This is a genomic window from Rhodococcus sp. Q (assembly GCF_005503035.1).
Classification (GTDB): Bacteria; Actinomycetota; Actinomycetes; order Mycobacteriales; family Mycobacteriaceae; genus Rhodococcus_G.
Genome location: NZ_SCOY01000029.1, coordinates 1 through 57,671, shown reverse-complemented (window position 1 = coordinate 57,671; position 57,671 = coordinate 1). Strand labels below are relative to the sequence as shown.

The following is a 57,671-nucleotide window of genomic DNA, read 5'->3' as shown; positions in this document are numbered from 1 at the left end:
AATCCATGTCACGGCGGGCGGTCGACCACCGGTGGGGACCGACTCCGACGGAACCTGAGTGTCACTCATCCCGATCACCCTCTTTGCGATGGGATCGTCCCGAGATCGGCATCCGGCCGCGGCCACTGCACCCGGGGGAGATGCGCCGAGACCCGGGATGGAGGCTGGGTCGTGCCATGTCGAAACAGGTTCTCGTCACTGTCTTGACCTTTCACCGACGACACGAGCGAAACACGTCGAACGGCACTCGCCGCCTCGCGGAGCGGCGAACAACCCGGATCAGCCTCGACATTTTCCCACCCCGCAGGCGACACGCGCGACGGAAACACTGCCGCGATCCGGTTTCGATTCGGTGAACGTGACGCGTTGAGTGCGGGCACGGGTTCTCGCCGTGATCGGAGGCCGGTGGGGCCGTGCGATGGACTGCGGAGGGCCCGCCGACTCCGGTCGCAGGGGACTCGCCCCCTAGACATACATGGACATCCAACTATAGGATGAGCGACATATTCGAGACGTTCAGCCGTGCCCGGGACCGGGCGCGGAGTCCGCAGTTGGTCTTCGATCGGTCAGGACAGGAAAAATGGTTCAGGAACTCACCCACTTCGTCGACGGCAAGCGCGTCCCCGGCACTTCCGGCAAGTTCGGCGACGTCTACGACCCCAACACCGGTCAGGTTCAGGCCCGCGTGCCGCTCGCGGACAAGGCCGAGACCGAGGCCATCATCGCCAACGCGGAAGCCGCGCAGCGCGAGTGGGCGGCATTCAACCCGCAGAAGCGCGCCCGCGTGCTGATGAAGTTCCTGCAGCTCGCGCAGGCGGAGATGGACTCGCTCGCACGACTGCTCTCGTCCGAGCACGGCAAGACCGTCCCCGACGCCAAGGGCGACATCCAGCGCGGCCTCGAGGTCATCGAATTCGCGCTCGGCGCACCGCACCTGCTCAAGGGCGAGTACACCGAGTCCGCGGGCACCGGCATCGACGTCTACTCGATGCGTCAGCCGCTCGGTGTCGTCGCGGGCATCACCCCGTTCAACTTCCCCGCGATGATCCCGCTGTGGAAGGCAGGCCCGGCCCTCGCGGCGGGCAACGCGTTCATCCTCAAGCCGTCCGAGCGCGACCCCTCCGTGCCGCTGCGTCTGGCCGAACTGTTCCTCGAGGCCGGACTGCCGCCGGGCGTCTTCAACGTCGTCAACGGTGACAAGGAGGTCGTCGACGTCCTGCTGACCGACGACCGCATCAAGGCCGTCGGGTTCGTCGGCTCGACCCCGATCGCGCAGTACATCTACGAGACTGCGGCCGCCCACGGCAAGCGCGCGCAGTGCTTCGGCGGCGCGAAGAACCACGCCATCGTCATGCCCGACGCCGACCTCGACGACGTCGCCGACGCCCTGATCGGTGCCGGCTACGGCTCCGCCGGTGAGCGCTGCATGGCGATCTCGGTCGCCGTCCCCGTCGGTCAGGAGACCGCCGACGCGCTGGTCGCGAAGCTCACCGAGCGGGTCGCGGGCCTGAAGATCGGGCGCTCCGACGACGAGGCCGCAGACTTCGGTCCGCTGGTCAGCAAGGACGCCCTCGACCGGGTGAACAGCTACATCCAGATCGGTATCGACGAGGGCGCCGAGGCAGTCGTCGACGGCCGCGGGTTCACCCTCGACGGCCACGAGGACGGCTTCTTCGCGGGCGCGACCCTGTTCGACAAGGTCACCACCGACATGCGTGTCTACAAGGAGGAGATCTTCGGTCCCGTCCTGCTCGTCGCCCGCGCCGCGGACTACGAGGAGGCGCTGCGCCTGCCGACCGAGCACGAGTACGGCAACGGCGTCGCGATCTTCACCCGCGACGGCGACACCGCCCGCGACTTCGTCGCCCGCGTCAATGTCGGCATGGTCGGCGTCAACGTCCCGATCCCGGTCCCGATCGCGTACCACACGTTCGGCGGCTGGAAGCGGTCCGGATTCGGTGACCTCAACCAGCACGGCCCGGACTCGTTCCGCTTCTACACCAAGACCAAGACGGTCACGCAGCGCTGGCCCTCGGGCAAGAAGGAAGAGACCAACCACTTCGTCATCCCGACGATGAACTAGGGGCGAATCGATGTTCACCCTCACCGACGACGAGCGGGCGATCAGCGACACCGCCCGCGACTTCGCCGACGAGTACCTGGCTCCCAACGCCATCGAGTGGGACCAGACCAAGCACTTCCCGGTGGACGTGCTGCGCAAGGCCGCCGCGCTCGGCATGGGCGGCATCTACATCCGCGAGGACGTGGGCGGCTCGGGTCTGCGGCGGCTCGACTCGGTTCGCATCTTCGAGCAGCTCGCGACCGGTGACCCGTCGATCGCCGCGTACATCTCCATCCACAACATGGTGGCGTGGATGATCGACACCTACGGCACCGACGAGCAGCGCCACCAGTGGCTGCCCGACCTGTGCTCGATGGAACGGCTCGGCAGCTACTGCCTGACCGAGCCGGGAGCCGGATCGGACGCCGCGGCCCTGTCGACGAAGGCGGTCCGCGACGGCGACGACTATCTGCTCACCGGTGTCAAGCAGTTCATCTCCGGTGCGGGCGCCTCCGACGTGTACGTGGTCATGGCGCGGACCGGGGACTCCGGTGCGCGCGGGGTGTCGGCGTTCATCGTTCCGAAGGACTCCGACGGACTCTCGTTCGGCGCGAACGAGAAGAAGATGGGCTGGAACGCCCAGCCGACACGCCAGGTGATCATGGACGCCGTCCGGGTGCCCGCGGCGAACCTGCTCGGCGGTGAGGGCAACGGATTCCGCATCGCGATGGCGGGGCTCAACGGCGGTCGTCTCAACATCGCGGCGTGCTCGGTGGGCGGTGCGCAGGCGGCACTGGAGAAGGCCGTCGCGTATCTCGGTGAGCGTCGCGCGTTCGGTGCGCCGCTGGTGAATTCGCAGGCTCTTCAGTTCCAGCTCGCGGACATGCGCACCGAGCTCGAAGCGGCCCGCACCCTGCTGTGGCGGGCGGCGGACGCGCTCGACTCCGACGCCGCGGACAAGGTCGAACTGTGTGCGATGGCGAAGCGATTCGCCACCGACACCGGTTTCGAGGTCGCGAACCGGGGCCTGCAGATGCACGGTGGCTACGGCTACCTTTCCGAGTACGGTCTGGAGAAGATCGTCCGGGATCTGCGTGTGCACCAGATCCTCGAGGGCACGAACGAAATCATGCGGGTGGTCATCGCCCGCAGTGTCATTGCGGGAAAGGGTGGAACCGTATGAGCCAGGCCGACGAACAGGAAGTTCTCGTCACACGGTCCGGTGGGGTCGGGCGACTGACCCTGAACCGGCCGAAGGCGATCAACGCCCTCAACCACGCGATGGTGCGGACGATGGCCGCTGCGCTCCTCGAGTGGGAGGCGGATCCCACCGTCACGGCCGTCGTCGTCGACGGTGCCGGCGAGCGCGGACTGTGCGCGGGCGGCGACATCGTCGCGATCCACGACGACGCCAAGTTCGGCGGCACCGGGTCGCGCGAGTTCTGGCGTGACGAGTACGTCCTCAACGCCGCGATCGGCCGGTACCCGAAGGCGTACGTCGCGATCATGGACGGCATCGTCATGGGCGGTGGTGTCGGCATCTCCGCGCACGGCAGTGTCCGCGTCGTCACCGAGCGGTCGACGATCGCGATGCCGGAGACGGGCATCGGCTTCGTGCCCGACGTCGGCGGCACTCACCTGCTCTCTCGCACGCCCGGCGAGATCGGCACCCACATCGCCCTGACGACCGGGCGACTGAACGCGGGTGACGCGATCGCGCTCGGCTTCGCCGACCACTTCGTGCCGTCCGAGTCGCTGCCGGAGTTCGTGGCCGCGCTCGCGTCCGTCTCGGTCGAGGACGCTCTCGCCCGGTTCGCCCAGCCCGCACCCGAATCGCCGCTGCTCGCGCAGCGGTCCTGGATCGACGCGGCGTACTCCGCCGACACCGTCGAGGAGATCGTCGCCCGGTTGCAGGCCGCCGACGTGCCGGAGGCCGCGAAGGCCGCCGACCAGATCCTCGGCAAGTCGCCGGTCGCGCTCAAGGTCACGCTGCGCTCGCTCCGTCAGGCACGGGAACTCGGCAGCCTCGAAGAGGTACTCAACGAGGAGTTCCGGGTCTCCGTCGCCGCTCTCGCATCCCACGACCTGGTCGAGGGCATCCGGGCGCAGGTCATCGACAAGGACCGCAACCCGCAGTGGGCACCCGCCACCCTGGCCGATGTCACCGCGGCCGACGTGGACCGCTACTTCCAGCCGCTCGGCGACCTCGACCTCGGGCTCGCCGCACCCGACCTCGAAGGGGTCCGACCATGAGCACACTTCCCACCGTCGCGTTCCTCGGTCTCGGCCACATGGGTGGCCCGATGGCCGCGAACCTGGTCAAGGCGGGCTACGACGTCACCGGGTTCGATCCCGTCCCCGCGGCACAGGAACAGGCGTTCAAGGACGGACTCACCGTCGCCGACACCGCCGTCGCCGCCGTCGCGGATGCCGACGTGGTGATCACGATGCTGCCGAACGGCAAACTGGTCCTCGACCTCTACGGTGAGATCCTGCCGTTGGCCAAGGCGAACACTCTGTTCGTGGACAGCTCGACCATCGACGTGGCTGACGCCAAGGCCGCCGCGGACAAGGCGCACGCGGCCGGGCACAGGGCCGTCGACGCACCCGTTTCGGGCGGTGTCGCGGGTGCGGCTGCGGGCACGTTGGCGTTCATGGTCGGCGGCAGCGAGGCCGACTTCGACTCCGCCAGGCCCCTGCTCGACGTCATGGGCGCGAAGGTCGTGCACTGCGGTGGTTCCGGTGTCGGGCAGGCCGCGAAGATCTGCAACAACATGATCCTCGGCATCTCGATGATCGCCGTGAGCGAGGCGTTCGTGCTCGGCGAGAAGCTGGGTCTGACGAACCAGGCGCTCTTCGACGTCGCGTCCAACGCGTCCGGTCAGTGCTGGTCCCTGACCAGCTACTGCCCCGTGCCCGGGCCGCTGCCGACCAGCCCCGCCAACAACGACTACCAGCCGGGCTTCGCGGCTGCGCTGATGGACAAGGACCTCGGCCTGGCGTCGAACGCGCTGCGTGCCAACGGGGTCGAGGACGGCCTCGGTCTGCGTGCGGCCGAGCTCTATCACCGCTTCAACACCGAAGGCAATGGGGGACTGGACTTCTCCGCCATCGTCAACGACATCCGCACCCGATCCGAGGGAAACAAGTGAGCGAGTACGAAACCATCCTGACCGAGCGAAAGGGTCGCGTCGGCGTCGTCACGCTGAACCGGCCGAAGGCGCTCAACGCGCTGAACAGCCAGTTGATGGCCGAGGTGGTCGCCGCGGTCGAGGCGTTCGACGCGGACACCGAGATCGGCGCGATCCTGCTCACCGGGTCGGAGCGGGCCTTCGCGGCGGGCGCCGACATCAAGGAGATGCAGCCCAAGACCTTCGCCGAGGTCTACGCGGAAGATCTCTTCTCCCAGTGGGATCGTCTCTCGTCGGTACGCACCCCGATCATCGCCGCGGTGTCGGGCTACGCGCTCGGCGGCGGCTGTGAACTGGCGATGTTGTGCGACTTCATCATCGCCTCGGACACCGCCAAGTTCGGTCAGCCGGAGATCAAGCTCGGTGTCATCCCCGGCATCGGCGGATCGCAGCGCCTCACCCGCGCCGTCGGCAAGGCGAAGGCGATGGACCTGTGCCTGACCGGACGCAACATGGACGCCGAGGAAGCCGAGCGCGCCGGACTCGTCGCCCGCGTCGTTCCGGTCGCGGAACTGCAGACCGTTGCGCTGGAGGCCGCCACCACCATCGCGTCGATGTCGCTGCCGATCGCGCGGATGGCGAAGGAAGCCGTCAACCGGTCCTTCGAGACCACGCTGGCCGAGGGCGTGAAGTTCGAACGGCGCGTGTTCCATTCGACGTTCGCGACCGCCGACCAGAAGGAAGGCATGGCGGCGTTCGTCGAGAAGCGTGCCCCCAAGTTCGTGAACGGCTGACGTTCCTCTGCAGTACGCGACGAGGGTCCGCGGAGCGCTTGCTTCGCGGACCCTCGTCGCGTCCGGGCTCTCGGTTCGGGGTGCCCGGACAGCGCTGCCGCCGTTTCCGTACCACGGATCAGAGACCGAGATCCTTCGCGATGATCGTCTTCATGACCTCGCTGGTGCCGCCGAAGATCCGGGTGACCCGGGTGTCGGCGTAGAGGCGCGCGATCGGGTACTCGGTGACGTAGCCGTAGCCGCCGTGCAACTGCAGGCACTTGTCGATGACGCGTCCGGCGGCCTCCGTGCAGAACAGCTTCGCCTTCGCGGCGTCGGCGACGGTGAGTTCGCCGGCATCGTGCAGTTCGATGGCGCGGTCGACCATCAGCTGGATCGCCTGCACCTCGGTGGCACACTCGGCGAGCACGAACTTCGTGTTCTGGAACGCCGCCACCGGCTTGCCGAACACGGTGCGCTCCTTGACGTAAGCGATGGCGTGCGACATCGCGGCGGTCGCGGTGGCCGCCGCGCCGAACGCGATCGTCAGCCGTTCCTGCGCGAGGTTGTGCGTCAGGTACGAGAACGCGGCACCCTCCTCACCGAGCCGGTCGGTGACGGGAACCTTGACGTCGGTGAAGGACAGTTCGGCCGTGTCGGAGGTCTTGAGGCCGATCTTCTCGATCTTGCGGCCCACCGCGAAACCCTCGGACGCGGTGTCGACGACGAGGATCGTCAGGCCGGCGCGCCGGTCCTCGGGGGTGCTGGCCGCGGTACGGCACACCACCAGGATCCGGTCGGCGAGTGCGCCGCCGGTGATGAAGGTCTTTGCGCCGCTCAGGACGTAGTGGCTGCTGTCGTCGGACAGCTTCGCGGCCGTCGCGATGTTCGCGAGGTCCGACCCGGTGCCCGGCTCCGTCATCGCGATCGCGAACATCAGGTCGCCGGACGCGAATCCGGGGAGCCAACGCTGCTTCTGCTCCTCGGTCGCGTGCTCGACGAGGTACGGCAGGATCAGATTGCTGTGCACCGAGTAGCTGCCGAACGACGCTCCTGCGGCCGCAACCTCCTCCGCGACAACCACGTTGAACTTGATGCTCGCTTCGCCGCCACCGCCGTATTCCTCTGGGGTCTGGATGCCCAGGATGCCGAGATCGCCGAGGCGGCGGTAGAAGTCGCGCGGAGGGTGGCCGTCGACCTCCCAGTCGTGGTGAACGGGTACGACCTCCTTGGCGATGAACTCACGAATGGTCTTGCGGAATGCTTCGTGGTCCTCGCCGAAGATGGTTCGTTGCACGGGAATCTCCTGTTCGGGTCCGGGTGGTGCGGTGTCGCGGGGCGCGCTCGGCATCAGCATGCCTCGCGTGGTGTTCCGGTACCAGGACCGATCGGCTATGGCACTCATCGCGGTAGCCAATGACTGCGTCCGCCCATACCGGGTCTGCATAGGTTTCGGCTATCGAACGGTTCACCAAGTGCGGATTGCGGGAGTGATCTGGGTCACCTTGAATGGAGTGGTCGGCGAGTGTGGCGCCCACGCCGACCACCCCCACCTCCTCAGCGCGTCCGTCCACGTCCTCGACTTCGAAGGATTCTCGTGACAACAGGCAATCTGGCACCCGGTCGACCGGCCTCCTCCGTCGGCACCGCGGCCACCTCACTCGTCAGCAGCAAGCGGGCTTGGGGGATGACCGGACTGGTCGTCTTCCTCTACGTCGTCAACTACGCCGACAAGGCGGTGCTCGGCATCATCGCGCAGCCGCTGGCGCGCGAACTCGGCCTCACCTCGGCCCAGATCGGACTCGTCGGCTCACTGTTCTTCCTCACGTTCACGATCGGCGGCTTCCTCGCCGGACCGATGAACAAATACCTGACACTGCGGTGGGCGTTGCTCGTGCTCGGCGTCACGTGGTCCGTCGTGATGCTGCCGCTGGTGGTGTCGGCGAGCCTGGTCATGCTCATCGTCTGCCGCATGCTGCTCGGCCTCGCGGAAGGCCCGAGCTCGGCGCTCATGCACACGGCCACCTACTCGTGGCACGCGCCGGCCAAGCGCGGGCTCCCCGGTGCGTTCCTCGTCGGATCCGCGTCGGTCGCCAAGATCGCACTCGCCCCCGTTCTCGCCTACGTCACCGTCCAGTGGGGGTGGCGCGCGGCGATCGTCTCGCTGTCATTGCTCGGCGCGGCCTGGGTGGTGGTGTGGCTGACCGGGTGGTCCGAGGGGCCGTTCACCGCCAAGTCGATCAAGGCGGACGCGGAACCGGTGACCGAAGGTGAGCCGGTGACCGTCGAATCCGAACCGAGCGTTCCGTGGCGGTCCATCTTCGTCAGCGGAACATTCCTCAGCTGTGCCTTCCTGGTGATGGTCGTGTACGCGCTCACCACCGTGGTGCTGACGTGGCTGCCGTCGTACTTCGAGGTGGGTCTCGGCTACTCGGCGCTGCAGGCCGGCTCCATGTTCGCGCTGCCCTCGATCATCGGGCTGGTGCTGATGATCGTCTCCGGTGCCGTCACCGACCGAATGATCCAGCGCGGAGCGAAGTCCCGCGTCGTCCGCATCATCGTTCCCTGCGTCGGTGTGCTGATCTGCGGTGGCGTACTCACCATGCTCCCGATGATCGACGCGCCCATCGTGGCGGTGCTGACGCTGTCCGTCGGATACGGCTTCGGCGCGATCGTGTTCCCCCTCGTCAACGCCGCCATCTCAGAGCTGTGCCCGCCGCAGCAGATCGCGGGAACGATGGGCGTCTTCCTCGCGCTGATGGCGATCGGCGGCCTCGTCGCGCCGTACACGACGGGCATCGTCGTCGACAACGCCGCCTCGAAGGCCGACGGCTACGCGATGGCGTTCCAGTCGATCGGTGTTCTCGCGGCGATCGCCGCGGTCCTGGTGCTGGTCTTCGCGAACCCCGATCGCGACCGTGCCCGGATTCGCCACCTCGCCTGACCGACATAGTGTCCGGCTGTCGGTGGTATCCACCGAAAGTCTTTGTCCGACGGCCGGGCACGTGATCGACTCGAAGTCGAGGCCAGGTCAGGTCGGCCGTCCATTCCAGTTCTGGAGGTAGCCATGCGCGATGCCGTCATCGTCGATGCAGTCCGCACACCCATCGGCCGTCGGGGAGGCGCCCTTGCCGACGTTCATCCCGCCGACCTGTCGGCGCACGTCCTGACGGCGCTCGCCGCGCGCTCGGGGATCGACCCGCAACTCGTCGACGACGTCGTGTGGGGCTGCGTCAGTCAGACCGGTGAGCAGGCGGGCAACGTCGCCCGCACTGCGGTCCTCGCCGCGGGGTGGCCCGAGTCGGTGCCTGGCACCACCCTCACCCGGGCGTGCGGTTCCAGCCAGCAGGCGGTGTCGTTCGCCGCGGCGACCGTGATGTCCGGGCAGTACGACGTCGTGGTGGCAGGCGGTGTCGAGATGATGACGCGGGTCCCGATGGGCTCCGCCAGTAGGAACGGCGAGCACTTCCCGGCGTCGGTTCTGGACCGGTACGGCGTCGAGGGATTCAGCCAGGGCACCGGCGCCGAGATGATGGCCGAGAAGTGGGGGCTGTCGCGAACCGCGCTCGACGAGTACTCGTTGCGGTCGCACGAACTCGCCGACGCCGCGACGGCGGCCGGTGCGTTCGAGGCGCAGCTCGTGCCGATCGCCGGCCTCACGCAGGACGAGGGCATCCGCCGCGGCGGCACACTCGAATCTCTCGGCACGCTGCGAACCGTCTTCAAGGAGAACGGGGTGATCCACGCCGGGAACTCCTCGCAGATCTCCGACGGCGCCGGCGCACTGCTCATCACCACCAGCGAGTACGCGGCATCGCGGGGCTGGACGCCGATCGCACGCATCCACACCGCTGTCGTCGCGGGCGACGACCCCGTCATCATGCTCACCGGTCCGATCGCCGCGACGGCCAAGGCGCTGACGCGAGCCGGCCTCGGCATCGACGACATCGGTGCGTTCGAGGTGAACGAGGCGTTCGCGCCGGTCCCGATGGCGTGGCAGATCGAAACGGGCGCCGCCGCCGACCGGCTCAATCCCCTCGGTGGCGCGATCGCTGTTGGGCACCCGCTCGGCGGTTCCGGCGCCATCCTCATGGCGAGGCTGGCGCATCACATGCGGGACAACGGGATTCGCTACGGGCTCCAGACGATGTGCGAGGCGGGTGGACTGGCGAACGCGACGATCCTCGAACTGCTCTGACCGCACACTTCAGACAAGGAACGAATCACGCAATGGATGCGAACACCTTCGCCGGGCTCCACTTGACCTACCCGGATGTGTCGATGGCGGTGTGGGCACCGAGCATGGCGGCTGTCCACGGTGACCGCGCCGCCGTCGTCGACGGTGACCGATCCTGCTCGTACCGGGAGCTCGACGAGTGGTCCGCGCAGTTCGCCGGGGGCCTCGTCGCCGCCGGTGTGCAGGCAGGCGATGTCGTGTTGCTGCACCTGGGCAACGGGATCGAGTTCTTCGTCGCCTATTACGGAACGCTCCGTGCGGGGGCGACCGTCACGCTCGTCAACCCGTTGCAGCCCGAACCGGGGTTGCGCAGGCAGATCGAGGAGACGTCGGCGGTCGTCGCTGTCACGCAGCCGCCGCAGCTCGGCACGCTCCGGTCCGCGGCCGTGGGAACGACCGTCGGCACCGTCGTCCTGGTCGGGGGCTCGCCCGAGGACACGGGCGTCGGCATCATCGGCTTCGACCGGTTCCTCGACGGCCGCCAGACCGTGTTCACACCGGTGCGGGTGAGAGGCGACGACGTCGCCCACATCGCGTTCACCGGTGGCACCACCGGCATCTCCAAGGGGGTTCGGGTACTGCATCGCAACGTGGTCGCCAACGTCACCCAGATGTGTGGGTGGCGGGCCGGCCAGGCGGTGGTGCGCACCGACGGGGGCCTCGTCGACCTCCTGCCGATCCCCGACCTGGAGGTCCACGGGGTGACGCCGGGCGTCGGGAGCACGATCGTCGTGTCGCCGCTGTTCCACGCTCACGCGTTGATCAACGCGTCGTTCCTGCTGCTGTGCGGCGTCACCCAGGTGATGGCGGGCCGCTTCGATCCGGCCCGGATGCTCGAGCTGATCGAACGGCATCGGGCCAGCTACGTCACGGGTAGCCCCGCGATGTGGCACACCCTCGCCACGCACCCCGACGCCGCCCGTCGCGACACCACCTCGGTTCGCGTAGTCGCGTCGGGCGCCGCTCCCATCGACCGGGTGACCCTCGAAGCGCTGTCGGTGGCGTTTCCACAGGCCCGCGTCACCGAGGGCTACGGGTTGACCGAGGCCACGTGTGTCGTGACCGCCGCCCCGCTCGGCGTCGGCACCGCGTACCGGCTCGGCAGTGTGGGGCTGCCGGTGTTCGACACCGAGGTGCAGATCCGTGCCCAGGACGACCCGGGCACCGAGCTGGTCGCAGGCGAGCGCGGCGCGCTGTGGGTGCGCGGACCCCAGGTGACCGGCGGCTACCTGGGGCACCCCGAGATCACGGCGCAGCAGTTCGTGGACGGCTGGCTGGACACCGGCGACATCGCGTACCGGGACTCCGACGGCTACCTCTACATCTGCGATCGTGCGAAGGACATGCTGATCTACAAGGGCTACAACGTGTATCCGCGCGAGCTGGAGGAGATCCTGGCCACCCATCCGGCGGTGTCGACCGCGGCGGTGATCGGGCGCGGCGCAGGAGCGGTGGGGGAGGAGCCCGTCGCGTTCGTCGTCGCGGTGCCCGGTGTCGCGGTCGATGTCGCGGAGTTGATGGCGTTCGTGGCGCAACAGGTGCTGCCGTACAAGAAGATTCGCGACATCGTGGTGATCGATGCGCTGCCGACGTCGGCAGCGGGCAAGGTGCTCAAGACGGATCTGCGGGCGAGATTGCAGGAGACGGTCGCGCACTGACAGTGGACCGGTACCGGGCGCCGTCCGGTACCGGTCTCTTGTCAGAGATCGGGTGGTGCGGCGCGGACGAAGTCGACGAAGGCCCTGCCCACGGGCGAGAGGGTGGCCGGGTCGAACGCCAACGCGAACGCCCGGGTGAAGCTGGGGTCGCAGGGTCGCACCACTGCGCGGTCGCGGACCGACTCGGCAACACACCGCTCCATCAAGGACCCACCGACACCCGCCAGGACGAGCGGCAGTCGGGCCTCCCGGTGTTCGATCAGCACCGCCAGTGGCGGGCGAGCGCCGGCGTCGCGGATCGCCTCCTCGATGGTGTCGCCCAGTGACCCGCCGCGCGGTACGAACACCATCGGAATGTCCGGTAGCTCCGAGAGTTTCACCGCGCCCTCCGGAAGCCGTGTACCCGCCGGGTACACGAGCCAGAACTCCTGCTCGCCGAGTTCGACGACCTCGAGGCTGTCGTGGCCGTCGAAGGGCAGGTGCGCCACCACGAACTCGCTGTGCCCGTCCCGGATCACGGTCGCGGACGCGGATTCGTCCCGCAGCTCGGACAGCTGGACGGTCACCTTCGGGTGCTCGGCACGGAAGCGAGCCACCAGGTCGACGATCGTCCCGGTGGCGAGCGCGGGGAAGGCCATCACGTCGAGTCGGCCCGTGAGTTCCGCGGACCCGCCGGTGAGCGTGTCCCGCGCGGCGACGACGTCGCGCAGCACCTGCCGGCTCGGACCGACGAGGCTGCGTCCCGCCGCGGTGAGGACCATGCCCCGTCCGATGCGGTGGAACAATTGCACGCCGAGTTCACGTTCGAGCCCACGGAGCGACTGCGACACCGTCGGCTGCGCGACACCGAGCCCGGCGGCGGCGCCGTTGATGCCGTCGCGTTCGACGACGGCGAGGAAGTACTCGAGCTGGCGGAAGTCCACCGGTCACACCTCCAGGGGGCTGGCAGTGGACGTGGTGACGAAGGCCGCCGCCGCGGGCGACGGCTCGCCGGACCGCAGGACCAGGCCGATCGGCCTGCGCAGGGGAGGCTCGAAGGTCAGCAGTGCCACGTCGGCGGACTGCCCCTGCGGGATTCGGCTCGACGCGAAGATCGCCCCGGTGCCGCGCAGCATCAGCTCCGACGCCGCCATCGGGTGCGCGCAGTCCACCACGACGTTGGGTGCGCCGTCGCCGACGAGGGACCCGACCCGCATCGACGACGCCGTGTCGCTGAGGTCGACGATCAGTGGCACGTCTCGAATCCGTTCGCGGGGAAGAGGGTTCGGAAGTGCGGCGGCGATGTCGCGGTGCATGGCGAGGGCCAGTTCCTGCTCCGCGAGCGGGATGGTCACCATTCCCGGGTACTCGACCGACAGGTCCGTCACGCCCACTTCGGCCACACCGCGACGCAACGCGGTGTGCACCGCCGCGGGCCCTTCGGCGTCGACGACGTTCACCAGAATCCCCGGGTACCGCAAGCGGAATCGGCTGATGAGGTCGACGAGCGGGTCGAGGGAGAACGCGGAGTACGTCACCACGTCCACCCGCCCCGATTCCAGCTCGCGGACCGCGGCGACCGTCGCCTTCGCTCGATCCACGTCGGCGAGGATGCGTCTGGCGGCCACGTCGAGTCGTCTGCCGTCCTCCGTGAGTTCCAGCCGTCGTCCCGACCTGTCGAACAGGGTGGTGCCCAGTCGACGCTCGAGGGTGCGGATCGCCTGGGACAGTGACGGCTGCGAAATGTACAGGGACCGAGCGGCCTTCGTGATTCCACCGTGATCGACGACGGCGACGAAGTAGGTCACGAGGTGCAGGTCCACCCGGTCAGTCTACGGGCGTGCACGCCGCGGCCGGCTGCTCTCGTCCCCCGTCACGGTGCGGGAACGGGAGCCGCCGTGGTCCACCGGTCCGGGGCGCACCCGGTTCGGTGGACCTCGCCGCGATCCGCGAGGACGAGCAGATGGGCGTCGGTTTCGCGCACCGCGAGTCGGTGCAGCCGAGGGCGCATCTCGTCGAAGGGTCGCGACCAGGTGATCCGGGTGGTCACCTCCCAGGTGGTCGACTCCGGGTGTGCGTGCACATCCGCCAGGATCTCGGCGAACCGCTCCTCGTGATGTCCGAGCAGGCCGCGGGCCCGGTCCGCGAGACCGCTGAAACGGTATTCGTGCGCGGGAAGCACCTCGTGGTCGGGCAGGGTCGCCGTCGCGGCGAGCGAGAGCAGATAGCGGTGCAGTGGATGCTCCAACTCGCCTGGCACGGTGGAGATGTTCGGACTGATCCGCGGCAGCATGTGGTCACCGCTCAGGAGCACACCGGCCGCGTCGTCGACGAAGCACAGGTGCCCGGCCGTGTGGCCCGGCGTCCACAGCGCCCGCAGGTTCCATCCCGGCAGGCCGAGGGCGTCACCGTCCCCGAGGACGACGTCCACCGATTCGCCCGGACCGAACCGAACCAGGTCGACGGGGTCGGCGTCGATCACCGGACGCGGCGCTCCGAGGCGTGTGAGTTGCCGAGCCCAGGCCTCCTCGGTGTGCGACTGATCGGTCGGGGCGTGGTGCCCGAGCAGGGTCGCGTCCGCGGCGTGCATCGCCAGCGTCGCGCCACTGACCGCGCGCAGACGCGGTGCGAGCCCGAAGTGATCGGGATGCAGGTGTGTGATCGCCGCGTACCGCACCTCGGTGATGTCGTGCCCGGTCGCGCGGATGCCGTCGACGAGGGCCTGCCACGATTCCTCGGCATCCCACCCGACGTCGATCAGCGCCAGGCCCTCGTCGAGGGCGAGGGCGTAGACGAGCACGTACCGCAACGGGTTTCGCGGCATCGGCACGGGAATCGACCACAGTCCGGGGCGCACCTGCTCCACGGGCGGCAGGACACCCCGCAGCCACGATTCCCGCTGCGCGGTGCCGACCACGGCCGGGGCGGTCACGATCCGCTCCTGGCACCGAGGGATTCGCGCAGCGACTTCTTGAGTACCTTCCCGCTCGCATTGCGCGGCAGTGCGGTGACGAAATGGATGCGCCGCGGCTTCTTGTACGACGCCAGGCGAGCCGTCGTGAACGCGACGAGTTCGGCTTCCGTGGGAGACTTCTCGTCCTCGACCAGTCGCACCACGGCGGTCACCGACTCGCCCCAGCGCGCATCCGGCACCCCGACGACCGCGACCTCCGCCACCGCCGGATGCTCGGCGAGCACGGCCTCGACCTCGACGGGATACACGTTCTCGCCGCCGGTGATGATCATGTCCTTCACCCGGTCCGTCACGAACAGGTAGCCGTTCTCGTCGAGATGCCCGGCATCGCCGGTGCGCAGGAATCCGTCGTCGGTGAAGAGTCCGTCGTCGCCGCGCCGCCAGTAGCCGGCCACGTTGTTGCGGGACCGGCACACGATCTCGCCGGTCTCGCCTGCCGGCAGACGCTCGCCGGTGACCAGGTCGCGGATCTCGACCTCGGTCCCCGGCATCGCCCGGCCCGCCGAACGCAGCAGGCCCGCGCGGTCACCGGTCGGGTCGTGGTCCTCGACGGGCAGCGCCGTCACCGACCCCGTCGTCTCCGTCATCCCGTACCGCTGCACGAATCCGCATTTCAGGACGTCGATGGCCCGCCGGAGCAGCGCAGGCGTGATCGGCGAGGATCCGTAGGCGACGACCCGAAGGCTCGACAGGTCGTGGTCCGCGAGGTCGGGGAGGTCGAGGATCGCGGCGATCGTCGTCGGGACGAGAAACGCATGCGTGATGCGATGCCGCTCGATCAGGGCCGCGACGGCCGACGGCGAGAACTCGCCCAGCAGCACCACGTGTACCCCCGCGGACAGGCACGTGCTCAGGAAACCCGCGCCCGCGATGTGGAACAGCGGCATGGCGTCCAGCGCAACCGAATCGGCGCCGAAGTGATAGATCGTCAGGCCCTCGGGGTCGTTGTGCAGGTTGCGATGCGTCGACACAACACCTTTCGGACGACCCGTTGTCCCCGACGTGTACAGCTGCAGGACTTCGGCATCCAGATCGGAGCCGTGCCCGGGGTCGACGCCGTCGCCGGTCGCGACGAAGTCGCCCCAGGTGCGCGCCTCGGGCACCACATGGGGATCGGGTCCGAGGACCACCACCCGCAGCGTCGGCAACGCCGCGACGATCGCGCCGGCCGCGGCGGCGAACTCGGGGTCCGCGATCAGGACGTCGAGCTCGGCGTCGACCGCGATGGCGGCCGCCTCGTCGGGGTTCAGACGCCAGTTCAGTGGGACGAACACCAGCCCCGCCTTGGCGGAGGCGACGAACGTCTCGGCGCCCTCGACACCCATTCGGAGCAGGCCTCCGACCCGGCCCCGCGGCGCCGCGACGGACGCGAGCGCGGACGCGAGCCGGGTGGTGCTCGCGTCGAACTCGGCGTTCGTCAGGGTGCGATCGCCGTCGCTGACTGCCGGCGCGGTCGGTGCGTCCGCCGCGCGGGCGCGCACACGTTCGGGAAGATGCAGGCCGGTCACATCACGCTCCTCGTCGCTGACTGCGGAGCGCCACCGCGCCCGCACCCCAGTCGACCACCGGACCGTTGCCGTCGGCAAAGACGTGACGCCGCACGGATCGTTAGGGAGCGCCTATGTTCAGGCGGGAGGGTGGGTCACCACCTGGTGGGGGCGTCGCCGGTGTCGAAGTCGCCTGCGTCCCGGCGCAGTTCCGCGAGGATGCGAACCAGGGTGTCGAGCTTCTCCGCGGGCAGGCCGGGGTTCGCGAACACCTTGCTGTTCAGGAGTTCGGTGGCCTCGACCGCCAAATCCCGTCCCTCCTGGGTGATCTCGACCAGCGTGGCTCGCCGGTCACTGGGGTGGGGGACACGTCGGACCAGGCCGGCCTTCTCCAGCCGGTCGACCGCGTTCGTCACCGAGGTCGGGTGAACCTGCAGCCGCGCACTGGCCTTCGCCATCGGCAGGGCACCGGTCCGGGTGAAGGTCAGCAGGGCGAGCAATTCGTAGCGCGAGAATGTCAGCCCGGTCGGCTTGAGGACCTCCTCGACGCGGGCGATCATGATCTGCTGTGCGCGCATCACCGACGTCACGGCCGCCATGCCGTCGGCGACGTCGCCCCAGCCGTGAGCTTCCCACTGGCGGTGGGCTTCCTCGATGGGGTCGAGCGGCAACGGTTGTGACGGCATGCCCGCCATCATCCCACGAGGTCGCCGGGGTACCTTCCTTTGCGGAGGTAAGCAGTTGAGTGACACGCGTACGCCCTGGGCTCAGCACGCCCTGATCCAGGCCGTGTTCTTCCTGATGGGTGCGGAACTCTTTCTCGCGTCGCCGCTGCTGCCGACGATCTCCGCGGACTTCGGGACCACGATCGCGTCGACGGCCTGGGTGGTGACGGTGTTCGGCCTGGCCTACGCGGTCGCGAGCCCGGTGCTCGGGGCGCTCACCGAACACCTGCCCCGCAAGCGGGTGATCCTGGCCGGCGTCGCCGTGTTCGCGGTCGGGGAGATGCTGTGCGCGTTGTCGCCGGGACTCGGCTGGCTGCTCGCCGCCCGCGCCGTCGGCGGCATCGGGGGTGCGCTCGTCGGTCCGGCCATGTGGGCATACCTCGCCGAAACTGCGGCACCGCGGCAACGCGGTCGCGCCATCGCGGGCGGCACCGCAGCGTACGCGGGCGGACAGATCGTCGGGGTGCCGCTCGCGACGGTTGCCGCGGCAGCGCTGAGCTGGAGGTTCGCCTTCGCGGCCGTCGCGGTGGGACTCGTGGTGGCAGGCAGCCTGATCGCCTTGCGGCTGCGCGAATCGGTCCCGGCGGCCCGTACCCGGAAGAGTCCGTTCGCCGCGCTCGCGTCGTCGCTCACGCTGTGGCGGGTCGGGGTGTTCCGCACGATCATGGCCGGCAACTTCTTCGTCCAGGCCGCACGGCTCGGCACGTACGCCTACGCGGGTGCGCTGTTCTCCACCCGGTTCGGGTTCGGAACCAGCGTGCTCGGACTCGTCGGCATGGTCGTCGGGGTGGGGTCGCTCATCGGGTCGCTGGTGTCGGGGCCACTGATCGACCGATGGACCTCGGCCGGTCGGCACGTCTCGGTTCTCACCGTCGGCTGGGGTCTGCTCATGGCGGTCGGGCTCGGTGTCGCGACGACCGCCACAACATGGCAACTCGCGCTGGCCGGCTTCGTGCTGTCGTTCTTCTCCGGCACCGGCTTCTTCAGTACCGCGCAGGTGTACCTGACGACGGTGATGGCGGAACGCCGGGCGCCTGCGGTGTCGTGGAACAACTCGGTGCTCTACATCGGCACGGGCGCAGGTACCACGATCCTCGGATTCACGAGCCTCGGCAGCACCGCCTTCGCGGCCTGTTCGGTGGCGTTCGCGCTGCTCGCCGCCGGGTTCAGTGCGCTGCTCGCGACACATCGCAGCTGAGAGTTCGAATCACGCTGAGCGCAACCCTCGCGGCAGGCGCGGCGATCCGGCACTGTCATCGGTGATGCGGGTGTGGCTGAGTGGTCAGGCACCGGCCTGCAAAGCCGTTCACACGGGTTCGAATCCCGTCATCCGCTCGACGAGCCCGGCAGGTCACCGACCTGCCGGGCTCGAGTGGTCTCGAACTACCCTGCCGACGGGGGCTGGTCTACCAGTTGGGCCAGGTACAGCTGCTCACCGAGCTTGTCGATCAGTTCCAGCTGGGTTTCGAGGTAGTCGACGTGGTCCTCCTCCTCGGCGAGGATTCGCTCGAAGATGCCCGCCGTGGTGTGGTCGCCCTTCTCTCGGCACAGCGTGATGCCGGGGCGGAGCCGTTCGACGACCTCGACTTCGATCGCGAGGTCGGAGGTGAACTGCTCTCGGATGGTTTGGCCGATCCGGAGGGGGAGGATGCGCTGGTAGTTCGGCAGCGCCTCGAGCATGAGGATGCGGTCCGTGAGGATCTCCGCGTGCTGCATCTCCTCGAAGGACTCCTGACGAGTCTTCTCCGCAATCTTGGTGAGGCCCCAGTTCGCCTGCATCTTCGAATGAAGGAAGTACTGGTTGATGGCCGTGAGTTCGCTTGTCAGCTGCTCGTTGAGCAGAGCAATGACCTCGTCGTCGCCGCGCATGACACCTCCGATGGGGGTGGGCTGGAAGTCAAATCAGCCTAACCCTCACCGGGTGGTTTCACACGGTGTAATTCTCGCGCGCGTCGTCTCGGTCTGGTGTCGCTCCTAGGCGCTGATCGGTTCCGGGTTGCATTCCACGGCGGAATAGTGCTGTTCGATCATCGACTTGATGCGGTCGCGGCACAGGCCGCAGCCGCGCCCACGCCCCGCGCCGCAGCCCATCGCAACGTGCTTGGGCGTGCTCGCGCCGGCCGAGATGCACTGGTGCACCACTTCCTCGGTGGTGCCCTCACATACGCAGACGTACATCGTCGTGATCCTCCAACCCTGCTTCCTCAGGTGAGGCTACACTAATGACGGCGCACAGGGGAAGGCTAGGCTAACCCAATTTTTTGATCTTGAAACGGCGGCCACCGACGGGTGAGGGGAACCCTCGACCGGGCGGACCGGTCAAGGGTTCCCCTCACCTTCTGGCGGGTGGGATCAGACGCCGAAGCGCTCGTCCACTTCCTCGGCCGTGAGGCCGTACTCCTCGAGCGTGTAGCGGTGCACCGGCTTGCGGTCACCCGTCTGGGACTCCGCGTGCAGGGCCTCCATGTTCTGCTGCGCCGCCGAACTCAGCGACATCCCGAAGCTCGAGTAGATGCCCTCGACAGTGCCGAGCGGATCGGCGTGGAAGTCGCCGAAGTCGACGTCGACGAACTGCGCCGGGTCGTACTTCGAGCGCGCCGCGGTGAACGTCTCCAGTCCACGCGCCCACAGTTCGAGCTGACCGCGGCCGATCACGTCACCCTTGAAGGTGTTCGACCAGCCCTCGGTGGCCTGCTCCGCCAGGCTGCACGTCGACGCCATGATCGTCCTCGGCGGACGGTGGGTCTGGACGATCAACGCGTCCGGGTACACCGCCATCAACTCGTCGAGCGCGAACAGGTGGCTCGGGTTCTTGAGCACCCAGCGCCGATCCTGGTCGGGCAGGCCGATCAGCTGCAGGTTCTTCTTGTGCCGCGCGTAGGCGTTCGTCCAGTCCTGGCCTTCGAGCCACTTCGAGTACGTCGGCAGATTCGCCAGGCACTCGTACGAGACCGACTTGAACGTCTGCCGGAGCAACTGCCAGCACTCCTCGACCTCCGCGGCCGACATGTAGTGCACGCCCATGAACTCGGGATGCTCGATGTGGTGCTTGCTGAACTGCGACTCGATGCCCTGGAACACCGGGTTCGACTCCCAGGTGTCCCGCGGGGGTCGGGGCTGCGGCATCTCCGTCAGCCACATCTCCAGCCCCTGATGCGCAGGATCGACGGTGAGCAGGCGATGCAGGGCGGTGGTGCCGGTGCGGGGCAATCCGGTGACGAAGATCGGGCGTTCGATCGCGACGTCGGCGTGCTCGGGATTCGCCTTCCACGCCGCCTCGGACAGCAGTCGCGCGACGAGGGCGCCCCGCAGGAACACGCGGGAGATCTTGCTGCCGAACGGCGTCAGGTCCTCGTCCCGGGCGTACGAGTCGAGCAGGACTCCGAGGGCCTCGGTGTAGTCGTCGACGCCGAAGTCGGTCATGCCGGTCATCTTCGTGGCCGAGGCGTGCAGGTCCTCGACGGTGCCGACCGTGGTGCGTTCGGTGCTGTCTGTCATGTGTCCCGGATCCTCTAGTGGTGGAATTCGCCGCAGTTGACGTCGAGGCACTGCCCCGTCACGCCGCTCGCCATCGGGGACGCCAGGAAGATCACCGCATCCGACACCTCGTCGGTGGTGGGCAGGCGCTTGAGGTCGGTGCTCGCCGCGGTGTGCTCGTAGATCTGCTCGACGGTCGTGCCGTACTTGTTCGCCTGGTGCGCGAAGTACTGCTGCAGCGTGTCGCCCCAGATGTAGCCGGGTGCGACCGAGTTGATCCGAATGCCCTTGGGGCCCAATTCCGTCGCGAGCGACTGCGAGACCGAGAGCAGTGCGGACTTGGCCATCTTGTAGCTGCCGTAACGCTCCTGCGAGTGCCGCAGCACCATCGAGTTCACGTTCACCACGGCGCCCTTCGACGCTTCCAGCGCCGGGGTGAACAGCTGGATCATGCGCAGTGCGCCGAACACCGTCAGTTCGACCGCATCCCGCATGTGCTGGAAGTCGGTGCGCTCCAACGGCTTCATCGACGGAACCGAGAAGGCGTTGTTGATGAGCACGTCGGCCCGGCCGTACGCGTCTTCGGTGGCGGCGACGAGGTTCTCCACGGAGGCCTGGTCGGTGATGTCGGTGGCGACGGTCACCGCGCGGCGGCCGAGGTCGGCGACCTCCTTCGCGACCTCGTCCAGGCGCGACTGGGTGCGCGCCGCGAGCACCAGGTCGGCGCCCGCCTCGGCGCAGCGCAGCGCCAGCGTACGGCCGAGTGCCGGGCCGACACCGGAGATGACGACGATCTTGTCCTGCAGAAGTGAAGACATGCTTGTCCTTGTCTGGTTTCTGTCGAGTCGTGTTGTCTAGCCGAGCATCCGGTCGGCGATCGCAGCCTGACGGGCTCCGATGCGCGCGGCCCAGTCCTCGTCGGTGATCCGGTTCTGGTCGTGGAAGGGGAGTTTCGCGGCGACCTCGTCGATGCCGACCACCTCGACGGTGGGACCGTCCTCGGGGGTCAGGTCGCGGGAGGTCCGCTGCCAGCGGAACTGCAGGATGCCGCGGGGGTGCCCGACGGTCTCGATCCAGTTGGTGATCCCGGGATTGCGCTCCGAGATCACCATGCGGATCATTCCGTCCGGGTCGACCTGGGCCTGGTTGTGATTGAGAGACGTCTGGTGCCCGGTGTAGTCGAGGGAGATGTACCACATGCTGCCGAGCTGGAAACCCTGATACGGCGCATCGGATTTCGGGACGGTGATGATCATCGCCTGATCGTCGCCGAGGTCGTAGTGACCCACCGAGGAGAACTGGGTGGCCAGTCCGCCCGGCGTCGGCCGCGGCGCCGTCATCGTGTTCACCGGCAGCTTGAGGTAGAACCACTCCGGGAACTGCAGCCACGTCTTGACCCGGCTGACGAGGGCCTTGCCCGCGCGCGCGAAGCGCTTCGCCGTCTCCTCGGGCGTCAGCGGGTCGAAGGCGACGCCGATGCGGTCCACCCGTTCGACACGGATCGATCCGCGCCGCTGGGACCAGTCGCTGTACACCTCGCGCACCACCAGCTGGGACGCCCCGGGGGCGAGAGTGAAGTGGTTGCGCCGGCCACCGCCGTACGGCGACCCGTCCGCCTGTGCCGGGCCGAAGCGCACCTCGAAGTGCCCGTCCGAGTCGATGTCGATGGCACGGTCGTCGAAGGCGGACTCGCTGCCGGGGACGTTCGAGTCGGTGTAGTTGCCGCTGAGTACCTGGAAGCTCAGATCGCAGGTGCTGCCGCGGACGCCGGTGACGACGTACTCGGCGTCGTCGTTGACGCGTGTGCCGAAGTACAGCGTGTCGGGGTTGTCGAGGCCCATCTTCGTGTACGGCCCGGTGCCCTGGATGAAACTCGGGTGGGTCTTCTCGGTCGCCCATGCCGCGTGCGTGCAGGCCAGGATCCCGCCCGCCAGGTACTGGTAGCCCTCGAGCAGGTCCTGCTCCGAACGGATGTGGGGCGCCGCGGCAACGAGCGCCTCGGCTTCGGCGATCGCGTCCGTCAGCGGCCCCGTCAGTGTGCTGGTGGCCGTGGACGGCGCCGTCGCACCCAGTTGATCTGTCACGCTCCCGCTCCTCGCGTGCTGGTGGTACAAATATGTACCTAAGTGGTAGGAGAATTGTGCTCCGACCATAGAACGTGTTCTAAGGAGTGGTCAATGGCCGCCGAGCCGGACAGTGTGACCGGGCGTCGCTCACCCCCGACCGAGCGGGTGATCCAGGTGCTCGACCATCTCGTTGCCCGGCCCGACAGCCGGTTCGGGCTCTCCGAGCTCGCCCGCGACCTCGGGATCAGCAAGCCGACCTGCCTCGGCATCCTCACCGCGCTCGTCGGCGGCGGGTATCTCACTCGTGATCCCGACGCCCGCTACGGGCTCGGCCCGGCGCTGATCGCGGCGGGGCGGGCGGCGCAGCGAGGGTTCGCGGTCGGGTCGATCGTCCGCCCGCATCTCGACGCGCTCGCCCGCGAATTCGGTTCGGTGTGCACCGCGTCCGCCGTGGTCGGGGACCAGGTGATGATCCTCGAGGTCGCGCCGCCGCCCGGGGCCGAGGCCGGTCGTGCCGCGGCCAGGGTGGGGCAGGTGTACCCCTTCGCGCCACCGGTGGGGCTGATGTACGTCCTGTGGAGCCACGACGACGAGTTCGCGCGCTGGCTGCGACGTGATCCGGCGTTCCCGGTGGTTCTGGACCACGATCTGCTCCGCCGCGTCGTCGACGACTGCCGGGACTCCGGATATCTCGTCGAGCGGCTCACGCCGACGGGTCGCCGGCTGTTCTCGCTGATGGCCGGGGCCGCCGATCGCACGCTCCCCGCCGAACTGCGCGAACTGGTGGGTGAGATGGTCTCGAGTCTCGGTGAACGGGTCTATCTCGGGCGTGAGACCGCGGCGGACTCGGAGTATCCGGTCAGCCTCATCGCTGCGCCGACCTATGACGCGGACGGTGGGCAGTCGATGGTGCTCACCCTCGACGTCGGCGGGTCGATCAGCGGCGCCGAGATCGAACGCAGGGGACTGGCCCTGGTCGGCGTGGCGGACGCGGTCACGGCCGAGCTCGGTGGCCGGGCACCGAATCGGTCCGCGCGCTGACCGACATTGACCGGTACTGGAACGCGTTCTACAGTCGGCTCATAATTCCACTTTGGTACCGATGCGGTACAAAAATGTACCGACCGTAGCCTCGGAGGCCCGATGACGACACAGTCCCCGCCTGCCAGTTCGCCGCCCAACTACCAGCTGACCCACCTCGAGGCGCTGGAAGCCGAAGCGGTGCACATCTTCCGCGAGGTCGCCGCGACCTTCGAACGACCCGTCCTGCTGTTCTCCGGCGGCAAGGACTCCGTCGTGATGCTGCACGTCGCCGTCAAGGCGTTCTGGCCCGCGCCTCTGCCGTTCGCCGTCATGCACGTCGACACCGGACACAACTTCGACGAGGTGATCGAGTTCCGCGACCGCGTCGTCGCCGAGCGCGGACTTCGTCTGGTCGTGGCCAGCGTGCAGGACGACATCGACGCGGGCCACGTCGTCGAGGAGACGGGGCCGCGCGCGAGCCGCAACCGGCTGCAGACCCACGCCCTGCTGCGCGGCATCCGCGACGGCGGCTTCGATGCAGTGTTCGGTGGCGCCCGCCGGGACGAGGAGAAGGCCAGGGCCAAGGAGCGCGTGTTCAGCTTCCGGGACGAGTTCGGGCAGTGGGATCCGCGCGCCCAGCGTCCCGAACTGTGGCAGTTGTACAACGGCAGGCACCGCAAGGGCGAGCACATCCGGGTGTTCCCGCTGTCCAACTGGACCGAACTCGACATCTGGCAGTACATCGCCGCCGAGCGGATCGAGCTGCCGTCGATCTACTACGCGCACCGCAGACCTGTCGTGCCACGGGACGGGATGCTGCTGGCGCACACCAGGTTCCTGGCACTGCTCCCCGGGGAGGAGTCGTACGAGGAGCTCGTGCGCTTCCGGACCGTCGGCGACGCCACCTGCACCGGCTGCGTCGAATCCACAGCCACCACACCGGACGACGTCGTCCTCGAGGTCGCGGCAAGCCGTATCACCGAACGGGGCGCCACCCGCGCCGACGATCGCATCTCCGAGGCAGGCATGGAAGACCGCAAGAAGGAGGGGTACTTCTGATGACGCACGAACAGCAGCTACTTCGGGTCGCCACCGCGGGCAGTGTCGACGACGGCAAGTCGACGCTCATCGGCCGTCTCCTCTACGACTCGAAGTCGATCTTCGAGGACCAGCTCGAAGCGGTCGAACGCAGCAGTCGCGAACGCGGCGACGAGCACGCGAACCTGGCCTTGCTCACCGACGGACTGCGCGCCGAGCGCGAGCAGGGCATCACCATCGACGTCGCGCATCGCTACTTCGCCACGCCGAGGCGCAAGTTCGTCATCGCCGACACCCCCGGTCACGAGCAGTACACCCGCAACATGGTCACCGGTGCGTCCACGGCCGACCTCGCGCTCATCCTCGTCGATGCCCGCAACGGCATCCTCGAACAGACGCGGCGGCACGCGTTCCTCTCCACCCTCCTCGGGATTCCCCACCTCGTCGTGTGCGTCAACAAGATGGATCTCGTCGACTGGTCGCAGGAGCGTTTCGAGTCGATCTGCGAGGAGTTCCGGCAGTTCGCAGCCAAACTCGACGTGCACGATCTGACCTTCGTCCCCGTCTCCGCTCTCAAGGGGGACAACATCGTCACGCGCACCGAGAGCATGCCGTGGTACGAGGGCTCCTCGCTGCTGCATCTGCTCGAGGAGGTGCACGTCGCGTCCGACCGCAACCTCATCGACGCCCGCTTCCCGGTGCAGTACGTGATCCGGCCGCAGCGGCAGACCGATGCCGACCTGCACGACTTCCGCGGGTACGCGGGCACCATCGCCAGCGGAGTGTTCAAGCCCGGGGACGAGGTGGTCGTGCTGCCGTCCGGCCACACCTCGCGGATCGCGGAGATCCACGCACCGGGTGGTGCGCCGCTCGCGGAGGCGTTCGCACCCGCGGCCGTCTGTGTCCGGCTGACCGACGACATCGACATCGCGCGCGGAGACACCCTGTGTCGTCCCAACAATCGCCCGCAGGTCGGGCAGGAACTCGACGCCATGGTCTGCTGGCTGACCGAGCAGTCCGAGCTCTCCCCGGACGCCACCTACACGATGCTGCACACGACACGCTCCACCAAGGCCAGGGTGCAGCGCCTGGACTACCGCCTCGACGTCAACACGCTGCACCGCGACGAGTCGGCGCAGTCGTTGCGGCTCAACGAAATCGGACGAGTTCAGCTGCGCACTCAACAGCCGCTGCTCTTCGACCCCTACCGGCGCAATCGGGTGACCGGCAGCTTCGTCCTCGTCGACGACGCCACCGGCAACACGGTGGCCGCGGGCATGATCACCGGACCGACACTGCGTGAGTCCGCGGTCGTCTGGCACAGTGCCACCATCGATCGCAGCGACCGCGCCACCGCAGGCGCCACCGTCTGGTTGACCGGGCTGTCGGCGTCGGGCAAGTCGTCCGTCGCAGCGGAACTGGAGCGCCGACTCGTCGCCGCGGGAATCCCCGCGTACCGCCTCGACGGTGACAACCTGCGTCACGGACTCAACGCCGACCTGGGATTCGGGGCCGACGACCGCGCCGAGAACGTGCGCCGGGTCGGCGCTGTGTCACAACTGTTCGCCGACGCGGGCATGGTCGCGGTCGCCTCACTCATCAGCCCGTACCGCGAGGACCGCGACCGGGTGCGTGCGGCGCACGAGGCCGCCGGGCTGCGGTTCGTCGAGGTGTTCGTCGACACCCCGCTCGAACAGTGCGAAGCCAGGGACCCGAAGGGCATGTACGCCCGCGCGCGGGCGGGGGAGATCACCGGTTTCACGGGAATCGACGATCCCTACGAACGTCCCGAGCGCGCCGAACTCGTCCTGACGCCGGACGACGGCGATCCCGTCGCGCAGGCCGCCGCGATCATGGAGTATCTGACTCGATGAGCACCGAATACGAACTCGACGACGCCCAGCTGGCGGCCGATCTCGCCGCCCGAGCAGGCGACCTGCTGCTCGAGCTGCGCGCACGCGAACTCGGCGAGACCTCCTTGTCGAAAGAGGCCGCCCGGGACCTGAGCCGCCGCGGCGACACGGACGCAAACGGTCTGTTGCTGCGGATGCTCGCCGAGCACCGGCCGGGCGATGCCGTGCTGTCCGAGGAGTCCGCCGACGACACCGCCCGCCTGGCAGCGCCGCGGGTCTGGATCATCGACCCCCTCGACGGCTCCCGCGAGTTCGGGCTGCCCGGACGCGTCGACTGGGCCGTGCACGTCGCGCTGTGGGAACGGGACCGGGGCATCACCGCCGCCGCGGTCGCGCAGCCCGCGCTGGGCCGGGTGTATCGCAGTGACACGTGCAGCGCGGCGGCCGGCGAGCGGCCGCGGCCGCGGATCCTGGTCAGCGACAGTCGCCCACCCGAGTTCGCCGCACCGCTCGCCGACCGGATCGGCGGAGACCTCGAGCCGATGGGGTCGGCAGGTGCGAAGGCGATGGCGGTGCTGCGCGGCGAGGCCGACGCCTACGTGCACGCAGGGGGACAGTGGGAGTGGGACTCCGCCGCACCGGTCGGTGTCGCGCTCGCCGCGGGCCTGCACTGCTCGCGGATCGACGGAACGCCGCTGCTCTACAACGAACCGCACCCGTATCTGCCGGATCTGCTGATCTGCCGGCCGGACCTGGCCTCGGCGCTGCTGTCCGGGATCGCGGACCTGACCGGTGCCGCCGCCGACAGCCCGCGGGTGGCGATGGCGCGTGAGTACCTCGGGTCGCTGCTCAGCCACGACGCGAGCAAGGTGCGTCTCGCCGCCGACTGCTTCCGTGTCGAGAACGGCCGAAGGACAGGCGAATCCGGATCCGAGATCGTCCGCGAGCTCGAGACCGGGGCGCAGTACCTGCCGCTGACGGCGATCCGCGACCTGACGTTCACCGAATTCGGCACCGACGTGGTTGCGCGCTTCCAGCTCGACATGAGCGTCGGGGACGAGACCCACACGGTGTCACTAACCGAGCACTTCGCCATCCCCGGAGCCGAGATCGCCGCCATCACCGCGATCATCGAACCCGCCGCGCGGTGAGGGTCTACGCGAACACCGACCCGCGCCTCGGGCCGCGTGAGATCGCCGACCTCGCCCGCCGCGTCGAGGGCGCAGGATACGACGGAATGCACGTCAGTGAAACCGTGCACGACCCGTTCCTGCTCGCCATGTCGGCGCTGCAGGCGACGTCCCGCATCGTCGTGCGAACCTCGGTCGCGCTGGCGTTCGTCCGCAGCCCGGTCGCGGTCGCCTACACGGCGTGGGACCTGGCCCGGTTGTCCGGAGGACGCTTCGAACTCGGCCTCGGTAGCCAGATCCGGCAGAACGTCGAGGAGCGCTACGCGATGCCGTGGTCGGAGCCCGCATCGCGGATGCGTGAGTACGTGCAGGTGGTCCGGGCGGCTTTCGCGACCTTCCGTACCGGCAGCCTGGTGCCGTTCGTCGGCGAGCACTACCGGTTCACCCGCATGCAGCCGTACTTCAACCCCGTCGACGGCGTCGCCCCGCCGCCGGATCCGCGAATCCTGCTCGGCGGCGTCGGCCGCAGGATGTGCCGGGCGGCGGGGGAAGTCGCCGACGGCTACATCGGTCACCCCACCAACTCCGGACGCGCCGTCCTCGTCGCGGACGTCCTGCCCGCACTGGCGGAGGGGGCGACGAGTGCGGGTCGCCGCCTCGCCGACCTCGAGGTGGTCGCGGGCGTGCAGGTGATCACCGGGGAGACCGACGACGTACTGTCCCGGGCACGGGAACGGCAGCGACGTCAGTTCGCCTTCCTGTACTCCACCCCGGCCTACCGCGGCGCACTCGACCACGCAGGCATCGGCCACCTGCAGGAGAACCTCGCCCGGATGGTTCGCCAGGACGACTGGACGGACCTGCCCGACGTCGTGACCGACGACGTGCTCGCCGCACTGGTACCGACGGCCCGGTACGCGGAGCTGGCGGGGGTCGTCGCCGAACGCGTGGGAGGCCTCGTCGACGGCGTCACTCTCGCCCTGCCCGTCGATCCCGCCGACGACCACCTGATGGCCCGTGTCGTCGCCGAACTTCAGAAGACCGCACCACCACATCGACACGAAGGAGACCCGGCATGAACGCCGACAGCATCGTCACCGAGTTCTGTGCCCGCTGGAAGGACGCCGACGCCGCGACCCTCGCCGAGTACTTCACCGAAGACGCGGTGTACCACAACATTCCGATGGCGCCGGTCGTCGGCAAGGACGCGATCAAGGACTTCCTCACCGGGTTCATCGGCCAGTTCGGCGGCATCGACTTCCGCGTGCACCGGCAGGTGGCGACAGGGGCCGTGGTGATGAACGAACGCACGGACGTGTTCACCATGAACGGCACCACCATCGAACTTCCCGTGATGGGGGTTTTCGAGATCACCCACGACGGCAAGATCGCCGGATGGCGCGACTACTTCGACATGGCGCCGCTCAGCGCACTCGGCTGAACGCCGTACAACGAAAGAACCCCGGTCGACGTGGTCGACCGGGGTTCTTTCGTGAAGTGGTGCACTCGAAATGCGAGTGCCCCCGGCAGGATTCGAACCTGCGGCCTTTCGCTCCGGAGGCGAACGCTCTATCCCCTGAGCTACGGGGGCGCACCGAGAAACAACACCCGGTGTGCCTGTTGGGCTGGCTCAGCGTAGCGCATGCCGAGGCGGAATCCACATTCGCGCCCGTCGTGTGGACAAAGTCCCAGGTAGCCCGCAGCATGAAGCCGACAGGCGAGATCCCACGACGGTACCGAGGGAAGGCGCGAGCCGATGGTCGACGAGACCGGAGCCGAATACACCGACGACGAACTCGACTTGGACCTGAGATGGTGGGCCGCGGCCAACTACCTCACGGTCGCACAGATCTACCTGCAGGCGAACACACTGCTGCGTGCCCCGCTGGCCGCCGAACACGTCAAACCGCGACTGCTTGGTCACTGGGGGACCAGTCCCGGCCTGTCCGCGATCTACACCGTTCTGAATCGCCATATCCGCCGCACCGACGCGGACTGGCTGTACGTCACCGGTCCCGGCCACGGCGGACCCGCCCTCGTCGCCGCGACCTATCTCGAGGGCACCTACTCGGAGACCTACCCCCACATCGGTACCGATGCCGACGGCGTCGAACGACTCTGCAGGCAGTTCTCGACACCGGGCGGAATACCCAGTCACGTCAGCGTGCAGACTCCCGGGAGCATTCACGAGGGCGGCGAACTCGGCTACGCGCTCGCGCACGCGGCGGGGGCGGCGTTCGATCGTCCCGATCTGCTGGTGGCCTGTGTCATCGGGGACGGCGAGGCCGAGACCGGGCCACTGTCCGCGTCGTGGAAGCTCCCCGCATTCCTCAACCCGCGCCGCGACGGCGCGGTGCTGCCCATCCTGCACCTCAACGGCGCAAAGATCGCCGGACCCACCGTCCTCGGGCGCAGCAGCGACGAGGACGTCGCGGCGTACCTGGCGGGGCAGGGATGGGCCCCGATATTCGTCGAGGGCGACGATCCGAGGGTGGTGTTCCGTGCGCTCGCAGCGGCGGTCGACAGTGCCTACACCGCGATCACCGGGCTCCAGGAGGTCGCGCGTTCCGGCGGGGAAGGCGGCCACCGGCGGTGGCCGGCGATCGTGCTGCGCACCCCGAAGGGATGGACCGGCCCACACACTGTCGACGGCGTCCTCGTCGAGGGCACACACCGCGCTCACCAGGTGCCCCTGTCCGGCGTGCGCGACAACCCGGACCACTTGGCGCTGCTCGAGGAATGGATGAGGTCCTACGAGCCGGAGGCCCTGTTCGACGCCGATGGGACGTTGGTGCCGGAGCTGGCCGGTCTCGCGCCCGTGGGAGACAAGCGAATGGGCTCGACGCCGTACGCCAACGGCGGTCGCCTGCGCCGGCCGCTCCGCATCCCTGCCCTCGAACGCTATGCGCTCGACATCACGACCCCCGGGACCACCTTCCACGAAACGACGCGCGTGTTCGGCGAACTGATGCGCGACCTGTACGCAGACGGAACTCGTCCGGACGGTGGCGGCGACTTCCGGCTCTTCTGCCCCGACGAGACCGCGAGCAACCGCCTCGGAGCCGTCTTCGAGGTCACCGACCGCTGCTGGCAACTGCCCGTCACCGACCACGACGACGGGCTCGGCCCCGACGGACGCGTGATGGAGGTGCTCAGCGAACATCTCTGTGAGGGGTGGCTCGAGGGCTACCTGCTCGCGGGCGGACACGGCGTCTTCGCCAGCTACGAGGCGTTCGCGATGGTGAGCGTGTCGATGCTGATCCAGCACGCCAAGTGGCTCCAGCACGCGCTGACGCTGCCGTGGCGCGAGCCGGTGTCCTCGCTGAACGTGCTCCTCACCAGCACCTGCTGGCGAAACGACCACAACGGCTTCAGCCACCAGGGTCCCGGCATGATCGACTCCGCGATCCCGCTCGCGCCCGACGTCGTGCGGATCTGGCTGCCACCGGATTCCAACACCCTGCTGTCGATCGCCGACCACTGCCTGCGCAGCACCGACCACGTCAACCTGATCGTCGTCGACAAGCAGCCGCATCTGCAGTACCTCACGTTGGGCGAGGCCGCCGAACACTGCGCGGCCGGAGCCTCGGTGTGGCACTGGGCGGGAACGGAGGCGGATGCCGGCGACGACCCACCCGACGTCGTCCTGGCAGCGGCCGGCGACGTTCCCACACAGGAAATCCTCGCCGCCGCGGAACTGCTCCGGGTCTGGGTTCCGTATCTGAGGGTGCGGGTGGTCAATGTCGTCGACCTCATGGCGCTGCTCCCGCCCGGGGAACACCCACACGGCTTCTCCGACGCGACCTTCGTCGACCTGTTCACTGCCGACACCGACGTCGTCTTCGCGTTCCACGGCTACTCGCGAGCGGTGCACGAACTACTCCACGGACGCCCCGAGGTCGCGCGTTTCCATGTCCGCGGCTTCAGTGAGCAGGGCACCACGACCACGCCGTTCGACATGGTGGTGCTCAACAGGATGAGCCGCTACCACCTGGTGCTCGAAGCGCTCCGCCGCAGCAGGCGGGTCCCCGAGCGTGGGAACGAACTCGAGGAGTACTGCCGGGCTCAGCTGGACCGGCACCGCGCCCACGTCGTCGCGCACCTCGAGGACATGCCCGAGGTGCGCGACTGGACGTGGGGATCCACCGCGTCCCCCTGAGACAGCGGACCGGTCAGGGGAAGGGGAGCGGAGCGGCGCCCTTCTCGGCGAGCATCTGCGTCATCCGGGCGGTCTCGCTCGCCTGGGTGTTCGCCATCGTCTGCGCCAGGGTGCGCACGGCCGGGACCTCGGCGTTCTGTGCGGCGTACTCGATCATCTGGAGTCCGCCCTGGTGGTGCCGCAGCATCAGCTGCAGGAACATCACGTCCGCCGCCTCGCCCCTGGCCTGCCGTAGCGCCGACATCTCCGCGGACGTCGCCATGCCGGGCATCTGCGCGCCGCCCGACGTGGCCGCCTCCGTTTCGGTCGTCCCGGCGCCGTGGTCCATGCCACCGTGCTCGTCGCTCATCCACGCCATGTGGTCGGCCGTCGACACCACCGGCTGATTCCACAGGGCGAGCCACCCGGTCATCTGACCGATCTGGTTCTGCTGCGTCGTCAGCAGGTCGTAGGCGAAGTCGCGGACCAGCGGGTCGGACGCGTTCGCGATCGAGATCGCGGACATCTCCACCGCCTGGTCGTGGTGCTCGATCATGTCCTGCGCGAACCCGACGTCGACGGAACCGGCCACCGGGGTGACGGAATCGTCGTGCAGGAACTGGTTGGCCAGGAACCCCAGTCCGAAGCCGACGGCGATCGCCGCCACGAGCCCGAGAATCGCGAGCGCGGTGCGTTGGCTGCGCGGCGCGGAGCCCGCCGTGTCGGTGGAGGTCATGTCCACGTCCTTACTGTCGTCGCTCGATCCGGTCGACACGGTCGAACCGTCAGCTCGCCGGTGCCGGCTGCGGTGCCATCGGAAGTCCGGCACCGCCGATCTCCGAGGGATCCGGGGTCAGGCCCGCGCCGTCCATCGAGACGGCGTTCGGACCGGGCTCGGACGGATCGAACGCCGGCGGGTTGTCCGGGTCGAATGCCCCCGGAATCGTCGAGCAGGACGCGCCGACCTCCGGGTAGACGCCGAAGTTGTTCAGGCGCAATGCGGCGACGAACTGGTTGATGCGCTCGTCGTCGGCGCTGTCGAGCTTGAGCTGATGGCCCCAGCTCTGCAGCGAGATCGGACTGTCCTGGCCGGGGTACGGCGACATGAGCATGTACGACTTGCCGTCGACCCGGTCGGCGAGCAGCTCCCGCTGGTCGTCGGACACGGTGTCGGGGTTGTAGGTGATCCACACCGCGCCGTGCTCGAGGGAATGGACGGCGTTCTCGGTGCGGATCGCGTCCGGATACACGACGCCGGTGCACGTCGCCCACGTCCCGTCGTGCGGACCACCGAAGGGGGGTGTCTGGTCGTACGCGACTCGCTGGTCCGCGGAAACGTGCAGAGCGGCCTCGTAGTCGATCTTGACGACGCCGTCGATCCCGGTGGACGGATCGGTGTTCGACGTGCTCGGCGCGAACTTGTCGGCCTCCGCCTTGTCCTGGTACTTCGGCACGAGGTTCACGGCGAGCAGTGCGACGAGCGCGACGACTGCGGCGATGGCGCCGATCGTCAGCCAGGGAATGCTGCGCTGCTTCGGCAGGCCGCCCTTCGCGGATCCGCCGGAGCTCTTGTTGGCCGCCTTGATGGCCTTGGCTGACTTGGCGCCGCTCTTGGCGCCGCGATTTTCCGAACCGCTCGGCATCTGTGAGGCTCTTTCGCTGATGTGGACGTCGGGACTGTCTCGGGGTCGCACCACGCCGGGCGCCTCGTCGGATGACGGATGACGCGGCCGGCGTGACGGGCGTACCCGCGGTCGCACCACTGTACGTTCCGTGCCTGAGCGCAGGGTTTGAATGGCCAGCCCATAGGATGAATACCCGTGACTCCCGCAGACCTTGCCGAACTCCTTCGCGTCACCGCTGCGAAGGTCCTCACCGAGCACGACCTCGACGCCTCCGTGCTGCCCGCGACACTGGCCGTCGAGCGGCCCCGCAACCCCGAACACGGGGACTACGCGAGCAACGTGGCGATGCAGGTCGGCAAGAAGGCCGGCACGAACCCCCGCGACCTGGCGACGTGGATCGCCGAGGCGCTGACCGCCGATGCGGGCATCGATTCCGCTGAGGTCGCCGGTCCCGGCTTCCTGAACATCCGGCTCGCCGCCGCAGCTCAGGGCGCCATCGTCGAGAAGGCTATCGCCGCAGGTCAGGCGTACGGAAGCGCGTCGAAGCTCGCCGGAACGCGCATCAACCTCGAGTTCGTCTCCGCGAACCCGACCGGTCCGATCCACCTCGGCGGCACCCGATGGGCCGCCGTCGGCGACGCGCTCGGCCGCATCCTGGCCGCGCAGGGCGCCGACGTCACCCGCGAGTACTACTTCAACGATCACGGCGCCCAGATCGACCGGTTCGCACGGTCGCTGATCGCGGCGGCCAAGAACGAGCCGACGCCCGAGGACGGTTACGCGGGCGACTACATCGCCGACATCGCCGCCGAGGTGCTGCGGCAGCGGCCCGACGCTCTGGAGCTGGCCGCCGACGAGCAGCAGGAGACGTTCCGCTCGGTCGGCGTCGCGATGATGTTCGACCACATCAAGCGGACCCTGCACGAGTTCGGCACGGACTTCGACGTCTACTTCCACGAGAACTCGCTGTTCGAGTCCGGAGCCGTCGAGAAGGCCGTCGCGACCCTCAAGGGCAGCGGCAACCTCTACGAGGAGGACGGCGCGTGGTGGCTCAAGAGCACCGACTTCGGTGACGACAAGGACCGCGTCGTCATCAAGTCCGACGGCAACGCCGCGTACATCGCAGGCGACATCGCCTACTTCCAGGACAAGCGCTCCCGCGGCTTCGACCTGTGCATCTACATGCTCGGCGCCGACCACCACGGCTACATCGGCCGGCTCAAGGCCGCGGCCGCCGCGTTCGGCGACGACCCGGCGACGGTCGAGGTTCTCATCGGCCAGATGGTCAACCTGGTCCGCGACGGTGTCGCGGTGAAGATGAGCAAGCGCGCAGGCACCGTCATCACGCTCGACGACCTCGTCGAGGCGATCGGCGTGGACGCCGCCCGGTACGCGATGATCCGGTCGTCGGTCGACTCCAGCCTCGACATCGACCTCGAACTGTGGGCGAGCACGACCAGCGAGAACCCGGTCTACTACGTGCAGTACGCGCACGCCCGGCTCGCGTCGCTGGCCCGCAACGCCGCCGATCTCGGCCTGACCACGGACAACCCGAAGTTCGAGTTGCTGACCCACGATCGCGAAGGCGACCTGATCCGTACGATCGGCGACTTCCCGAAGGTCGTCACCGCCGCCGCGGACCTGCGGGAACCGCATCGCATCGCGCGGTACCTCGAGGAACTCGCGGGCACCTATCACCGCTTCTACACCGACTGCCGTGTCCTGCCGCAGGGCGACGAGCCCGCAGGCGACCTGCACACCGCACGGCTGGCGCTGTGCGGAGCCACCCGCCAGGTCCTCGCCAACGGCCTCGGCCTGCTCGGCGTGAGCGCACCGGAGCGGATGTGAGCGCGCACCCTGCCGGTCCGCGGCACGCGGACATCCAGCACGCCCCCGGACTGCCCCCGCGGCCGACCGACCCGGCGCAGGTGACGACCCTCCCGGCCGCGGTGTGGCCCCGTGGCGCGGCTCGCGGCGACGACGGCGTCGTCCGGCTCGCGGGCGTTCCCGTCACCGAGCTCGCCGCCGAGTACGGGACTCCGCTCTTCGTGATCGACGAGGACGACTTCCGGTCCCGCTGCCGGGACATGGCACGAGCCTTCGGGTCCGCCGAGCGCGTGCACTACGCGTCGAAGGCCTTCCTGAGCGCCGAGATCGCGCGCTGGGTCGCCGACGAGGGACTGTCGATGGACGTCGCGTCCGGTGGCGAGCTGGCGGTTGCCCTGCACGGCGGCTTCCCCGCCGAGCGGATCACGATGCACGGCAACAACAAGTCCGTTGCCGAACTGCACGCCGCGGTCACCGCGGGCGTCGGACACATCGTGCTGGACTCGACGCAGGAGATCGACCGCCTCGACGCGGTCGCGGGCGAGCTCGGCGCCGTGCAGGACGTGCTGATCCGGATCACCGTCGGTGTCGAGGCACACACCCACGAGTTCATCGCCACCGCCCACGAGGACCAGAAGTTCGGGTTCTCGCTGTCCGGTGGCGCCGCGCTCGACGCCGTGCGCCGGGTGTTCGAGACCGACAACCTGCGGCTCGTCGGCCTGCACAGCCACATCGGATCGCAGATCTTCGACGTCGACGGCTTCGAACTGGCGGCGCACCGCGTCATCGGGCTGCTGCGTCAGATCGTCGACGGCTTCGGTGTCGAGAAGACCTCGCAGGTCAACATCATCGACCTCGGTGGAGGACTCGGCATCTCGTACCTCGAGAGTGACGACCCGCCACCGGTGGACGACCTCGCCGCGAAGCTCACGAACATCGTCGCCACCGAGTCCGCCGCGGCCGGACTTCCCGTTCCGACGCTGATGGTCGAGCCGGGTCGCGCGATCGCCGGCCCGGGCACCGTCACCCTCTACGAGGTGGGCACCACGAAGGATGTCCGCTTGGACGGCAACGCAACTCGGCGTTACGTCAGCGTCGACGGCGGAATGAGTGACAATATCCGCACTGCGCTGTACCAAGCCGAGTACGACTGTCGGCTGGTCTCGCGGGACAGTCGAGCGGAGCCCGTTGTCGCACGCGTCGTGGGGAAGCACTGCGAGAGCGGCGACATCGTGATCCGCGATGTCTGGGTGCCTGAGGACGTCGGCGCCGGGGATCTCCTGGCGGTCGCCGCCACCGGCGCATACTGCTATTCGATGTCCAGCCGCTACAACCTGCTCACCCGCCCCGCGGTGGTTGCGGTACGCGACGGGAAGTCCCGCCTCGTGCTGCGCAGGGAAACTGTGGAAGACCTGCTCAGCTTGGAGGTACAGCAAGATGACTGAACCGAACACCGCCGCGATCGGCGTGGCGGTCCTCGGCCTCGGCAACGTCGGCAGCGAGGTCGTGCGGATCATCCGCGAGAACGCCGCCGATCTGGAGTCGCGGATCGGCGCGCCACTCGTGGTGCGAGGTATCGCGGTTCGTCGGATCGACGGGGACCGTGGCGTGCCCGAGGGGCTGCTGACCACCGACGCGGATTCGCTCGTCGCCCGGTCCGACGTCGACCTGGTGGTCGAGGTCATCGGTGGTATCGAGGTGCCGCGCAAGCTGATCCTCGCCGCACTGAACTCGGGGAAGTCGGTCGTCACCGCGAACAAGGCGCTCCTGGCGGAGTACACCGGCGAGCTCGCCGAGGCCGCCGAGAAGCAGAACGCCGATCTGTACTTCGAGGCCGCGGTCGCCGGTGCGATCCCGGTGATTCGGCCGCTGACGCAGTCGCTCGCGGGTGACCGCGTCAACAAGGTCGCGGGAATCGTCAACGGCACCACCAACTTCATCCTGTCCGCGATGGACGAGACGGGTGCGGACTACTCCGACACCCTCGCCGAGGCGGGTCGCCTGGGCTACGCGGAGGCCGACCCGACCGCGGACGTCGAAGGCTTCGACGCCGCGGCGAAGGCCGCCATTCTGGCGTCCATCGCCTTCCACACCCGCGTCACCGCTGCCGACGTGTACCGCGAGGGCATCTCGACGATCACCTCTGCGGATCTCGAGGCCGCGAAGTCGCTGGGCTGCACCGTGAAGCTGCTGTCGATCTGCGAGCGGATCGTCGCCGCGGACGGCACCGAGCGAGTGTCGGCGCGCGTCTACCCGTCGCTGGTTCCCCTCGACCACCCGCTCGCCTCCGTGAACGGGGCGTTCAACGCCGTCGTCGTCGAGGCCGAGGCCGCGGGCAGGCTCATGTTCTACGGGCAGGGCGCAGGCGGCGCCCCGACCGCATCCGCTGTGATGGGCGACGTGGTGATGGCGGCCCGCAACAAGGTCAACGGAGGCCGCGGTCCTCGCGAGTCGAGCTACGCAGACCTGGCGATCGCACCGATCGGGGAGATCCCGACTCGCTACTACGTCAACATGCAGGTCGCGGACCGCGCAGGCGTTCTCTCCGCTGTCGCCGCCGAGTTCGCCAAGCACGACGTCTCGATCTCGACCGTTCGGCAGGAGGGCGCGGGCGACGGCGCGAGGCTGATCGTCGTCACGCACAGCGCGACCGACGCCGCACTGTCGGAAACCGTTGCGTCGCTTGCCCAACTCGATTTCGTCACCGCGGTCACCAGCGTTCTCCGATTGGAAGGTTCCAGTGAATAGCCCCCGTCAGCACACTCCCGTTCACACGCCCTGGCCGGGCCTGATCGAGGCGTACCGTGACCGGCTCGCGATCGGCGAGAACTGGAAGACAGTCACCCTGCTCGAGGGTGGTACCCCGCTCATCCCCGCCGGGCACCTGTCCGAGCTGACGGGCTGCGAGGTGTACCTCAAGGTCGAAGGTCTCAACCCGACCGGCTCGTTCAAGGACCGCGGAATGACGATGGCGGTCACCGACGCCCTCGCTCGCGGCCAGAAGGCCGTTCTGTGCGCCTCCACCGGCAACACGTCGGCCTCGGCGGCCGCATACGCCGCTGTCGCGAAGATGACGTGTGCGGTCCTGGTGCCGCAGGGCAAGATCGCCATGGGCAAGCTCGCCCAGGCCGTCATGCACGGCGCGAAGATCATCCAGGTCGAGGGCAACTTCGACGACTGCCTCGAACTGGCGCGCAAGACCACGGCCGAGTTCCCGACCATCGGTCTCGTGAACTCGGTGAACCCGGTGCGAATCGAGGGACAGAAGACGGCGGCGTTCGAGATCGTCGACGCGCTGGGCAAGGCCCCCGACATCCACGCCCTGCCGGTCGGTAACGCGGGCAACATCACCGCGTACTGGAGGGGCTACTCGGAGTACCACGCCGACGGCATCTCCTCGTCGCGGCCGCGGATGCTCGGTGTCCAGGCTGCAGGTGCCGCGCCGCTCGTGCACGGCGCGCCGGTCAAGGATCCGGAGACCATCGCGACCGCCATTCGGATCGGTTCGCCCGCGTCCTGGAACGGGGCCGTCTCGGCCAAGGAGGAGTCGAACGGCGCCTTCCGCGCCGCGACCGACGACGAGATCCTCGAGGCGTACCGCCTGATCGCACGGACCGAAGGTGTCTTCGTCGAGCCCGCGTCCGCAGCGTCCGTCGCCGGTCTCCTCGCCGCCCACAAGGAAGGCTGGCTGGATCGAGGCCAGACCGTCGTCTGTACCGTCACCGGCAACGGGCTCAAGGACCCGGATACGGCGCTGCTGGGAATGCCTGCGGTCCAGCCGATCCCGGTCGACCCGGTCGCCGTCGCCACGGCTCTCGAGTTGGTGTAGTGGCACCTACGCGAATCGACGACACAGCGATGACTCAGACGTTGCCGGTGGGGTTGACCGTGACGACGCGCGTGCCCGCGTCCACGGCCAATCTCGGCCCGGGTTTCGACTCGCTGGGTATGGCGCTCGGTCTGTACGACGAGATCTCCGTGACCACAACCGAGTCGGGACTGTCCGTTCGCGTCGAGGGTGAGGGCGCAGAAGACGTTCCCTGGGGACCGTCGCACCTGGTCGTGCGTGCGATCGAGCGTGGACTCGAGGCCGCGGGCGTGTGGGCAGGCGGGCTGGACGTGGTGTGCCGCAATGTCATTCCGCACTCGCGGGGACTGGGCTCGTCGGCTTCCGCCGCAGTCGGTGGCCTCGCCGCCGCCAACGGCCTCGTCGCGCTGCTCGACCGCGACCTCGCGCTGGACGAAGCACAGATGGTGCAACTGTCGTCCGAGTTCGAGGGTCACCCCGACAACGCAGCCGCGAGTGTCCTCGGCGGCGCTGTCGTCTCGTGGAGCGAGGACCTCGTCGACGACGACTGCCCGCGCCGGTTCGGAGCCGTTCGGCTGGATGTGCATCCGTCCATCGGTGTTGTCGCACTGGTGCCGGAGGATCGCTCGTCGACGTCGCACACGCGTGGGTTGTTGCCCGAGACGGTTCCGCATGGCGACGCGGCTTTCAACGTGAGCCGGGCGGCGCTCGCCGTGGTGGCACTCACCTCCCGCCCGGATCTGCTGCTCGCTGCGACCGAGGACCGACTGCATCAGCAGCAGCGTGCTGCCGCACTGCCCGTGACGACCCGATGGATCGCGGCGTTGCGGGAGCGCGGAATCGCCGCCGTGGTCTCGGGAGCAGGGCCGACGGTGCTCGCGCTGACCACCGCGCCGTTCCCCGCAGATCTGCGCGCGGCGGCCGAGTCGGAGGGCCTGCGCGTCCTCGATCTCGAGATCGCGGACGGCGTTCGCACGGTCTGACCGACCGGGGTGGTGTGATGACGCACACCACCCCGGTTGTTCTTGCCCGTATTCGCGTTCACGGCTATCCTGAGGGCGTTCGCCCATCGTGCGTATCAGTCGCCGGTGCTCTATAGGGCAATCAACTCCCGATGCAGGAGCTTCCTGGCCGTGCCTTCGCGGTCGCGAAGCTCGGAATTCACGGATCAGCCCCGAGTTCCGGACTGCGCTTTTTCCGCCCGAATCCGTGTGCTTCGAGGTCGTCGAGGCAATGGTGGAATCGTTCGTGGAGAAGGTGCGGAAGGTGCCTGTGCCAGAGCCGGCGAACAGCCCGACATTCTCCGAAACATGTCCGGCACATCCGAGTTCAGTGACTGGACTGCGGAACGAACCCTCGACCCAGCGCCGCGCGGGCGAGGGAAGGAAAGGACCTCCGTGACCGATACGGACCTGATCGCCACCAATGCGCTCGACGATGCGGTGTCCACCGCGTCGGGCACGACCGGCGGTTCACAGACTTCTTCGACGGCTTCGGCTGTCACTACCGCGACGAAGCGCGCCGACGCTCGCCGCGGTGCCGGACTCTCCGGCATGGTGCTGACCGAACTGCGCGCACTCGCAGGCGAGCTCGGCATCAAGGGCACCTCCGGGATGCGCAAGGGCGACCTGATCGCCGCCATCAAGGAGCGGCAGACGGGCGGCGCCGCACCCAAGTCCGCCAAGTCCGAGAAGGCGGCCCCGCAGGGGGACACGACGGCCAAGGCCGATGCGCCGGCGAAGACCGACGCGCCGGCGAAGGTCGATGCGCCGGTGAAGACCGTCGCGCCCGCCACGTCCTCGAAGGCCGAGTCGGCCGACGCAGGTGAGCAGACCGCGATCGAGATCGCGGACGCGCAGGCCGACAGCGACCAGGGCGGTCGCCGCGGCAGGCAGCGTCGCGGTGCGTCGAGGCCCGCGGGCGGGTCGGCCCCCGACCAGGCGGAGTCGTCCGAACAGCAGCCTGCGCGCCAGGAACAGCAGCCGCGCCAGGATCAGGGCGGTGACCGTCCGCGCCGGGAGCGTGGGCAGGGTGGTGATCGCAGCCAGGGTGATCGCAACCAGGGTGATCGCAACCAGGGTGATCGCAACCAGGGTGATCGCAGCCAGGGCGAGCGCAGCCAGGGTGGCCGCAACCAGGACCGCAACCAGGACGAGCGTGGCCAGGGGAACGGTCCTCGCAACGATTCGCGTGACAACCGCGACGACGACGGCGAGGGACGCGGTCGTCGCGGTCGCCGATTCCGTGAGCGCAGGCGTGGACGTGACCGCGGCGAAGGCGGAGTCGGCGGTGGCGGCGGAGACGTCGAGATCCGCGAGGACGACGTCCTGCAGCCGGTCGCGGGCATCCTCGACGTGCTCGACAACTATGCGTTCGTGCGCACGTCGGGCTACCTCGCCGGACCGAACGACGTCTACGTGTCGATGAACCTGATTCGCAAGAACGGGCTTCGTCGTGGTGACGCCATCACCGGTGCCGTCCGCGTCGCCCGTGAGGGGGAGTCCGCGGGCTCGCAGCGTCAGAAGTTCAACCCGCTGGTTCGCATCGACACGGTGAACGGCGGTGACGTCGAGGCAGCGAAGCGCCGTCCCGAGTTCAACAAGCTCACCCCGCTGTACCCGAACCAGCGGCTGCGTCTCGAGACCGCGCCGAACATCCTGACCACCCGCGTCATCGACCTCGTCATGCCGATCGGCAAGGGGCAGCGTGCGCTGATCGTCTCCCCGCCGAAGGCGGGCAAGACGACGGTCCTGCAGGACATCGCGAACGCGATCTCGGTCAACAACCCCGAGTGCTACCTGATGGTGGTCCTGGTCGACGAGCGTCCCGAAGAGGTCACCGACATGCAGCGTTCGGTGAAGGGCGAGGTCATCGCCTCGACCTTCGACCGGCCGCCGTCAGACCACACCTCGGTGGCCGAACTGGCCATCGAGCGCGCGAAGCGGCTCGTCGAGAACGGCCGCGACGTGGTCGTCCTGCTCGACTCGATCACCCGACTCGGCCGCGCGTACAACAACTCTTCGCCCGCGTCCGGACGCATCCTGTCCGGTGGTGTCGACTCGACGGCGCTGTACCCGCCGAAGCGTTTCCTCGGTGCTGCTCGCAACATCGAGAACGGCGGCTCGCTGACGATCATCGCTTCGGCGCTGGTCGAGACCGGTTCCACCGGCGACACCGTGATCTTCGAGGAGTTCAAGGGCACCGGTAACGCGGAGCTCAAGCTCGACCGCAAGATCGCCGAGCGTCGCGTCTTCCCGGCGGTCGACGTGAACCTGTCGAGTACCCGCAAGGACGAACTGCTGATGAGCCCGGACGAGTTCGCCGTCGTGCACAAGCTGCGCCGGGTGCTGTCGGGTCTGGACACGCACCAGGCGATCGACCTCCTCGTCGACCGTCTCAAGAAGTCGAAGAGCAACGTCGAGTTCCTGATGCAGGTCACCAAGACCGCGCCGGGCTCGATGGGCAACGACTAGCAGGGAACAGATCGGCTGCCGACGGCGTTTAGGAGAACGTCGGCAGCCTCTGGCAGAATGAACGACCGCGCATCCGGCGTTCGCCGAATGTTGGAAACTCAATGTCCGGTTCCGGTTCACGGCTTCGATTCGCGAAGCCGACCCGGCGACCACGAAAGGGACACCATGAAGGCAGGAATCCACCCCGAGTACGTGGCGACCACCGTCGTCTGCGGTTGCGGGAACACGTTCGAGACCCGCAGCACCAAGGAGTCCGGACGGATCACCGTCGAGGTCTGCTCGCAGTGCCACCCGTTCTACACCGGCAAGCAGAAGATCCTCGACACCGGCGGACGCGTTGCCCGCTTCGAGGCTCGCTACGGCAAGCGCGCGTCGAAGAAGGCCGACGCCGACAGCTAGCGACATCGCCGACGCCCGTCCTGTGCACCTTGCAGGCCGGGCGTCGGCTTTTTTGCATCCCCCCTTCGTTAACCCGATTCGAACGCACACCTGGAGCGCATCATGGCGGGCACCACCCAGCCCTCGGCGATCGACGACATCCTGGCCGAGCACGCCGGCCTCGAACTGCAGCTGGCGGACCCGTCGCTGCACAACGATCCGGCCGCAGCACGACGGGTGGGCAAGCGATTCGCCGAGCTCGCGCCGATCATGGCGACCCACGCGAAGCTGGTCGCCGCCCGCGACGACCTCGACGCCGCCCGCGAACTGGCAGCCGACGACGCGTCCTTCGCGGCGGAACTGCCCGCACTCGAGGCACTGGTCGAGGAACTCGACGTCACGCTCACCGACCTGCTCGCGCCTCGGGATCCGCACGACGGCGACGACGTGGTGCTCGAGGTGAAGTCCGGTGAAGGTGGCGAGGAGTCCGCGTTGTTCGCGGCCGACCTCGCGCGGATGTACACCCGCAGCGCGGAGAACGCGGGTTGGCGCGTCGAAGTTCTCGGAGCGACGTACTCCGACCTCGGTGGATTCAAGGACGTCACGCTCTCCATCAAGTCGAAGGGCGACGTCCGCGACGGTGTGTGGTCACGGCTGAAGTTCGAGGGAGGCGTGCACCGCGTGCAGCGGGTTCCGGTCACCGAATCGCAGGGCCGTGTCCACACCTCGGCGGCGGGCGTGTTCATCTACCCCGAACCCGACGAGGTCGAGGAAGTGCAGATCGACGAGGGCGACCTTCGCATCGACGTCTACCGGTCTTCCGGCAAGGGCGGTCAGGGCGTCAACACGACCGACTCCGCGGTCCGCATCACCCACCTGCCCACCGGCATCGTCGTCACCTGCCAGAACGAACGTTCCCAGCTGCAGAACAAGGCCCGCGCGATGCAGGTTCTCGCGGCTCGGCTGCAGGTCGCGGCGGAGGAGGCCGCCGACGCCGAGGCGTCGGCAGGCCGCGCCAGCCAGGTTCGCACCGTGGACCGGTCCGAGCGGATCCGGACCTACAACTTCCCCGAGAACCGCATCACCGATCACCGGATCGGGTTCAAGGCGCACAACCTCGACGCGGTCCTCGACGGCGACATGGACGCGCTGCTCGACGCTCTCGGCAAGGCCGATCGGGAAGCGCGACTCGCCGCCGAATGACGGGTACGGCACGGTGGTCGTCGCATCCGCTCCGACACCGCATGGCAGGCTGAACGCGTGACACGACAACCGTTGCGCCTGGCGATCCTCGACGCCACTCGCACACTCGAGGATGCAGGGGTGCCCAGCCCGCGCACGGACGCGGAACTGCTCGCTGCGCACGTCGTCGGCGTCGAGCGCGGACGACTTGGTCTGATCCCGCTGGTCGATCCCGATGTGATCGAGACCTACCGGGGCCTCGTCGCGCGTCGTGCGGAGCGAATTCCGTTGCAGCACATCACCGGTGTCGCGGCGATAGGTGCGATTGATCTGGCGGTCGGTCCGGGGGTGTTCGTCCCGCGTCCGGAGACCGAGCTGCTTCTCGCGTGGGCGATCGCGGTACTCGAGGCCACCCCGACGAGACCGCCGGTGGTCCTGGACCTGTGCACGGGATCCGGTGCGTTGGCGCTCGCGATCGCCCAGGCACGGCCGGATGCCGTCGTCCATGCGGTCGAACTCGAGACCGCGGCACTGGCCTGGGCACGGCGCAACGCCGACACCCGCGCGGCGATGGGGGACACGCCGATCGTGCTCCACCACGGCGACGTCACCGACCGTGCGTTGCTGCCCGACCTCGAGGGTGGGGTCGATCTGGTCGTGTCGAATCCGCCGTACATCCCCGTGGGAGCGCAGCTCGACCCGGAGGTGGCGGACCACGACCCGTCGACCGCGCTGTTCGGCGGTCCGGACGGGCTCTCGGTGATCACACCGATGGTGTCGAACATCGCGCGCTGGCTCCGTATCGGCGGTGCCCTCGCCATCGAACACGACGATTCCAACGGTGCGCAGGTGGCGGCACTCCTGCGGGAACGTCGCGTGTTCGGTGAGGTCTCCGAGCACAACGACCTGGCGGGCAAACCGCGGTTCGTCGTTGCCCGGCGCGTCGCGACCGCCACGGAAGCTGCGCGAGGACACTGACCTACCACGGCGGCGGCCCGGCCACCTCACCGGTGGCGGCGACACCGGTTCAACGAGCCGGGTGAAAGGATGAACAGGTGAGCATCGTCTACGACTGCGGGCAACCAGACACACGCGAGGCCGGAATCCGGGCTGCCGGAAACGCGCTCAAGGCAGGGCGTCTCGTCGTCATGCCGACCGACACGCTGTACGGCCTGGCCGCGGACGCGTTCGACAGTGACGCCGTTGCAGGCCTCCTGCGGGCCAAGGGTCGCGGACGTGACATGCCGGTACCGGTGCTCGTCGGTTCCTGGAACACCATCGACGGGCTGGTGTTCACGGTCCGGCCGGAGGCGCGGGAACTCGTTCGTGCGTTCTGGCCGGGTGGCCTGAGTCTCGTCGTCCAGCAGGCGCCGTCGCTGGCATGGGATCTCGGGGACACCCGGGGAACGGTGATGCTGCGCATGCCGCTGCATCCAGTCGCACTCGAACTGTTGCGCGAGGTCGGTCCGCTGGCGGTGTCCAGCGCGAACATCTCGGGCCACGCGCCGGCCACCACCGTCGCGCAGGCGCGCGATCAGCTCGGCGGCGGCGCGGCCGTGTACCTCGACGGCGGGCCCGCCGCGCACGCCGTCGCGTCGACGATCGTCGACCTGACCTCCGACGTCCCGCGGGTTCTTCGCGAGGGCGCCGTCCCGACAGCCGACGTCGCCGAGGTGCTCGGCGTGACCGTCGAGAGTCTGCTCGGAAGCGCGCAAGGATGAGCACAGCACCGTGACCGTCGCCGATGCCACGCTCCTGCTCGCGGCGGAGGCACCGGCGGCTCGAGGGGCGGGTGTGCCGCTCCGCGAGCTCCTTCTGGTGCTCTTCACCGCTGCAGTCATCACGTTTCTCGCGACCGGGGGAGTGCGACTGTTCGCGCTCAAGTTCGGTGCGGTCGCCGTTCCTCGTGACCGCGACGTCCACGTCACGCCGACCCCGCGGCTCGGTGGACTCGGCATCTACTTCGGCTTCGCGGCCGCGCTCCTGTTCGCGCAGCAGCTGCCGGCGCTGACCAGGGGATTCGAGTACAACACCAAGGACATCCCCGCCGCATTGGTGTCGGCGACGGTGATCGTCGCCGTCGGGTTCGTCGACGACCGATGGGGCCTCGACGCCCTCACCAAGTTCGTCGGCCAGGTCACCGCGGCCGGCGTGATGGTCGTGATGGGTGTCAGCTGGCTGGTGGTCTACGTGCCCTTCGGTGGGGGTACGACCTGGGTGCTCGACCAGCTCCAGGGCGGACTGTTCACCGTCCTCGTCGCCGTGGTGATGATCAACGCGATGAACTTCGTCGACGGACTCGACGGACTCGCCGCTGGGCTGGGGTTGATCGCCTCGCTGGCGATCCTGGTCTTCTCGGTCGGTCTTCTCCACGAGCAGGGCGGCGACGTCAGCGCCTATCCGCCGGCGATGCTCGCGGCGGCGCTCGCCGGCGCGTGCCTCGGGTTCCTTCCGCACAACTTCCAGCCCGCACGAATCTTCATGGGCGACTCCGGGTCCATGCTCATCGGGCTGATGCTCGCCGCGATCTCGACGAGTGCCTCGGGCCGGATCACGCTGAACGCGTACGGATCTCGCGACATGCTCGGCCTGCTGTCGCCGCTGCTGCTGGTGGGCGCGGTGATGTTCATTCCGATCCTCGACCTGCTCCTCGCCGTCGTGCGGCGGACGATGGCGGGACGCAGCCCGTTCGCACCCGACAAGATGCACCTGCACCACCGGCTCCTCGAGATCGGACATTCGCACCGCCGGGTCGTGCTGTTGATCTACTTGTGGGTCGGCGTGCTCGCCTTCGGTGCGGTCGGGACGGCTCTGTTCGACCGGAGGATGGTCGTGCTCCTCGTCGCAGGGGGGCTCGTGTTCGCGTTGGTCGTCACCGCGGTCCCGTCGCTGCGGGTGCAGAAGGTTCGTGGTGGCGGCGGCGGTGCCGCCTGAGGTGTACGGCGGCGGTGCCGCCCGAGGTGTAGGGCGACTCGCCGTGACCGCCAGCTACCCTGGACGCTTGTGAGCTTCTCTCCCGAACCCCTGCCCGACCCGTCTGCACCCCTGCGCGCCGCTGTGCGGTGGGGAGTCGTCGGCCTGATCGCGCTCGCTGTCGTGGGTTCGATCGTCGCCTCGCTTCTCGCGGGGTGGGCCGGTCTGTGGGGAGCGCTGATCGGTGTCGCGGTCGGTGGTGGGTTCGTCCTCTGCACGGCGTTGGCAGTGCTGTTCACGGAGAAGATGCCTCCTGCGACGTCCGGCCTCATCCTGCTGGGCAGCTGGCTGCTCAAGATGATTCTGGCGGTCGTGGTCCTCGGTGTGCTCAAGGGGATGGATTTCTACAGCAAGGGCGCGCTGGTCGCGGTCATGGTGCTCGCATTGATCATCGTGCTCGGCGCCGAGACGATCGGACTGGTTCGCGTGAAGGTGCCGTACGTCGACTCCACGGATCCCGAATCCGATACGAGGTAGTACTACGACCAGTAGTTTTCCTGGGCCCGAAGACCCCGTCTACACAACGTCGTAGTTGTATTGATAAGGTCAGGGTCACGTGAGTGCTGGAACGGTGCGAATCAGACGAATATGCACCGGCCGGCAGCCGCGAAGGTGACTCCCATACTGGGTGTTTCGAGCATCGAAACCGCACATGGTGGGACCGCCGAGTCGACGACAGTCGCCGACACCGACAGACGCAACGCACTCGAGCACTCCTACGTGTCCGGGCGAGCCGCAGCGGCTGACGAATACGCGAGCCGACCTGGTCGACTTGTTAGTTCGTCAATGTCCGATCGAACCGCAGGCGATGCCGCCTGCGGCCACGACTACGGGAGAGACCGCTGAGCGTCACCACCCTGGCCGCGGAATTCCATCCGCCGTCACTAACAGACTTCTTCCCTCCCGCTGTGCTGTTCGAGGGCACGCCGTTCGAGCTCGATCGTCTGATGCTGGTGCGCATCCTGATGACGGTCGTCCTGCTCGGGTTCTTCGCGATTGCGATGCGCAGCCCGAAGCTCATCCCCCGTGGAGCCCAGAACGTCGCCGAGATGGGCCTGGCGTTCGTCAAGGACCAGATCGCCGACGAGGTTCTCGGCAAGGAACAGGGCAAGCGCTTCTTGCCCGTCCTGTGCACGATCTTCTTCACGGTCCTGTTCCTGAACGCGTCCAGCGTGATCCCGGGCCTGAACATCTCGTCGAATGCCCGTGTCGGCATGCCGATCGTCCTCGCGGCCCTCGCGTACGTGGTGTTCAACTACGTCGGCATCAAGAAGTACGGCTTCTTCAAGTACGTGAAGTCGTCCATCGTGGTCCCGAACGTCCCGATCGCCCTGCACGTGCTGTTGATCCCGATCGAGTTCATCTCGACCTTCATCCTGCGGCCGTTCACGCTGACCGTCCGACTCATGGCCAACATGCTCGCCGGTCACATCATGCTCGTGCTGTTCTTCAGCGCCACCCAGTTCTTCTTCTTCGAGGCCGCGGCCGGAATGAAGATCTTCGGTGTGTTCTCGCTGGCGGCCGGGTTCGGCTTCACCCTCTTCGAGATGCTGGTGATCTTCCTGCAGGCGTACGTCTTCGCCCTGCTGACCGCCGTCTACATCGACCTGGCGTTGCACGCCGATTCGCACTGATCGCCCAGATCAGACTGCACTGACTGCCTGACACACCACACATACTGACCCTGCGCCGAACCCGGCGACGGGCAACAGAAAGGGAACGGAAAACCACATGAGCCTCTCGTACCTGGCACAGGAAGTCACCTCCGAGGTCACCGGTGGCGGATTCGGCGCCATCGGTTACGGCCTCGCCGCGATCGGCCCCGGCATCGGCGTGGGCATCGTCGTCGGTAAGGCCATCGAGGGCATCGCCCGTCAGCCCGAGCTCTCCGGCCAGATCCGTACCAACATGTTCCTCGGTATCGCGTTCACCGAGGCCCTGGCGCTGATCGGCCTCGTTGCCGGCTTCATTTTCTGATCACGCCATGTCGAACATTGCAGTGATCGCGGCCGCGGAGGGCGAGGACATCAATCCTCTCGTCCCCGCGACCTATGACATCGTCTGGTCGCTGGTCTGTGTTGCTGTCATCGGCTTCTTCTTCTGGAAGTACATCCTTCCGAAGTTCCAGCAGGTTCTCGCCGATCGCTCCGACCAGATCGAAGGCGGCATCAAGCGCGCCGAGGAGGCGCAGACCGAGGCGAAGGCAGCGCTCGAGCAGTACCGCGCCCAGCTCGCCGACGCGCGCACCGAAGCTGCGGCCATCCGCGAGGATGCCCGCACCCAGGGTCAGCAGATCATCAACGAGATGAAGGTGCAGGCTCAGGAGGAGAGCGACCGGATCGTCGCCGCAGGCAGCAGCCAGCTCGCCGCTCAGCGTCAGCAGATCGTTGCGGAGCTCCGCAGCGACCTCGGCCGCACCGCGGTCGACCTGGCCGAGAAGGTCATCGGTGAGTCCCTCGCCGACGACGTCAAGCGGGCAGGCACGATCGACCGTTTCCTCAGTGAACTGGACACCGTCAGCGCTGACTCCGCAAACGGAAAGTGAGCACCATGTACGCAGCAAGCCGTGAGGCGCTGACTCAGACGAGGAGCGCCCTGGAATCAGCGCTGGCCGGGGTTTCGGCCGGTGCGGCGACTGCGGCTGCGGCACAGACCGGCGCGGAGCTGTTCACGGCGGTCGAGGTTCTCGACGGCCAGCGCACCCTCCGCGCCGCGTTGGCCGATCCGTCGGCTCCCGCGTCCGTCCGGCAGGCACTCGCAGGCCAGGTGTTCTCGGGCAAGGTTTCCGCCGAGACCCTGGCGACGATCGACGCCGCAGCAGGTCAGGACTGGTCGACGACCGCAGACCTGCGCAACTCGCTGGTCCTGCTGGGGCGGGAGTCGCTGCTGCGTGCAGCGGACGACCAGAACCAGCTCGACACCGTCGAGGACGAGCTGTTCCGGCTCGGACGCATCGTGGCGGGTAACCCCGACCTCGAGCAGAGCCTGTCCGACCGTGCCCGTCCTGCATCGGCGAAGCGTGAGCTGCTGTCGAAGCTGCTGTACGGCAAGGTCACGGCGGTCACCGAGGCGTTGGCAACCCAGGCAGTCGGCCGACTCGAGTCGGCTCCGGCGGATGCGCTCAACGAACTGTCCGAGCTGGCCGCGGCGCGGCGCGACAAGGCGGTCGCACACGTGCGCAGCGCCACCGCGCTGTCCGAGGCCCAGACCGAACGGCTCGTCGAGACGCTGACCAGGACCTACGGGAAGCCGGTCACGGTGCACGTGGAGGTCGACCCCGAACTCCTCGGTGGACTCGTGGTCCGCGTGGGTGACGAGGTCATCGACGGCAGCGCCGCGGGACGACTCGCATCGCTGCGCAAGAACCTCAAGTAGCCGGCGTCCACGCTGCGCCCCGCAGCACCCACCCAGAACCATTTTCGAGACCAGATACCGAGAGCAGGAAGAACATGGCGGAGCTGACGATCTCCTCCGACGAGATCCGTAGCGCGATCGAGAACTACACCGCGAGCTACTCCCCGGAGGCCTCCCGTGAGGAGGTCGGCACGGTGTCCGACACCAGCGACGGCATTGCGCACGTCACCGGCCTGCCTTCGGCGATGGCCAACGAGCTGCTGGAGTTCCCCGGCGGCGTCCTCGGTGTGGCGCTGAACCTGGATGCCACCGAGATCGGTGCCGTCATCCTGGGTGACTTCCAGGACATCGAAGAGGGCCAGCAGGTCAAGCGGACCGGCGACGTCCTGTCCGTCCCCGTCGGCGATGCCTTCCTGGGCCGCGTCGTGAACCCGCTCGGCCAGCCGATCGACGGCCTGGGCGAGATCGAGTCGACCGAGAACCGCGCCCTCGAGTTGCAGGCCGCGACCGTGCTCGAGCGTCAGCCCGTCGAGGAGCCGCTCCAGACCGGCATCAAGGCCATCGACGCGATGACCCCGATCGGTCGCGGACAGCGTCAGCTCGTCATCGGCGACCGCAAGACCGGCAAGACCGCGGTCTGCATCGACGCGATCCTGAACCAGAAGGCCAACTGGGCGACCGGCGACCCGAAGCAGCAGGTCCGCTGCATCTACGTCGCGATCGGCCAGAAGGGCTCCACCATCGCCGGCGTGAAGCAGGCTCTGGAGGAGAACGGCGCGATGGAGTACACCACCATCGTCGCTGCCCCGGCTTCCGACTCCGCCGGCTTCAAGTGGCTCGCTCCGTACACCGGTTCGGCCATCGGCCAGCACTGGATGTACCAGGGCAAGCACGTCCTCGTCGTGTTCGACGACCTGACCAAGCAGGCCGAGGCGTACCGCGCCATCTCGCTGCTGCTGCGTCGTCCGCCGGGACGTGAGGCCTACCCCGGTGACGTCTTCTACCTGCACTCCCGTCTGCTGGAGCGCTCGGCCAAGCTGTCCGACGCGCTCGGCGGCGGCTCGCTGACGGCTCTGCCGATCATCGAGACCAAGGCCAACGACGTCTCGGCGTACATCCCGACCAACGTCATCTCGATCACCGACGGCCAGGTCTTCCTCGAGTCCGACCTGTTCAACAAGGGCATCCGCCCCGCGATCAACGTCGGTATCTCGGTCTCCCGAGTCGGTGGCGCCGCGCAGACCAAGGGCATGAAGAAGGTCTCCGGTTCGCTGCGTCTGGAGCTCGCCCAGTTCCGTGAGCTCGAGGCGTTCTCCGCCTTCGCCTCCGACCTGGACGACGCCTCGAAGGCTCAGCTCGAGCGCGGCCAGCGACTGGTCGAGCTGCTCAAGCAGGACCAGTACAGCCCGATCGCCGTCGAGGACCAGATCATCTCGATCTACCTCGCGGGCGAAGGTGTCTTCGACTCCGTGCCGGTCGGCGACGTCCGCCGGTTCGAGTCCGAGCTCCTCGAGGATCTGCACCGCAACGCCGCTGGCGTCTACGAGCAGATCGCAGGCGGCAAGGCGCTCGACGGCGACTCGATCGAGGCACTCAACGCCGCGACCGACAAGTTCAAGCAGGGCTTCCTCGCTTCCGACGGCAGCCGTGTCGTCAACGAGGCCGAGGCTGCCGCTCTCGGTGCCGACGAGGTCAGCCAGGAGCAGGTTTCCGTCACCCGCAAGCACGTCGCCAAGTGAGCGCGGCGGCCGTGACGGACACCAATTGGGAAGGAGGGACTGAGTAGATGGCGAACTTGCGCGAATTGCGCTCCCGCATCAAGTCGGTCAACTCGACCAAGAAGATCACCAAGGCGCAGGAGCTCATTGCGACCTCCCGCATCACCAAGGCGCAGATTCGGGTCGCGGCCTCCAAGCCGTACGCCGAGGAGATCACCAAGGTGCTCTCCGCGTTGGCGAGTGCCTCGGGATCTCTCGATCACCCGCTCCTGAACGAGCGGGCGAACCCGAAGCGCGCCGCCGTGCTGGTCGTCACCAGCGACCGCGGCATGTGTGGTGGTTACAACTCCAACGTCCTCAAGGAAGCGGAGGAGCTGTTCCAGCTGCTGCGCAGTGAGGGCAAGGAGCCGGTGCTCTACGTGCTGGGCACGAAGGGCCTGACCTACTACACGTTCCGCGACCGTGACGTGAAGGGTGCCTGGACCGGGTTCTCCCAGGATCCCGGCTACGCCGACGCGGCACGCGCCAGCAAGCACCTCGTCGAGCTGTTCATGGCGGGATCGGGTAACACGATCCAGGCCTACAACGGCGAGGGCACGGTCGAGGGCGTCGACGAGCTGCACATCGTCTACACGAAGTTCGTGTCGATGCTGACGCAGTCTCCCGAGGTCCGCCGCATGGCGCCGCTGGAGGTCAGCTACCAGGATTCGAACTTCGAGCTCGGCGAGGACATGCTCTCCGATTCGAACGGTGCTGAGCCGACGGCCCAGTACGACTTCGAGCCGGAGGCCGGGACGCTGCTGTCCGCCCTGCTGCCGAAGTACATCAACACCCGGATCTACTCGTCGCTGCTCGATGCCGCGGCGTCGGAGTCGGCCGCGCGTCGTACCGCCATGAAGGCGGCCACCGACAACGCGAACGAGCTGGTGAACACCCTGAGCCGTGAGGCCAACCAGGTGCGCCAGGCCCAGATCACCCAGGAAATCAGCGAGATCGTCGGTGGCGCGAATGCGCTGGCCTCGAGCGCAGGAAGTGACTAGCACATGACCGCAGCAGTAACCCAAACCAACGCGAACGGCACGGCAACCGCCGGCCGGGTCGTGCGGGTCATCGGTCCCGTTGTGGACGTTGAGTTCCCGCGTGGCGCCGTTCCCGCCCTGTTCAACGCGCTGAACGCAGAGATCACTCTGCCGACTGTCGCGAAGACGCTGACCCTCGAGGTTGCGCAGCACCTGGGCGACAACCTGGTGCGCACGGTTTCGATGCAGCCCACCGACGGCCTGGTCCGTGGCGCCGCGGTCGTCGACTCCGGTCGTCCGATCTCGGTTCCCGTCGGCGACGTCGTCAAGGGCCACGTGTTCAACGCCCTCGGTGACTGCCTCGACACCCCGGGCCTCGGTCGCGACGGCGAGCAGTGGGGCATCCACCGCAAGCCCCCGGCCTTCGACCAGCTCGAGGGCAAGACCGAGATCCTCGAGACCGGCATCAAGGTCATCGACCTGCTGACCCCGTACGTCAAGGGCGGCAAGATCGGTCTGTTCGGTGGCGCCGGCGTCGGCAAGACCGTTCTGATCCAGGAGATGATCACCCGTATCGCCCGCGAGTTCTCCGGAACCTCGGTGTTCGCAGGCGTCGGTGAGCGCACCCGTGAGGGCACCGACCTTCACCTCGAGATGGAAGAGATGGGCGTCCTCCAGGACACCGCCCTTGTCTTCGGCCAGATGGACGAGCCGCCGGGAACGCGTATGCGCGTCGCCCTGTCCGCACTGACCATGGCGGAGTACTTCCGCGATGTGCAGGGCCAGGACGTGCTGCTGTTCATCGACAACATCTTCCGCTTCACCCAGGCCGGTTCCGAGGTGTCGACCCTGCTCGGTCGTATGCCGTCGGCCGTGGGTTACCAGCCGACGCTGGCGGACGAGATGGGTGAGCTCCAGGAGCGCATCACCTCGACCCGTGGCCGCTCGATCACCTCGCTGCAGGCGATCTACGTCCCCGCCGACGACTACACCGACCCGGCGCCGGCCACGACCTTCGCGCACCTCGATGCGACCACCGAGCTCTCGCGCCCGATCTCGCAGATGGGTATCTACCCCGCTGTGGATCCGCTGAGCTCGACCTCCCGCATCCTGGAGCCCGGCATCGTCGGTGCGGAGCACTTCCGCGTCGCCAACGAGGTCAAGCGGATCCTGCAGAAGTACAAGGAACTGCAGGACATCATCGCCATCCTCGGTATGGACGAGCTGCAGGAAGAGGACAAGGTCCTCGTCGGCCGCGCCCGCCGTCTGCAGAAGTTCCTCGGCCAGAACTTCATCGTCGCCGAGAAGTTCACGGGCGAGGCCGGCTCCGTGGTGCCGCTGCGTGACACCATCGAGGCGTTCGACCGCGTCTGCAAGGGCGAGTTCGATCACCTGCCCGAGCAGGCGTTCAACAGCTGCGGTGGACTCGACGACGTCGAGGCCGCTGCCGCCAAGATCGCCGGAAAGTAGTCGACGATGGCTGAGATGACCGTTGAGCTCGTCGCCGTCGAGCGGCGGCTGTGGTCGGGGCAGGCGACTCTCGTCAGCGCCCAGACCACCGAGGGTGAGATCGGCATCATGTACGGCCACGAGCCCGTCCTCGGCCAGCTGGTCGAGGGTGGGACCGTTGCCATCACCACCGAGGGCGAGCGTCTCGTCGTCGCGGTGCACGGTGGCTTCCTCTCGGTGACCGGCAAGACGGTGACGATTCTGGCGGAGTCCGCGGACTTCTCCGGAGACATCGACGTCGACGCCGCGAAGGCCGTCCTCGCCGACACCAGCGCAAGCGACGAGGCGATCGCGATCGCCAAGGGCCAGCTCCGCGCTGTCGAGCGGGCCTGACAGGTATTACGACAAGCCGCGACGAGTAGGCCGACGAGTAGTGACCACCGGAGTGATCGTTCTTTCGATTCTGGTTGCGCTGCTCGCGGCCCTCGTCGCGGCTTTCGTGTATCGACTGGTGGTGCTGCGCCGGGGTGGGACGGCCGCGATCCTGCGGTGCCTTCCGAACGATGCCGGCCTCGGGTGGCGTCACGGGATCATCCGCTACGGCGAGGAGACGCTGCAGTTCTTCAAGCTGTCGAGCCTGCGTCCCGGACCCGACTCGAGGATCTCGCGGCAGGGAATCGAGATCGCAGGCAGGCGATCGCCGCAGGACACCGAGTTCGACATCATGACCGACGACATCGTCATCGTCTCGGTGCGCGACGATGACTCGGAACGAGCGTTCGAGTTCGCGCTCGACAGGGGCTCGCTGACGGCGTTCCTGTCATGGATCGAATCCCGTCCGTCGGGTAGATCGCTGCGGGGACGCCCCCCTGGAATGGGCGACTGAGTCCGGATACGAACAACCCCGGCCCGATGGGCCGGGGTTTCGTCGTCTCAGGACTGTTCGCCGCCGGGCTTCCAGAGCACGTCCCCATCCGGATTCGCGACCCTGCCGAGGATGAACAGCAGGTCCGACAGGCGGTTGAGGTACTTCGCGGGGGCGACGTTGGTGTCCTCGGGAGCGGCGTCGACGGCGGCCCACGCGGCGCGTTCGGCGCGGCGTACGACGGTACGGGCCACATGGAGTTGCGCGGCGAGCGCGGTCCCGCCCGGCAGGATGAACGAGTTGAGTGGAGCCAGTTGCTCGTTGAACTCGTCGCACCAACCCTCGAGTCGCTCGATGTACTCCGGGGTGATCCGCAGCGGCGGATACTTCGGATCCTCCACAACCGGCGTCGAGAGATCGGCCCCCGCGTCGAAGAGGTCGTTCTGGACCTGGCGGAGGACCGCGGCCATTTTCTCGTCGGGGTTTCCGACGGCCAACGCAACCCCGAGCGCGGCGTTCGCCTCGTCGCAGTCCGCGTACGCGACGAGCCGGGGATCGTTCTTCGACACCCGCGAGAAATCGCTCAAACCGGTGGTTCCGTCGTCGCCGGTGCGCGTATAGATGCGGGTCAGGTGGACTGCCATGGGGTCACCGTACCGCGCCCCGACGGACCGCCGAGTCGGCCTGACTAGGCTGTGCGACTGTGAGTGAACGCTTTCTGGTCACCGGCGGCAACCGACTGTCGGGTGAGGTCTCGGTCAGCGGCGCTAAGAACAGCGTCCTGAAGTTGATGGCAGCGGCGTTGCTCGCCGAGGGCACGACGACCATCACGAACTGTCCGGACATCCTCGACGTGCCCTTGATGGCGGAGGTTCTCAGGGGACTCGGCTGCGAAGTCGTCCTGGAAGGCGACCAGGTCGCCATCACGACGCCGGCGGAACCCGAGTACCACGCGGACTTTCCCGCAGTCACCCAGTTCCGGGCGTCGGTGTGTGTCCTCGGGCCGCTCGTCGCGCGGTGCAGGCGCGCAGTCGTGGCACTGCCGGGTGGTGATGCGATCGGTTCACGGCCGCTCGACATGCACCAGAGCGGTCTGCGCCTGCTGGGTGCGACCAGCGAAATTCAGCACGGATGCGTCGTCGCCGAAGCCGCGGACCTGCACGGAGCCAGCATTCGGCTTGCGTTCCCGTCGGTCGGGGCAACCGAGAACATCCTGATGGCGGCGGTTCTCGCCAACGGCGAGACCGTCATCGACAACGCTGCCCGCGAACCCGACATCGTCGACCTGTGCAACATGCTCGGCCGGATGGGGGCGCAGATCGAAGGCGCAGGAACGTCGACCCTGACGATCCAAGGTGTGCGGACCCTGCGTCCGACGACGCACCGCGTCATCGGCGATCGCATCGTCGCGGCCACGTGGGGTGTCGCTGCCGCGATGACCCGCGGTGACGTGCGGGTTCGCGGCGTCAATCCGCGACATCTCGCGCTCGTCCTCGACAAGCTGCGGGCTGCAGGCGCCGATGTCACGAGCGAACCGGACGGATTCCGCGTCGTTCAGGCCGAGCGTCCGCGCGCCGTCAACTTCGCGACGTTGCCGTTCCCCGGATTCCCGACCGATCTGCAGCCGATGGCCATCGGCTTGGCGGCGGTTGCCGACGGCACGTCGATGATCACCGAGAACGTCTTCGAAGCGCGGTTCCGGTTCGTGGAGGAGATGATCCGGCTCGGTGCAGATGCGCGGACGGACGGCCACCATGCGGTGGTGCGCGGAATTCCGCGCCTGTCCAGTGCGCCGGTGTGGTCCTCGGACATTCGCGCGGGTGCGGGTCTGGTGCTCGCCGGGCTCGTCGCCGACGGGACGACCGAAGTGCACGACGTGTACCACATCGACAGGGGTTACCCGAGGTTCGTCGAGGACCTCACCGAGCTCGGGGGAGACATCGAGCGGGTGCCGGGAACGGAGTGACGACCAGCCGGCAGGCGTGACCTTTGGGCCTCGGCGCCTCGCGTGAGCGAGGCGCCGAGGCCCTTCTCGTTTGGGGCGGACGAGCATGGTGTCGGGCGTCACAGTGATGCGATTTGGGGGTTTGCGTCGGTTCGCGGGGTGTTGACCAGGGCTTTCGTGCGACGCAATGTGGTGTGACCAGCGGATTTGCGGTGGCGTTCACGGCCACGTAACTTTTGTCGAGTCAGAGCGACACGGACACCGACCAGCCCGGAAGGGCCGGACACGAGGTTGGACGAAGGCG

General features: G+C 68.1%; 53 protein-coding genes and 2 tRNA genes (1 of these 55 running past the window's edge). 39 read left to right on the top strand and 16 right to left on the bottom strand.

Features of this window, described 5'->3' with window-relative positions; all coding sequences use genetic code 11:
• Positions 1–69 carry the 5' end (the start) of a glutamate/gamma-aminobutyrate antiporter GadC gene (gene gadC, locus FFS72_RS21060; RefSeq protein WP_137875761.1) on the bottom strand. Its footprint begins 1,383 nt before the window's first position, so 69 of the gene's 1,452 nt are visible here — the first part of the coding sequence; it begins with the start codon at positions 67–69; its stop codon lies off the left edge, out of view.
• Positions 70–580: 511 nt separating this feature from the next.
• On the opposite strand from gadC, the gene FFS72_RS21055 reads away from it, so the two are divergent.
• From FFS72_RS21055 to FFS72_RS21035, 5 genes are read left to right on the top strand one after another with little or no spacing between them, the layout of a single operon-like run.
• The gene (locus FFS72_RS21055) at positions 581–2,083 is read left to right on the top strand and encodes a CoA-acylating methylmalonate-semialdehyde dehydrogenase (RefSeq protein ID WP_137875760.1); all 1,503 of its coding nucleotides are present in this window, start codon (positions 581–583) and stop codon (positions 2,081–2,083) included.
• A 10-nt stretch (positions 2,084–2,093) separates the two neighbouring features.
• Positions 2,094–3,245 carry an acyl-CoA dehydrogenase family protein gene (locus FFS72_RS21050; protein WP_137875759.1) on the top strand — a complete coding sequence of 384 codons (1,152 nt, stop codon included), beginning with the start codon at positions 2,094–2,096 and terminating at the stop codon, positions 3,243–3,245.
• The gene (locus FFS72_RS21045) at positions 3,242–4,315 is read left to right on the top strand and encodes an enoyl-CoA hydratase/isomerase family protein (protein ID WP_137875758.1); all 1,074 of its coding nucleotides are present in this window, start codon (positions 3,242–3,244) and stop codon (positions 4,313–4,315) included. Before FFS72_RS21050 ends, FFS72_RS21045 begins: the two co-directional genes overlap by 4 nt.
• Positions 4,312–5,214, top strand: coding sequence for a 3-hydroxyisobutyrate dehydrogenase (gene mmsB, locus FFS72_RS21040; protein ID WP_137875757.1), 903 nt, complete (start codon positions 4,312–4,314; stop codon positions 5,212–5,214). Before FFS72_RS21045 ends, mmsB begins: the two co-directional genes overlap by 4 nt.
• Positions 5,211–5,987 (top strand): enoyl-CoA hydratase, encoded by a 777-nt coding sequence (locus FFS72_RS21035; protein WP_137875756.1) that lies wholly within the window; start codon positions 5,211–5,213, stop codon positions 5,985–5,987. The genes mmsB and FFS72_RS21035 overlap by 4 nt, the downstream gene beginning before the upstream one ends.
• A gap of 118 nt (positions 5,988–6,105) precedes the next feature.
• Here FFS72_RS21035 and FFS72_RS21030 read toward each other — a convergent pair whose 3' ends face one another.
• On the bottom strand, positions 6,106–7,263 hold the full coding sequence (locus tag FFS72_RS21030; protein WP_137875767.1) for an acyl-CoA dehydrogenase family protein: 1,158 nt from the start codon (positions 7,261–7,263) through the stop codon (positions 6,106–6,108).
• A gap of 300 nt (positions 7,264–7,563) precedes the next feature.
• Here FFS72_RS21030 and FFS72_RS21025 point away from each other — a divergent pair, with 300 nt between their 5' ends.
• The 3 genes from FFS72_RS21025 to FFS72_RS21015 all read left to right on the top strand — a co-directional run bounded on the left by FFS72_RS21025 (position 7,564) and on the right by FFS72_RS21015 (position 11,861).
• Complete coding sequence (locus tag FFS72_RS21025; RefSeq protein ID WP_137875755.1) at positions 7,564–8,910, top strand: MFS transporter; 1,347 nt, start codon at positions 7,564–7,566, stop codon at positions 8,908–8,910.
• 123 nt (positions 8,911–9,033) lie between these two features.
• The gene (locus FFS72_RS21020) at positions 9,034–10,164 is read left to right on the top strand and encodes a thiolase family protein (RefSeq protein WP_137875754.1); all 1,131 of its coding nucleotides are present in this window, start codon (positions 9,034–9,036) and stop codon (positions 10,162–10,164) included.
• Between the two features lie 32 nt (positions 10,165–10,196).
• Positions 10,197–11,861 carry a class I adenylate-forming enzyme family protein gene (locus FFS72_RS21015; protein ID WP_137875753.1) on the top strand — a complete coding sequence of 555 codons (1,665 nt, stop codon included), beginning with the start codon at positions 10,197–10,199 and terminating at the stop codon, positions 11,859–11,861.
• A gap of 41 nt (positions 11,862–11,902) precedes the next feature.
• Here FFS72_RS21015 and FFS72_RS21010 read toward each other — a convergent pair whose 3' ends face one another.
• From FFS72_RS21010 to FFS72_RS20990, 5 genes are all read right to left on the bottom strand, one after another.
• Positions 11,903–12,784: a LysR family transcriptional regulator gene (locus tag FFS72_RS21010; RefSeq protein WP_137875752.1), complete on the bottom strand. Its 882-nt coding sequence runs from the start codon at positions 12,782–12,784 to the stop codon at positions 11,903–11,905.
• A 3-nt stretch (positions 12,785–12,787) separates the two neighbouring features.
• Complete coding sequence (locus FFS72_RS21005; protein WP_137875751.1) at positions 12,788–13,663, bottom strand: LysR family transcriptional regulator; 876 nt, start codon at positions 13,661–13,663, stop codon at positions 12,788–12,790.
• A gap of 50 nt (positions 13,664–13,713) precedes the next feature.
• Complete coding sequence (locus FFS72_RS21000) at positions 13,714–14,772, bottom strand: MBL fold metallo-hydrolase (protein WP_137875750.1); 1,059 nt, start codon at positions 14,770–14,772, stop codon at positions 13,714–13,716.
• The gene (locus tag FFS72_RS20995) at positions 14,769–16,322 is read right to left on the bottom strand and encodes an AMP-binding protein (RefSeq protein ID WP_137875749.1); all 1,554 of its coding nucleotides are present in this window, start codon (positions 16,320–16,322) and stop codon (positions 14,769–14,771) included. Before FFS72_RS20995 ends, FFS72_RS21000 begins: the two co-directional genes overlap by 4 nt.
• Positions 16,323–16,456: 134 nt before the next feature.
• Positions 16,457–16,987: a MarR family winged helix-turn-helix transcriptional regulator gene (locus tag FFS72_RS20990; RefSeq protein WP_050063325.1), complete on the bottom strand. Its 531-nt coding sequence runs from the start codon at positions 16,985–16,987 to the stop codon at positions 16,457–16,459.
• A gap of 55 nt (positions 16,988–17,042) precedes the next feature.
• Here FFS72_RS20990 and FFS72_RS20985 point away from each other — a divergent pair, with 55 nt between their 5' ends.
• The gene (locus FFS72_RS20985; protein WP_249353434.1) at positions 17,043–18,224 is read left to right on the top strand and encodes an MFS transporter; all 1,182 of its coding nucleotides are present in this window, start codon (positions 17,043–17,045) and stop codon (positions 18,222–18,224) included.
• A 66-nt stretch (positions 18,225–18,290) separates the two neighbouring features.
• Positions 18,291–18,361, top strand: a tRNA-Cys gene (locus FFS72_RS20980).
• Positions 18,362–18,409: 48 nt separating this feature from the next.
• Here the strand turns inward: FFS72_RS20980 and bfr are convergent.
• The 5 genes from bfr to FFS72_RS20955 all read right to left on the bottom strand — a co-directional run bounded on the left by bfr (position 18,410) and on the right by FFS72_RS20955 (position 22,539).
• Positions 18,410–18,895 (bottom strand): bacterioferritin, encoded by a 486-nt coding sequence (gene bfr / locus FFS72_RS20975; protein WP_050063326.1) that lies wholly within the window; start codon positions 18,893–18,895, stop codon positions 18,410–18,412.
• A gap of 105 nt (positions 18,896–19,000) precedes the next feature.
• Entirely contained in the window at positions 19,001–19,204 is a 204-nt protein-coding gene (locus FFS72_RS20970; protein ID WP_137875747.1) for a (2Fe-2S)-binding protein, read from the bottom strand.
• Between the two features lie 174 nt (positions 19,205–19,378).
• Entirely contained in the window at positions 19,379–20,524 is a 1,146-nt protein-coding gene (locus tag FFS72_RS20965) for a sulfotransferase family protein (RefSeq protein WP_137875746.1), read from the bottom strand.
• Between the two features lie 14 nt (positions 20,525–20,538).
• Positions 20,539–21,321 carry an SDR family oxidoreductase gene (locus FFS72_RS20960; RefSeq protein ID WP_050063329.1) on the bottom strand — a complete coding sequence of 261 codons (783 nt, stop codon included), beginning with the start codon at positions 21,319–21,321 and terminating at the stop codon, positions 20,539–20,541.
• A 36-nt stretch (positions 21,322–21,357) separates the two neighbouring features.
• On the bottom strand, positions 21,358–22,539 hold the full coding sequence (locus tag FFS72_RS20955) for a hypothetical protein (RefSeq protein ID WP_137875766.1): 1,182 nt from the start codon (positions 22,537–22,539) through the stop codon (positions 21,358–21,360).
• A 141-nt stretch (positions 22,540–22,680) separates the two neighbouring features.
• On the opposite strand from FFS72_RS20955, the gene FFS72_RS20950 reads away from it, so the two are divergent.
• The 6 genes from FFS72_RS20950 to FFS72_RS20925 all read left to right on the top strand — a co-directional run bounded on the left by FFS72_RS20950 (position 22,681) and on the right by FFS72_RS20925 (position 29,054).
• Positions 22,681–23,610 carry a helix-turn-helix domain-containing protein gene (locus FFS72_RS20950; protein ID WP_137875745.1) on the top strand — a complete coding sequence of 310 codons (930 nt, stop codon included), beginning with the start codon at positions 22,681–22,683 and terminating at the stop codon, positions 23,608–23,610.
• 102 nt (positions 23,611–23,712) lie between these two features.
• Positions 23,713–24,651 carry a sulfate adenylyltransferase subunit CysD gene (gene cysD, locus FFS72_RS20945; RefSeq protein WP_137875744.1) on the top strand — a complete coding sequence of 313 codons (939 nt, stop codon included), beginning with the start codon at positions 23,713–23,715 and terminating at the stop codon, positions 24,649–24,651.
• Positions 24,651–26,504 carry an adenylyl-sulfate kinase gene (cysC, locus tag FFS72_RS20940; protein ID WP_137875743.1) on the top strand — a complete coding sequence of 618 codons (1,854 nt, stop codon included), beginning with the start codon at positions 24,651–24,653 and terminating at the stop codon, positions 26,502–26,504. Before cysD ends, cysC begins: the two co-directional genes overlap by 1 nt.
• On the top strand, positions 26,501–27,634 hold the full coding sequence (locus FFS72_RS20935) for a 3'(2'),5'-bisphosphate nucleotidase CysQ (RefSeq protein WP_137875742.1): 1,134 nt from the start codon (positions 26,501–26,503) through the stop codon (positions 27,632–27,634). Before cysC ends, FFS72_RS20935 begins: the two co-directional genes overlap by 4 nt.
• The gene (locus FFS72_RS20930) at positions 27,631–28,692 is read left to right on the top strand and encodes a TIGR03617 family F420-dependent LLM class oxidoreductase (protein ID WP_137875741.1); all 1,062 of its coding nucleotides are present in this window, start codon (positions 27,631–27,633) and stop codon (positions 28,690–28,692) included. The genes FFS72_RS20935 and FFS72_RS20930 overlap by 4 nt, the downstream gene beginning before the upstream one ends.
• A complete protein-coding gene (locus FFS72_RS20925) occupies positions 28,689–29,054 on the top strand; it encodes a limonene-1,2-epoxide hydrolase family protein (protein WP_137875740.1) in 366 nt (121 codons plus the stop codon). The genes FFS72_RS20930 and FFS72_RS20925 overlap by 4 nt, the downstream gene beginning before the upstream one ends.
• Positions 29,055–29,131: 77 nt before the next feature.
• Here the strand turns inward: FFS72_RS20925 and FFS72_RS20920 are convergent.
• A tRNA-Arg gene (locus FFS72_RS20920) sits at positions 29,132–29,204 on the bottom strand.
• 165 nt (positions 29,205–29,369) lie between these two features.
• Here FFS72_RS20920 and FFS72_RS20915 point away from each other — a divergent pair.
• On the top strand, positions 29,370–31,772 hold the full coding sequence (locus FFS72_RS20915; protein WP_137875739.1) for a phosphoketolase family protein: 2,403 nt from the start codon (positions 29,370–29,372) through the stop codon (positions 31,770–31,772).
• Between the two features lie 13 nt (positions 31,773–31,785).
• Here the strand turns inward: FFS72_RS20915 and FFS72_RS20910 are convergent, their stop codons facing one another.
• Both FFS72_RS20910 and FFS72_RS20905 read right to left on the bottom strand, forming a co-directional pair.
• Positions 31,786–32,487 (bottom strand): DUF305 domain-containing protein, encoded by a 702-nt coding sequence (locus FFS72_RS20910; protein WP_137875738.1) that lies wholly within the window; start codon positions 32,485–32,487, stop codon positions 31,786–31,788.
• Between the two features lie 49 nt (positions 32,488–32,536).
• Entirely contained in the window at positions 32,537–33,394 is an 858-nt protein-coding gene (locus FFS72_RS20905) for a thioredoxin-like domain-containing protein (protein ID WP_137875737.1), read from the bottom strand.
• 177 nt (positions 33,395–33,571) lie between these two features.
• Between FFS72_RS20905 and argS the strand changes: the two genes are divergently transcribed.
• The 21 genes from argS (at position 33,572) to FFS72_RS20800 (ending at position 55,443) form a co-directional block, all read left to right on the top strand.
• Positions 33,572–35,224, top strand: a complete 1,653-nt coding sequence (gene argS, locus FFS72_RS20900; protein ID WP_137875736.1) for an arginine--tRNA ligase — start codon at positions 33,572–33,574, stop codon at positions 35,222–35,224.
• A complete protein-coding gene (gene lysA, locus FFS72_RS20895) occupies positions 35,221–36,648 on the top strand; it encodes a diaminopimelate decarboxylase (protein ID WP_137875735.1) in 1,428 nt (475 codons plus the stop codon). Before argS ends, lysA begins: the two co-directional genes overlap by 4 nt.
• Positions 36,641–37,951: a homoserine dehydrogenase gene (locus tag FFS72_RS20890; protein ID WP_137875734.1), complete on the top strand. Its 1,311-nt coding sequence runs from the start codon at positions 36,641–36,643 to the stop codon at positions 37,949–37,951. The genes lysA and FFS72_RS20890 overlap by 8 nt, the downstream gene beginning before the upstream one ends.
• Positions 37,944–39,032, top strand: a complete 1,089-nt coding sequence (thrC, locus tag FFS72_RS20885; protein ID WP_050063341.1) for a threonine synthase — start codon at positions 37,944–37,946, stop codon at positions 39,030–39,032. Before FFS72_RS20890 ends, thrC begins: the two co-directional genes overlap by 8 nt.
• Positions 39,033–39,061: 29 nt before the next feature.
• Positions 39,062–39,994: a homoserine kinase gene (gene thrB, locus FFS72_RS20880; protein WP_137875733.1), complete on the top strand. Its 933-nt coding sequence runs from the start codon at positions 39,062–39,064 to the stop codon at positions 39,992–39,994.
• 414 nt (positions 39,995–40,408) lie between these two features.
• Complete coding sequence (rho, locus tag FFS72_RS20875; RefSeq protein WP_249353433.1) at positions 40,409–42,484, top strand: transcription termination factor Rho; 2,076 nt, start codon at positions 40,409–40,411, stop codon at positions 42,482–42,484.
• Between the two features lie 165 nt (positions 42,485–42,649).
• Positions 42,650–42,883 carry a 50S ribosomal protein L31 gene (rpmE, locus tag FFS72_RS20870; protein ID WP_050063343.1) on the top strand — a complete coding sequence of 78 codons (234 nt, stop codon included), beginning with the start codon at positions 42,650–42,652 and terminating at the stop codon, positions 42,881–42,883.
• Between the two features lie 102 nt (positions 42,884–42,985).
• Positions 42,986–44,065: a peptide chain release factor 1 gene (prfA, locus tag FFS72_RS20865; RefSeq protein ID WP_137875731.1), complete on the top strand. Its 1,080-nt coding sequence runs from the start codon at positions 42,986–42,988 to the stop codon at positions 44,063–44,065.
• A 57-nt stretch (positions 44,066–44,122) separates the two neighbouring features.
• Positions 44,123–45,022 (top strand): peptide chain release factor N(5)-glutamine methyltransferase, encoded by a 900-nt coding sequence (prmC, locus tag FFS72_RS20860; RefSeq protein ID WP_137875730.1) that lies wholly within the window; start codon positions 44,123–44,125, stop codon positions 45,020–45,022.
• A 77-nt stretch (positions 45,023–45,099) separates the two neighbouring features.
• Positions 45,100–45,765, top strand: a complete 666-nt coding sequence (locus tag FFS72_RS20855) for an L-threonylcarbamoyladenylate synthase (protein WP_137875729.1) — start codon at positions 45,100–45,102, stop codon at positions 45,763–45,765.
• Between the two features lie 10 nt (positions 45,766–45,775).
• Positions 45,776–46,978: a glycosyltransferase family 4 protein gene (locus tag FFS72_RS20850; RefSeq protein ID WP_137875728.1), complete on the top strand. Its 1,203-nt coding sequence runs from the start codon at positions 45,776–45,778 to the stop codon at positions 46,976–46,978.
• Between the two features lie 69 nt (positions 46,979–47,047).
• Positions 47,048–47,494 (top strand): Cg1360 family ATP-synthase-associated protein, encoded by a 447-nt coding sequence (locus FFS72_RS20845; RefSeq protein WP_137875727.1) that lies wholly within the window; start codon positions 47,048–47,050, stop codon positions 47,492–47,494.
• Positions 47,495–47,832: 338 nt separating this feature from the next.
• Positions 47,833–48,651 (top strand): F0F1 ATP synthase subunit A, encoded by an 819-nt coding sequence (atpB, locus tag FFS72_RS20840; RefSeq protein WP_502704140.1) that lies wholly within the window; start codon positions 47,833–47,835, stop codon positions 48,649–48,651.
• 97 nt (positions 48,652–48,748) lie between these two features.
• Positions 48,749–48,994, top strand: coding sequence for an ATP synthase F0 subunit C (locus FFS72_RS20835; RefSeq protein ID WP_137875725.1), 246 nt, complete (start codon positions 48,749–48,751; stop codon positions 48,992–48,994).
• A gap of 7 nt (positions 48,995–49,001) precedes the next feature.
• Complete coding sequence (locus FFS72_RS20830; RefSeq protein ID WP_137875724.1) at positions 49,002–49,562, top strand: F0F1 ATP synthase subunit B; 561 nt, start codon at positions 49,002–49,004, stop codon at positions 49,560–49,562.
• Positions 49,563–49,567: 5 nt separating this feature from the next.
• Complete coding sequence (locus FFS72_RS20825) at positions 49,568–50,392, top strand: F0F1 ATP synthase subunit delta (RefSeq protein ID WP_050063352.1); 825 nt, start codon at positions 49,568–49,570, stop codon at positions 50,390–50,392.
• 74 nt (positions 50,393–50,466) lie between these two features.
• Positions 50,467–52,110 (top strand): F0F1 ATP synthase subunit alpha, encoded by a 1,644-nt coding sequence (gene atpA, locus FFS72_RS20820; protein ID WP_050063353.1) that lies wholly within the window; start codon positions 50,467–50,469, stop codon positions 52,108–52,110.
• Between the two features lie 47 nt (positions 52,111–52,157).
• Complete coding sequence (locus FFS72_RS20815; protein ID WP_050063354.1) at positions 52,158–53,129, top strand: F0F1 ATP synthase subunit gamma; 972 nt, start codon at positions 52,158–52,160, stop codon at positions 53,127–53,129.
• Positions 53,130–53,132: 3 nt separating this feature from the next.
• Positions 53,133–54,578, top strand: a complete 1,446-nt coding sequence (gene atpD / locus FFS72_RS20810) for a F0F1 ATP synthase subunit beta (RefSeq protein WP_137875723.1) — start codon at positions 53,133–53,135, stop codon at positions 54,576–54,578.
• A gap of 6 nt (positions 54,579–54,584) precedes the next feature.
• Positions 54,585–54,950: a F0F1 ATP synthase subunit epsilon gene (locus tag FFS72_RS20805; RefSeq protein WP_137875722.1), complete on the top strand. Its 366-nt coding sequence runs from the start codon at positions 54,585–54,587 to the stop codon at positions 54,948–54,950.
• A 52-nt stretch (positions 54,951–55,002) separates the two neighbouring features.
• Positions 55,003–55,443, top strand: coding sequence for a DUF2550 domain-containing protein (locus FFS72_RS20800; RefSeq protein WP_249353432.1), 441 nt, complete (start codon positions 55,003–55,005; stop codon positions 55,441–55,443).
• Between the two features lie 47 nt (positions 55,444–55,490).
• Here the strand turns inward: FFS72_RS20800 and FFS72_RS20795 are convergent, their stop codons facing one another.
• The gene (locus FFS72_RS20795; RefSeq protein ID WP_137875720.1) at positions 55,491–56,066 is read right to left on the bottom strand and encodes a cob(I)yrinic acid a,c-diamide adenosyltransferase; all 576 of its coding nucleotides are present in this window, start codon (positions 56,064–56,066) and stop codon (positions 55,491–55,493) included.
• A gap of 59 nt (positions 56,067–56,125) precedes the next feature.
• On the opposite strand from FFS72_RS20795, the gene murA reads away from it, so the two are divergent.
• Positions 56,126–57,388: a UDP-N-acetylglucosamine 1-carboxyvinyltransferase gene (gene murA / locus FFS72_RS20790; RefSeq protein WP_171018771.1), complete on the top strand. Its 1,263-nt coding sequence runs from the start codon at positions 56,126–56,128 to the stop codon at positions 57,386–57,388.
• The last annotated feature ends 283 nt before the right edge of the window (positions 57,389–57,671 follow it).

Coding starts and splice junctions, on each gene's coding strand:
- FFS72_RS21055 (WP_137875760.1), top strand. CDS start 581: ATGGTTCAGGAACTCACCCACTTCGTCGACGGCAAGCGCGTCCCCGGC.
- FFS72_RS21050 (WP_137875759.1), top strand. CDS start 2,094: ATGTTCACCCTCACCGACGACGAGCGGGCGATCAGCGACACCGCCCGC.
- FFS72_RS21045 (WP_137875758.1), top strand. CDS start 3,242: ATGAGCCAGGCCGACGAACAGGAAGTTCTCGTCACACGGTCCGGTGGG.
- mmsB (WP_137875757.1), top strand. CDS start 4,312: ATGAGCACACTTCCCACCGTCGCGTTCCTCGGTCTCGGCCACATGGGT.
- FFS72_RS21020 (WP_137875754.1), top strand. CDS start 9,034: ATGCGCGATGCCGTCATCGTCGATGCAGTCCGCACACCCATCGGCCGT.
- FFS72_RS21015 (WP_137875753.1), top strand. CDS start 10,197: ATGGATGCGAACACCTTCGCCGGGCTCCACTTGACCTACCCGGATGTG.
- FFS72_RS20990 (WP_050063325.1), bottom strand. CDS start 16,987: ATGCCGTCACAACCGTTGCCGCTCGACCCCATCGAGGAAGCCCACCGC.
- bfr (WP_050063326.1), bottom strand. CDS start 18,895: ATGCGCGGCGACGACGAGGTCATTGCTCTGCTCAACGAGCAGCTGACA.
- FFS72_RS20970 (WP_137875747.1), bottom strand. CDS start 19,204: ATGTACGTCTGCGTATGTGAGGGCACCACCGAGGAAGTGGTGCACCAG.
- FFS72_RS20965 (WP_137875746.1), bottom strand. CDS start 20,524: ATGACAGACAGCACCGAACGCACCACGGTCGGCACCGTCGAGGACCTG.
- FFS72_RS20960 (WP_050063329.1), bottom strand. CDS start 21,321: ATGTCTTCACTTCTGCAGGACAAGATCGTCGTCATCTCCGGTGTCGGC.
- FFS72_RS20950 (WP_137875745.1), top strand. CDS start 22,681: ATGGCCGCCGAGCCGGACAGTGTGACCGGGCGTCGCTCACCCCCGACC.
- cysD (WP_137875744.1), top strand. CDS start 23,713: ATGACGACACAGTCCCCGCCTGCCAGTTCGCCGCCCAACTACCAGCTG.
- cysC (WP_137875743.1), top strand. CDS start 24,651: ATGACGCACGAACAGCAGCTACTTCGGGTCGCCACCGCGGGCAGTGTC.
- FFS72_RS20935 (WP_137875742.1), top strand. CDS start 26,501: ATGAGCACCGAATACGAACTCGACGACGCCCAGCTGGCGGCCGATCTC.
- FFS72_RS20925 (WP_137875740.1), top strand. CDS start 28,689: ATGAACGCCGACAGCATCGTCACCGAGTTCTGTGCCCGCTGGAAGGAC.
- FFS72_RS20915 (WP_137875739.1), top strand. CDS start 29,370: ATGGTCGACGAGACCGGAGCCGAATACACCGACGACGAACTCGACTTG.
- FFS72_RS20910 (WP_137875738.1), bottom strand. CDS start 32,487: ATGACCTCCACCGACACGGCGGGCTCCGCGCCGCGCAGCCAACGCACC.
- FFS72_RS20905 (WP_137875737.1), bottom strand. CDS start 33,394: ATGCCGAGCGGTTCGGAAAATCGCGGCGCCAAGAGCGGCGCCAAGTCA.
- FFS72_RS20890 (WP_137875734.1), top strand. CDS start 36,641: ATGACTGAACCGAACACCGCCGCGATCGGCGTGGCGGTCCTCGGCCTC.
- thrB (WP_137875733.1), top strand. CDS start 39,062: ATGACTCAGACGTTGCCGGTGGGGTTGACCGTGACGACGCGCGTGCCC.
- rpmE (WP_050063343.1), top strand. CDS start 42,650: ATGAAGGCAGGAATCCACCCCGAGTACGTGGCGACCACCGTCGTCTGC.
- prfA (WP_137875731.1), top strand. CDS start 42,986: ATGGCGGGCACCACCCAGCCCTCGGCGATCGACGACATCCTGGCCGAG.
- FFS72_RS20835 (WP_137875725.1), top strand. CDS start 48,749: ATGAGCCTCTCGTACCTGGCACAGGAAGTCACCTCCGAGGTCACCGGT.
- FFS72_RS20830 (WP_137875724.1), top strand. CDS start 49,002: ATGTCGAACATTGCAGTGATCGCGGCCGCGGAGGGCGAGGACATCAAT.
- FFS72_RS20825 (WP_050063352.1), top strand. CDS start 49,568: ATGTACGCAGCAAGCCGTGAGGCGCTGACTCAGACGAGGAGCGCCCTG.
- atpA (WP_050063353.1), top strand. CDS start 50,467: ATGGCGGAGCTGACGATCTCCTCCGACGAGATCCGTAGCGCGATCGAG.
- FFS72_RS20815 (WP_050063354.1), top strand. CDS start 52,158: ATGGCGAACTTGCGCGAATTGCGCTCCCGCATCAAGTCGGTCAACTCG.
- atpD (WP_137875723.1), top strand. CDS start 53,133: ATGACCGCAGCAGTAACCCAAACCAACGCGAACGGCACGGCAACCGCC.
- FFS72_RS20805 (WP_137875722.1), top strand. CDS start 54,585: ATGGCTGAGATGACCGTTGAGCTCGTCGCCGTCGAGCGGCGGCTGTGG.
- FFS72_RS20795 (WP_137875720.1), bottom strand. CDS start 56,066: ATGGCAGTCCACCTGACCCGCATCTATACGCGCACCGGCGACGACGGA.